This window comes from Xenorhabdus littoralis, from assembly GCF_033949345.1.
Lineage (GTDB): Bacteria > Pseudomonadota > Gammaproteobacteria > Enterobacterales > Enterobacteriaceae > Xenorhabdus > Xenorhabdus littoralis.
Genome location: NZ_VCDP01000025.1, coordinates 173,015 through 230,685 on the forward strand (window position 1 = coordinate 173,015; position 57,671 = coordinate 230,685).

At 42.8% G+C, this 57,671-nt stretch carries 51 protein-coding genes and 1 other RNA gene (2 of these 52 running past the window's edge); 25 read left to right on the forward strand and 27 right to left on the reverse strand.

Translation table 11 applies throughout. The annotated features are described in order from the left end of the window. Both FE394_RS07850 and FE394_RS07855 read left to right on the forward strand, forming a co-directional pair. Window positions 1-263, forward strand: partial view of a ComEA family DNA-binding protein gene (locus tag FE394_RS07850; RefSeq protein ID WP_319925834.1) — the 3' portion only. The gene continues 130 nt to the left of window position 1, outside the view; only the last 263 of its 393 coding nucleotides appear in the window; its start codon lies off the left edge, out of view; its stop codon occupies window positions 261-263. 148 nt (window positions 264-411) lie between these two features. After that, window positions 412-810: an acyl-CoA thioesterase gene (locus tag FE394_RS07855; RefSeq protein WP_319925835.1), complete on the forward strand. Its 399-nt coding sequence runs from the start codon at window positions 412-414 to the stop codon at window positions 808-810. Between the two features lie 71 nt (window positions 811-881). Here the strand turns inward: FE394_RS07855 and queC are convergent, their stop codons facing one another. Together queC and FE394_RS07865 are read right to left on the reverse strand one after the other, a co-directional pair. Beyond that, window positions 882-1,580 carry a 7-cyano-7-deazaguanine synthase QueC gene (gene queC / locus FE394_RS07860; RefSeq protein WP_319925836.1) on the reverse strand — a complete coding sequence of 233 codons (699 nt, stop codon included), beginning with the start codon at window positions 1,578-1,580 and terminating at the stop codon, window positions 882-884. Window positions 1,581-1,612: 32 nt separating this feature from the next. Continuing rightward, on the reverse strand, window positions 1,613-2,665 hold the full coding sequence (locus FE394_RS07865) for a PLP-dependent cysteine synthase family protein (RefSeq protein WP_319925837.1): 1,053 nt from the start codon (window positions 2,663-2,665) through the stop codon (window positions 1,613-1,615). A gap of 122 nt (window positions 2,666-2,787) precedes the next feature. Here FE394_RS07865 and FE394_RS07870 point away from each other — a divergent pair, with 122 nt between their 5' ends. The 5 genes from FE394_RS07870 to amtB all read left to right on the forward strand — a co-directional run bounded on the left by FE394_RS07870 (window position 2,788) and on the right by amtB (window position 8,652). Further along, window positions 2,788-3,258, forward strand: a complete 471-nt coding sequence (locus FE394_RS07870) for an Lrp/AsnC family transcriptional regulator (RefSeq protein WP_319925838.1) — start codon at window positions 2,788-2,790, stop codon at window positions 3,256-3,258. Between the two features lie 56 nt (window positions 3,259-3,314). Further along, the gene (locus tag FE394_RS07875) at window positions 3,315-5,063 is read left to right on the forward strand and encodes a SmdA family multidrug ABC transporter permease/ATP-binding protein (protein ID WP_319925839.1); all 1,749 of its coding nucleotides are present in this window, start codon (window positions 3,315-3,317) and stop codon (window positions 5,061-5,063) included. After that, window positions 5,047-6,825, forward strand: a complete 1,779-nt coding sequence (locus tag FE394_RS07880) for a SmdB family multidrug efflux ABC transporter permease/ATP-binding protein (RefSeq protein WP_319925840.1) — start codon at window positions 5,047-5,049, stop codon at window positions 6,823-6,825. Before FE394_RS07875 ends, FE394_RS07880 begins: the two co-directional genes overlap by 17 nt. 167 nt (window positions 6,826-6,992) lie before the next feature. Continuing rightward, window positions 6,993-7,331, forward strand: a complete 339-nt coding sequence (gene glnK / locus FE394_RS07885; RefSeq protein ID WP_319925841.1) for a P-II family nitrogen regulator — start codon at window positions 6,993-6,995, stop codon at window positions 7,329-7,331. Window positions 7,332-7,371: 40 nt separating this feature from the next. Further along, the gene (gene amtB, locus FE394_RS07890) at window positions 7,372-8,652 is read left to right on the forward strand and encodes an ammonium transporter AmtB (RefSeq protein ID WP_319925842.1); all 1,281 of its coding nucleotides are present in this window, start codon (window positions 7,372-7,374) and stop codon (window positions 8,650-8,652) included. A gap of 156 nt (window positions 8,653-8,808) precedes the next feature. Here amtB and tesB read toward each other — a convergent pair whose 3' ends face one another. Beyond that, window positions 8,809-9,663: an acyl-CoA thioesterase II gene (gene tesB / locus FE394_RS07895; protein ID WP_319925843.1), complete on the reverse strand. Its 855-nt coding sequence runs from the start codon at window positions 9,661-9,663 to the stop codon at window positions 8,809-8,811. A 566-nt stretch (window positions 9,664-10,229) separates the two neighbouring features. Between tesB and ffs the strand changes: the two genes are divergently transcribed. Then, window positions 10,230-10,326: signal recognition particle sRNA small type (gene ffs, locus FE394_RS07900), an RNA gene on the forward strand. Between the two features lie 113 nt (window positions 10,327-10,439). Here the strand turns inward: ffs and FE394_RS07905 are convergent. The 4 genes from FE394_RS07905 to FE394_RS07920 form a co-directional block, all read right to left on the reverse strand. After that, on the reverse strand, window positions 10,440-10,643 hold the full coding sequence (locus tag FE394_RS07905; protein WP_010845060.1) for an HHA domain-containing protein: 204 nt from the start codon (window positions 10,641-10,643) through the stop codon (window positions 10,440-10,442). Between the two features lie 46 nt (window positions 10,644-10,689). Further along, the gene (tomB, locus tag FE394_RS07910) at window positions 10,690-11,058 is read right to left on the reverse strand and encodes an Hha toxicity modulator TomB (RefSeq protein ID WP_319925844.1); all 369 of its coding nucleotides are present in this window, start codon (window positions 11,056-11,058) and stop codon (window positions 10,690-10,692) included. Window positions 11,059-11,908: 850 nt separating this feature from the next. Continuing rightward, window positions 11,909-15,058 carry an efflux RND transporter permease subunit gene (locus FE394_RS07915; RefSeq protein WP_319925845.1) on the reverse strand — a complete coding sequence of 1,050 codons (3,150 nt, stop codon included), beginning with the start codon at window positions 15,056-15,058 and terminating at the stop codon, window positions 11,909-11,911. Between the two features lie 14 nt (window positions 15,059-15,072). Beyond that, window positions 15,073-16,272, reverse strand: coding sequence for an efflux RND transporter periplasmic adaptor subunit (locus FE394_RS07920; protein ID WP_319925846.1), 1,200 nt, complete (start codon window positions 16,270-16,272; stop codon window positions 15,073-15,075). A 141-nt stretch (window positions 16,273-16,413) separates the two neighbouring features. On the opposite strand from FE394_RS07920, the gene acrR reads away from it, so the two are divergent. Both acrR and mscK read left to right on the forward strand, forming a co-directional pair. Further along, window positions 16,414-17,067 (forward strand): multidrug efflux transporter transcriptional repressor AcrR, encoded by a 654-nt coding sequence (acrR, locus tag FE394_RS07925; RefSeq protein ID WP_319925847.1) that lies wholly within the window; start codon window positions 16,414-16,416, stop codon window positions 17,065-17,067. 52 nt (window positions 17,068-17,119) lie between these two features. Further along, the gene (gene mscK, locus FE394_RS07930; protein WP_319925848.1) at window positions 17,120-20,509 is read left to right on the forward strand and encodes a mechanosensitive channel MscK; all 3,390 of its coding nucleotides are present in this window, start codon (window positions 17,120-17,122) and stop codon (window positions 20,507-20,509) included. Window positions 20,510-20,559: 50 nt separating this feature from the next. Here the strand turns inward: mscK and rsmS are convergent, their stop codons facing one another. Continuing rightward, window positions 20,560-20,724 carry a pleiotropic regulatory protein RsmS gene (rsmS, locus tag FE394_RS07935; RefSeq protein ID WP_319925849.1) on the reverse strand — a complete coding sequence of 55 codons (165 nt, stop codon included), beginning with the start codon at window positions 20,722-20,724 and terminating at the stop codon, window positions 20,560-20,562. Window positions 20,725-20,745: 21 nt separating this feature from the next. Beyond that, window positions 20,746-21,288 (reverse strand): primosomal replication protein, encoded by a 543-nt coding sequence (gene priC, locus FE394_RS07940; protein WP_319925850.1) that lies wholly within the window; start codon window positions 21,286-21,288, stop codon window positions 20,746-20,748. Window positions 21,289-21,554: 266 nt separating this feature from the next. Here priC and apt point away from each other — a divergent pair, with 266 nt between their 5' ends. The 9 genes from apt (at window position 21,555) to FE394_RS07985 (ending at window position 32,128) form a co-directional block, all read left to right on the forward strand. Beyond that, window positions 21,555-22,106, forward strand: a complete 552-nt coding sequence (gene apt / locus FE394_RS07945; RefSeq protein WP_319925851.1) for an adenine phosphoribosyltransferase — start codon at window positions 21,555-21,557, stop codon at window positions 22,104-22,106. Window positions 22,107-22,203: 97 nt separating this feature from the next. Then, window positions 22,204-24,162 (forward strand): DNA polymerase III subunit gamma/tau, encoded by a 1,959-nt coding sequence (gene dnaX / locus FE394_RS07950; protein WP_319925852.1) that lies wholly within the window; start codon window positions 22,204-22,206, stop codon window positions 24,160-24,162. 48 nt (window positions 24,163-24,210) lie between these two features. Continuing rightward, window positions 24,211-24,540: a YbaB/EbfC family nucleoid-associated protein gene (locus FE394_RS07955; RefSeq protein ID WP_319925853.1), complete on the forward strand. Its 330-nt coding sequence runs from the start codon at window positions 24,211-24,213 to the stop codon at window positions 24,538-24,540. Then, the gene (recR, locus tag FE394_RS07960) at window positions 24,540-25,148 is read left to right on the forward strand and encodes a recombination mediator RecR (RefSeq protein WP_319925854.1); all 609 of its coding nucleotides are present in this window, start codon (window positions 24,540-24,542) and stop codon (window positions 25,146-25,148) included. The genes FE394_RS07955 and recR overlap by 1 nt, the downstream gene beginning before the upstream one ends. Before the next feature lie 244 nt (window positions 25,149-25,392). Continuing rightward, complete coding sequence (gene htpG, locus FE394_RS07965; RefSeq protein ID WP_319925895.1) at window positions 25,393-27,282, forward strand: molecular chaperone HtpG; 1,890 nt, start codon at window positions 25,393-25,395, stop codon at window positions 27,280-27,282. A gap of 171 nt (window positions 27,283-27,453) precedes the next feature. Then, window positions 27,454-28,101 (forward strand): adenylate kinase, encoded by a 648-nt coding sequence (gene adk / locus FE394_RS07970; protein ID WP_319925855.1) that lies wholly within the window; start codon window positions 27,454-27,456, stop codon window positions 28,099-28,101. Window positions 28,102-28,370: 269 nt separating this feature from the next. Beyond that, window positions 28,371-29,336: a ferrochelatase gene (gene hemH / locus FE394_RS07975; protein WP_319925856.1), complete on the forward strand. Its 966-nt coding sequence runs from the start codon at window positions 28,371-28,373 to the stop codon at window positions 29,334-29,336. Between the two features lie 166 nt (window positions 29,337-29,502). Next, window positions 29,503-30,606, forward strand: coding sequence for an LPS O-antigen length regulator Wzz(fepE) (wzz(fepE), locus tag FE394_RS07980; protein ID WP_319925857.1), 1,104 nt, complete (start codon window positions 29,503-29,505; stop codon window positions 30,604-30,606). Window positions 30,607-30,817: 211 nt separating this feature from the next. Then, window positions 30,818-32,128: an inosine/guanosine kinase gene (locus FE394_RS07985; RefSeq protein ID WP_319925858.1), complete on the forward strand. Its 1,311-nt coding sequence runs from the start codon at window positions 30,818-30,820 to the stop codon at window positions 32,126-32,128. A gap of 67 nt (window positions 32,129-32,195) precedes the next feature. Here the strand turns inward: FE394_RS07985 and ybaL are convergent, their stop codons facing one another. Both ybaL and FE394_RS07995 read right to left on the reverse strand, forming a co-directional pair. Then, complete coding sequence (gene ybaL, locus FE394_RS07990; protein WP_319925859.1) at window positions 32,196-33,914, reverse strand: YbaL family putative K(+) efflux transporter; 1,719 nt, start codon at window positions 33,912-33,914, stop codon at window positions 32,196-32,198. A 196-nt stretch (window positions 33,915-34,110) separates the two neighbouring features. Then, complete coding sequence (locus FE394_RS07995; protein WP_319925860.1) at window positions 34,111-35,367, reverse strand: MFS transporter; 1,257 nt, start codon at window positions 35,365-35,367, stop codon at window positions 34,111-34,113. A gap of 307 nt (window positions 35,368-35,674) precedes the next feature. On the opposite strand from FE394_RS07995, the gene ushA reads away from it, so the two are divergent. Next, window positions 35,675-37,333: a bifunctional UDP-sugar hydrolase/5'-nucleotidase UshA gene (gene ushA / locus FE394_RS08000; protein ID WP_319925861.1), complete on the forward strand. Its 1,659-nt coding sequence runs from the start codon at window positions 35,675-35,677 to the stop codon at window positions 37,331-37,333. Window positions 37,334-37,468: 135 nt separating this feature from the next. Here the strand turns inward: ushA and FE394_RS08005 are convergent, their stop codons facing one another. The 5 genes from FE394_RS08005 to copA form a co-directional block, all read right to left on the reverse strand. Continuing rightward, a complete protein-coding gene (locus FE394_RS08005) occupies window positions 37,469-37,987 on the reverse strand; it encodes an acetyltransferase (RefSeq protein WP_319925862.1) in 519 nt (172 codons plus the stop codon). 5 nt (window positions 37,988-37,992) lie between these two features. Beyond that, window positions 37,993-38,160: a hypothetical protein gene (locus tag FE394_RS08010; RefSeq protein ID WP_319925863.1), complete on the reverse strand. Its 168-nt coding sequence runs from the start codon at window positions 38,158-38,160 to the stop codon at window positions 37,993-37,995. 161 nt (window positions 38,161-38,321) lie between these two features. Further along, the gene (ybaK, locus tag FE394_RS08015; RefSeq protein ID WP_319925864.1) at window positions 38,322-38,798 is read right to left on the reverse strand and encodes a Cys-tRNA(Pro)/Cys-tRNA(Cys) deacylase YbaK; all 477 of its coding nucleotides are present in this window, start codon (window positions 38,796-38,798) and stop codon (window positions 38,322-38,324) included. A gap of 34 nt (window positions 38,799-38,832) precedes the next feature. Further along, window positions 38,833-39,645, reverse strand: a complete 813-nt coding sequence (locus FE394_RS08020) for a TraB/GumN family protein (RefSeq protein WP_319925865.1) — start codon at window positions 39,643-39,645, stop codon at window positions 38,833-38,835. A 156-nt stretch (window positions 39,646-39,801) separates the two neighbouring features. Beyond that, a complete protein-coding gene (copA, locus tag FE394_RS08025) occupies window positions 39,802-42,552 on the reverse strand; it encodes a copper-exporting P-type ATPase CopA (RefSeq protein WP_319925866.1) in 2,751 nt (916 codons plus the stop codon). Window positions 42,553-42,627: 75 nt separating this feature from the next. Between copA and cueR the strand changes: the two genes are divergently transcribed. After that, window positions 42,628-43,038, forward strand: coding sequence for a Cu(I)-responsive transcriptional regulator (gene cueR, locus FE394_RS08030; protein ID WP_319925867.1), 411 nt, complete (start codon window positions 42,628-42,630; stop codon window positions 43,036-43,038). A 20-nt stretch (window positions 43,039-43,058) separates the two neighbouring features. Here the strand turns inward: cueR and FE394_RS08035 are convergent, their stop codons facing one another. The 5 genes from FE394_RS08035 to tesA all read right to left on the reverse strand — a co-directional run bounded on the left by FE394_RS08035 (window position 43,059) and on the right by tesA (window position 46,937). After that, on the reverse strand, window positions 43,059-43,514 hold the full coding sequence (locus tag FE394_RS08035; protein WP_319925868.1) for an NfeD family protein: 456 nt from the start codon (window positions 43,512-43,514) through the stop codon (window positions 43,059-43,061). A gap of 2 nt (window positions 43,515-43,516) precedes the next feature. Continuing rightward, window positions 43,517-44,446: an SPFH domain-containing protein gene (locus FE394_RS08040; protein WP_319925869.1), complete on the reverse strand. Its 930-nt coding sequence runs from the start codon at window positions 44,444-44,446 to the stop codon at window positions 43,517-43,519. Window positions 44,447-44,493: 47 nt separating this feature from the next. Next, window positions 44,494-45,372 (reverse strand): co-chaperone YbbN, encoded by an 879-nt coding sequence (locus tag FE394_RS08045; RefSeq protein ID WP_319925870.1) that lies wholly within the window; start codon window positions 45,370-45,372, stop codon window positions 44,494-44,496. An 86-nt stretch (window positions 45,373-45,458) separates the two neighbouring features. Further along, on the reverse strand, window positions 45,459-46,238 hold the full coding sequence (locus tag FE394_RS08050) for an SDR family oxidoreductase (RefSeq protein WP_319925871.1): 780 nt from the start codon (window positions 46,236-46,238) through the stop codon (window positions 45,459-45,461). A gap of 66 nt (window positions 46,239-46,304) precedes the next feature. Beyond that, a complete protein-coding gene (gene tesA / locus FE394_RS08055; protein ID WP_319925896.1) occupies window positions 46,305-46,937 on the reverse strand; it encodes a multifunctional acyl-CoA thioesterase I/protease I/lysophospholipase L1 in 633 nt (210 codons plus the stop codon). Between tesA and ybbA the strand changes: the two genes are divergently transcribed. Next, on the forward strand, window positions 46,908-47,594 hold the full coding sequence (ybbA, locus tag FE394_RS08060; RefSeq protein ID WP_319925872.1) for a putative ABC transporter ATP-binding protein YbbA: 687 nt from the start codon (window positions 46,908-46,910) through the stop codon (window positions 47,592-47,594). The genes tesA and ybbA overlap by 30 nt on opposite strands. Next, window positions 47,591-50,023 carry a putative ABC transporter permease subunit YbbP gene (gene ybbP / locus FE394_RS08065; RefSeq protein ID WP_319925873.1) on the forward strand — a complete coding sequence of 811 codons (2,433 nt, stop codon included), beginning with the start codon at window positions 47,591-47,593 and terminating at the stop codon, window positions 50,021-50,023. Before ybbA ends, ybbP begins: the two co-directional genes overlap by 4 nt. A gap of 89 nt (window positions 50,024-50,112) precedes the next feature. On the opposite strand, the gene FE394_RS08070 is transcribed toward ybbP, so the two are convergent. Next, the gene (locus tag FE394_RS08070; protein ID WP_319925874.1) at window positions 50,113-51,390 is read right to left on the reverse strand and encodes an MFS transporter; all 1,278 of its coding nucleotides are present in this window, start codon (window positions 51,388-51,390) and stop codon (window positions 50,113-50,115) included. 54 nt (window positions 51,391-51,444) lie between these two features. Then, window positions 51,445-52,257, reverse strand: a complete 813-nt coding sequence (locus FE394_RS08075; RefSeq protein ID WP_319925875.1) for an outer membrane protein OmpK — start codon at window positions 52,255-52,257, stop codon at window positions 51,445-51,447. Between the two features lie 361 nt (window positions 52,258-52,618). On the opposite strand from FE394_RS08075, the gene FE394_RS08080 reads away from it, so the two are divergent. Then, complete coding sequence (locus FE394_RS08080) at window positions 52,619-53,230, forward strand: riboflavin synthase subunit alpha (RefSeq protein WP_319925876.1); 612 nt, start codon at window positions 52,619-52,621, stop codon at window positions 53,228-53,230. A gap of 71 nt (window positions 53,231-53,301) precedes the next feature. On the opposite strand, the gene purK is transcribed toward FE394_RS08080, so the two are convergent. The 4 genes from purK to ppiB all read right to left on the reverse strand — a co-directional run bounded on the left by purK (window position 53,302) and on the right by ppiB (window position 56,318). Continuing rightward, complete coding sequence (gene purK / locus FE394_RS08085; RefSeq protein WP_319925877.1) at window positions 53,302-54,369, reverse strand: 5-(carboxyamino)imidazole ribonucleotide synthase; 1,068 nt, start codon at window positions 54,367-54,369, stop codon at window positions 53,302-53,304. Continuing rightward, a complete protein-coding gene (purE, locus tag FE394_RS08090; RefSeq protein ID WP_319925878.1) occupies window positions 54,366-54,920 on the reverse strand; it encodes a 5-(carboxyamino)imidazole ribonucleotide mutase in 555 nt (184 codons plus the stop codon). The genes purK and purE overlap by 4 nt, the downstream gene beginning before the upstream one ends. A 145-nt stretch (window positions 54,921-55,065) precedes the next feature. Next, a complete protein-coding gene (gene lpxH / locus FE394_RS08095) occupies window positions 55,066-55,788 on the reverse strand; it encodes a UDP-2,3-diacylglucosamine diphosphatase (RefSeq protein WP_319925879.1) in 723 nt (240 codons plus the stop codon). Window positions 55,789-55,823: 35 nt separating this feature from the next. Then, window positions 55,824-56,318, reverse strand: coding sequence for a peptidylprolyl isomerase B (gene ppiB / locus FE394_RS08100; RefSeq protein ID WP_319925880.1), 495 nt, complete (start codon window positions 56,316-56,318; stop codon window positions 55,824-55,826). A 301-nt stretch (window positions 56,319-56,619) separates the two neighbouring features. Between ppiB and cysS the strand changes: the two genes are divergently transcribed. Further along, on the forward strand, window positions 56,620-57,671 hold the 5' portion of the coding sequence (gene cysS / locus FE394_RS08105; RefSeq protein ID WP_319925881.1) for a cysteine--tRNA ligase. Its footprint extends 331 nt past the window's final position; the window shows 1,052 of its 1,383 coding nt (coding positions 1-1,052); its start codon is at window positions 56,620-56,622; the stop codon falls past the right edge of the window.

Genomic DNA, 57,671 nt, shown 5'->3' on the forward strand with positions numbered 1-57,671 from the left:
CCACTGCTGAGAATAATGGCTCAAAAGAAGGGACAGAGCAGGTTTCAGGTCAGCAAATATCGGGGAAAGGACTCCTTAATATAAATACTGCAAATGCTGAAGAGTTAGCGAAAGAACTTAATGGAATTGGCGTAAAAAAAGCACAGGCAATTATTGAGTATCGTGAAAAATATGGCCCCTTTACGGCAATAGAGCAATTACAGGAAGTTCAAGGTATTGGTCCTATCTTTATAGAAAAGAATCGAGATAAATTGACTCACTAAGCATTAAGCCCTCTTGCTAAGTTGTTATATTTCTATCAAGAGGGCTGTGATACCGATCAAGAATAATTCATTTAACACTATTGTAATTAACTTGTTTTGCTATTGTTATATCTTATCTGGTCGGATGAGTGTAAGGAAAAAAATAGTAATGAGCACGATTATCAAAGTCAGGGGCTATCATATCGATCTTTTCCAGCATGTGAATAATGCGCGTTATTTAGAGTTTCTGGAAGCAGCCCGTTGGGATTTACTAACAGAAGATGACACGCTGGAATGGCTAAACAGTAAAAGAATTGGTTTTGTTGTTGTAAATATTAATATCAATTATCGTCATCCTGCGGTGGTGACAGATGAATTGGAAGTCAAATCTTCCATGCAAGAGCTACGTAATAAAAGCGGCACATTTTTTCAGGAAATTACACGCAGGAGTGATAATAAAATTATTGCTGATGCCCTGACTACATTTGCTTGTATTGACTTGAAGACCCAAAAAGCACTCGTTTTGGAAGGAGAACTACGGGAAAGGATGGAAGCATACACGAGCTGACCATAATAACCAGAACAGTGAATGAGAGGTTCATGGGACCTCTCATAGATAAGGTTTAATAAACAATTTGGTTAGCTTAGATGTGTTTTGGATTTCATCTCTGCCATAGTTGATTGAGTATTATTTAAATAATTGTTTAATCCTTTGGCTCGGAGATGACAGGCTGCACATTCACCGCATCCATCACCTTGAATGCCATTATAACAAGTGAGTGTGTGGTTACGGATAAACTCCAGTTTTTGATAATAATCAGCCAGTGCCCAGGTTTCCGCTTTGTTTAACCACATTAGGGGCGTTTCGAAACGGATATCACGGGCGATACCAAGGCTAACGGCTTTGTTCAGTGCCTTAACAAATTCGTCACGGCAATCTGGATAGCCTGAAAAATCAGTTTCACAAACACCAGTAATAACGGCTTCAGCTTCAACCTGATAAGCATAAATTGCTGCCAACGTTAAAAACAGAATATTACGACCGGGCACAAAAGTACTTGGAAGACCACTTTTTTCACTTGTACTGAAATCTGGCACAGGAATGTCATCTCTTGTCAGACTGCTGATTGCAAGCTCATTCAGTAAAGTAACATCAAGTACCTTATGGGCAGCAGCACCTAACTCTTTGCTAATCCGGCAGGCGACATCAATTTCAGCTCGGTGGCGCTGTCCATAATCAAAAGTGATACAGTGAACTTCGTCATATTGACGGAGTGCCTGAATTAAACAAGTGGTGGAATCCTGCCCACCACTGAAAACAACAACGGCTCGTTTCATGATATCTGCCTCTGTAAATTGAAGGAGATATGTTACTCATAACCGTTTAATTTGGGTAGCTGTGTTAGATACTGTGTGATATCACCGATATTATTGTGAACCCATTCTGGATTGTAATAAGTATCCAGATAACGTTCTCCACTATCACAAAGTAATGTAACTATTGCTCCCTGTTGGTTGTCATCGTGCATTTGTTTGGCAAGCTGCAAAGCACCCCAGACGTTAGTTCCTGTTGATGCCCCCGTTTTTCTGCCAATTAATTTTTCAAGCCAATAAATGGTGGCAATAGTAGCTGGATCAGGAACTTGGAGCATGTCATCAATAACTGTAGGAATAAAAGACGGTTCTGCGCGCGGGCGACCGATACCTTCGATTTTACTGCCGGTATTTCCGCAGATGTCACGGCGATTCTGTCTATAACAATCGTAGAAAACTGAGTTTTCAGGATCAACAACAATCAGCTTGGTGTTATATCCCTGATAGCGGATATAGCGGCCAAGTGTTGCGGATGTACCACCCGTTCCTGCACTCATAACGATGTAATTTGGTTCAGGAAAGGGTTCGAGTTGCATCTGGCAGAAAATACTCTCTGCAATGTTATTGTTTCCTCGCCAGTCGGTGGCTCGCTCGGCATAGGTAAATTGATCCATATAATGACCATTCAGCTCTTTTGCCAGACGCTCTGACTCTTGATAGATCATGGCTGAATGCTCCACAAAATGGCATTTACCACCGTAGAACTCAATTTCCTGAACTTTACGTTTGGCGGTGCAGGAAGGCATGACTGCAATAAAAGGCAAATCAAGCAGACGGGCAAAATACGCTTCTGAAACCGCTGTACTGCCAGATGAAGATTCAATAATAGGTGTTCCTTCCTTGATCCAGCCATTAGTGAGCGCATAAAGGAATAGGGAACGTGCAAGTCGATGTTTCAGGCTACCTGTGGGATGAGTACTCTCATCTTTGAGGTAGAGATGAATGCCCGGAAACATAGGGAGATTCAGACGAATCAGATGTGTATCAGCGCTGCGTTGATAATCAGCTTGGATAGTTTTTATGGCTTTTGTGGCCCATAAAGACGACATAAATTGACCCTGAATAATAATACCGTAGTGGTATATAGATTACCCTGATATTTAGAGAAATAGATTGTTATTTTTCTGTATTTATCCGTTATATTTGGGAAATATTTCTACAGGATTTAGATATGCTAGACAAAATAGATCGTAAGCTACTGGGACTGCTCCAACAGGATTGTAGTGTATCCCTGAATGCGCTGGCAGAAGCTGTTAATTTGACTTCTACGCCTTGCTGGAAACGCCTTAAACGACTTGAAGATGATGGGTATATTGTTGGAAAAGTTGCATTGCTAAATGGTGAGAAACTCGGGCTTAGCTTGACAGTAATCGTGATGATCAAAACCCAGCAACACAGCAGTGAATGGTATGAGCAATTTGTCACCTTCATCAAAGAGATGCCGGAAGTCTTAACGTTCTATCGAATGGCTGGGGAGTATGATTATTTAATGCATGTAGAAGTTGTTGATATGAAAAGTTATGATCGGTTCTACAAACGCATGGTCAATGGGATTTCTGGTTTGATTGATGTAACCTCCAATTTTGCAATGGAGAAAATAAAATATACAACGGCGTTGCCAATACCAGATTCAACAATATGAAGATCCCTTTGGTTGGTAAGCGCTAACTCTTTCATTTTTACCTCGGGAATAGGTGTGTGAGATTATTTTCACAATTAGGTTGGTATTTTATTAGTGAATGGCGGCGCTATTTGGGTGCTGTTATTTTTCTCGTCATGATTGCAGTGCTGCAACTTATCCCTCCTCGCTTGGTTGGGATCATCGTTGATGGCATCCGCACTAAAACTATGTCATCCGACCGGTTATTGATGTGGTTAGGGATAATGCTGCTTATCGCGTTGGCAATCTATGGGCTGCGATATGTTTGGCGTGTATGGCTGTTTGGTGCGTCTTATAAACTCGCCGTTAAATTGCGCAGTGATTTCTATCAGAGGCTGAGTAGTCAGAATCCTGAGTTCTATTTGCGTCACAGGACGGGAGATCTCATGGCCCGCGCAACAAACGATGTTGACAGAGTTGTGTTTGCTGCGGGCGAGGGAGTACTTACTTTAATTGATGCCTTAGTCATGGGATGTGCTGTCCTTATCGTAATGAGTGTACAGATCAGCTGGCAATTAACGCTGCTATCATTATTGCCCATGCCCATTATGGCATTAGCAATTAAGTATTATGGCGATCAGCTTCACTATCGTTTTAAATCTGCGCAAGGCGCATTCTCTGTATTGAATAACCATGCTCAGGAAAGTTTGACCAGTATTCGCATGATAAAAGCGTTTGGATTGGAAGAAATGCAATCCAATCAGTTTGAAGAAGTTGCTATTGATGCTGGGCGTAAAAATATGCATGTTGCACGCATGGATGCACGTTTCGATCCTACCATTTTCATTACTATCGGTGTCGCAAATCTCTTGGCTGTTGGCGGAGGGAGCTGGATGGTCGTGAATGGAACCATGACACTTGGTGAACTGACCAGTTTTGTTATGTATTTGGGGTTGATGATCTGGCCAATGCTGGCGTTGGCATGGATGTTCAATATTGTAGAGAGAGGAAGTGCTGCATACGTACGTATTCGTAGTTTACTGCAAGAACCTCTGGTAATTGCCGATGGCTCATTGTCTTTATCTCCGGGGCGGGGGATCTTACAGACAAATATCAATACCTTTATTTATCCCCAAAACGATAGGCCTATCCTGAATAGTATCTGTTTTCAGCTAGAGCCTGGTCAGTTATTGGGACTCTGTGGCCCAACAGGATCAGGGAAAAGTACTTTGCTGGCCTTATTGCAGCGACAATTTGATGTCACTGATGGCGAAATTCTTTTTCAGTCGCAGAATATTTCTGCTCTCAGAATGGATGAGTGGCGTTCGCGGTTGGCTATCGTCAACCAGACTCCCTTCCTGTTTTCGGATACCGTGGCTGGCAATATTGCATTAGGGCGACCTGATGCAACTCAAGAGCAAATAGAAGAAGTCGCCCGTTTGGCAAATGTACATGATGATATTTTGCGATTATCCCAAGGCTACCAAACGGAAGTAGGAGAGCGGGGTGTGATGCTTTCTGGCGGGCAAAAACAACGCATATCCATCGCCAGGGCTTTGTTATTAGATACGGAAATTTTGATTCTCGACGATGCTCTCTCGGCTGTTGATGGGCACACAGAACATCAAATCATGAAAAATCTCAGCCAATGGCGGCGACAACGTACTGTTATTATCAGTGCACACCGGCTGTCCGCATTAACAGAGGCAGATAATATATTGGTGATGCAACGTGGCATGATTGCTCAGCAGGGCCAGCATAAACAACTTATCGCGCAATCAGGCTGGTATTCTGACATGTACCATTACCAACAACTGGAAGCCGCATTGGATGGGGAAAATGACTGATACTCATATGCGCAAGTTATGGCCGTCATTAAAGCGCCTGCTCTCTTACAGTAAAAATTACCGTAAGCCCATGATAATTGCTGCGCTGATGTTATGGCTTGCCGCATTGGCAGAAGTGAGTGGCCCATTGCTTGTGAGTTATTTTATCGACAATATGGTAGCAACAGGAAACCTGCCACTTGATGTGGTCATCGGGCTGGCAGCTGCATTTTTGGCCTTACAGATTATTTCTGCCATTTTGCATTATTACCAGACTCTATTTTTTAATCAGGCATCCGTCGGAGTGGTACAGCAGCTTCGCACTGATGTTATGAACTCCGCACTGCGACAGCCATTAAGCGCATTTGATAATCAACCTGTAGGGCAGTTGATATCTCGTGTAACGAATGACACTGAGGTCATTAAAGATCTGTTTGTAAATGTAATCCCTACCGTGTTTCGCAGTATCACCCTGATTGGAGCCATGTTAATAGCCATGTTTGTGCTCGATTGGCGTATGGCTTCTGTTGCGATCGTGATATTTCCTGCGGTATTACTGGTTATGTTTATCTATCAGCGTTTCAGTATTCCAATCGTTAGACGGGTTCGCGCTTATTTGGCTGATATAAATGATGGTTTTAATGAAGTGATTAATGGCATGACCGTGATTCAGCAATTTCGCCAGCAAGCCCGTTTTGGTGAAAAAATGCTGGCTACTAACCGAGCGCACTATCTGGCTCGAATGCAGGCCTTACGGTTAGATGGCATTTTATTGAGACCATTATTAAGTTTTTTTTCTACTGCAATATTGTGTGGTTTGCTTTTACTATTTGGATTCAAAGGAACAGAAGTTATTGGTGTAGGTGTCCTGTACGCCTTTATTAACTATCTTGGCAGATTAAATGAACCATTAATCGAGTTAACAGCCCAGCAATCGTTATTACAGCAGGCTGTCGTTTCGGGAGAGCGGGTTTTTGAGTTAATGGATAGCCCGCAGCAGCAATATGGTAATGATATGCAGGCGTTGGCGAGTGGCTCAATTGATATTGAAAACCTTAATTTTGCTTATCGGGATGACAAACTGGTACTGAGAGATATCAATCTGCATGTTCCCCCTCGTGGATTTTTGGCTTTGGTTGGGCATACGGGAAGTGGAAAAAGTACTCTGGCTAATTTGATAATGGGGTATTACCCGTGGCAAGACGGTGAAATTTATCTTGATGAACGCCCCGTATCTTCACTTTCTCATGCTGTGTTGCGTAATGGTGTCGCAATGGTGCAGCAAGATCCGGTGATTCTGGCAGCGTCTTTTTTCGACAATATCTCGTTGGGGCGGAATGTCAGTGAAGAAAAAATATGGGAAGTGTTGGAACTGGTTCAATTAGCTGAGTTTATCCGTAATTTACCTGATGGCTTGAATTCAGTACTGGGTGAACAAGGAAATACGCTTTCCGCAGGGCAAAAACAACTTTTGGCAATGGCCAGAGTTCTGGTGCAGACACCCCAGATCCTTATTTTAGATGAGGCAACTGCGAACATTGATTCGGGAACAGAGCAATCAGTACAGAAGGCTCTGGGCATGATCCGCAAGCAGACGACATTGGTGGTGATTGCTCATCGTCTTTCAACCATTATTGAAGCTGATTCCATATTAGTGCTGCACCGTGGTGCAATTGTTGAGCAAGGGCATCATCAACAGCTACTGGCAAGGCGTGAACGCTATTATCAAATGTACCAACTTCAGCAGGTTGGTGAGACTTTGAATGAGCCCGTGCACATTTAGAGTGCATTATAGAGTACATATCGGGAGTGGCTGAGCTTGCTGCTCCCTTTTTTTATCCCTCTCTTAAAGATTTTTCCGATAATCATTTGATTACATATAGTTTTTAATTTTTGGCATCCCCCTTGCATATACCTTTCTATGCAAACACTGCAAAAACGGGGAAAAGTATGAAACTAATCACCATCATCATAAAACCATTTAAGCTGGAAGAAGTCCGTGAAGCGCTTGCTGATATTGGTGTGCAAGGCATGACTATCACTGAAGTAAAGGGATTTGGACGCCAAAAAGGCCATTCCGAGCTTTATCGTGGTGCTGAATATAACGTTAATTTTTTACCTAAGGTAAAGATTGATATCGCTATCCATGATGAGCTGGTTGAAGAAATTATTAATGTAGTTCAACAGACTGCGTTCACGGGCAAAATGGGCGATGGAAAGATTTTTATCTTTGAATTGCAGCATGCTGTCCGGATCAGAACGGGTGAAACGAATGATTTGGCACTATAAGTAGGGAAATAAAAGTAGGGAAATAAATAGGGGATTTAAAATGAAGAAGCAATTTTTATCCATAATTGGCATTGTGGCCAGTTTGCCTTCATTCGCTTTTGCTGCGGAAAAAACGCTCGATAAAGCTGATACGGTGTTCATGTTTATAAATACGGTACTTGTTCTGTTTATGACGATCCCGGGGATTGCTTTGTTTTATGGAGGATTACTGCGCCGTAAAAATGTTTTGTCATTAATGTCACAGGTAATTGTCAGTTTTTCATTGGTTTGTGTGCTTTGGGTTGTTTATGGTTACAGTATGACTTTTGATGTAGGAAACCAATTTTGGGGTGGATTTGATCAGGTCATGCTGAGAAATATATCCATAACTGACTTGAATGGCAGTTTCTACCAGTTAATTTATGTTGTTTTTCAAGGCGCATTTGCTTGTATTACGGTGGCTTTGGTTGTGGGGGCATTGTGCGAAAGAATTCGTTTTTCCGCGTTATTGATTTTTAGCGTGTTATGGCTAACAGCATCTTATATTCCTATTGCGCATATGGTGTGGGGAGGTGGCTGGCTTGCTGAGGATGGCGCTTTGGATTTTGCTGGTGGAACTGTTGTTCATATTAATGCAGCGGCAGCAGGATTGGTTGGGGCTTACTTACTTGGAAAGCGCTCAGGATTTGGGCGGGAAGCGTTTAAACCGCATAATTTGCCAATGACTTTCATTGGTACCGCAATTCTTTATATTGGCTGGTTTGGTTTTAATGTAGGTTCTGCGGGTGCAGTAAACGCCATCTCAGCACTGGCTCTGGTAAATACCGTAGTGGCAACAGCAGGAGCAGTATTATCATGGATTTTCTCTGAGTGGTTATTTCGTCAGAAGCCTTCCCTTTTGGGGGCATGCTCTGGCTGTATTTCAGGTTTAGTGGTCATTACGCCGGCTGCGGCCACGGTTGGTATCGGTGGGGCGTTGATTATGGGGATAATTGCGGGAATTGCCGGTTTATGGGGAGTCGTCATACTAAAACGATGGCTACGTGTTGATGATGTCTGTGATGTTTTTGGTGTGCATGGGGTATGTGGCATCATTGGCTGTTTATTAACAAGCATTTTTACCGCATCGGCTTTAGGTGGGACGGGATTTCCTGAAGGAATGACGATGCTGAGGCAATTTGGTATTCAGGCTATTAGTGTATTGGTCTGCATTGTCTGGTCATCGGTAACTGCTTATATTTCATTTAAGATTGCTGATAAGTTGGTTGGATTACGTATTGGCATTGAATCCGAAAGAGAAGGGCTGGATATTACTTCACACGGTGAAAGTGCTTACAATTGATGGTACTTTTCTCCAGAAAAACTATATACCTGCCGTGCCGTAATAACAGGACAATATTCAACAGGAGAACATCTATTCGGATAATGTTTATCTGAGCGATTTTTATCCGAACAAGACCTTATGGCTGTTATTACGGCATACAGTATTTTTTATACATTACCACTTACGGATAACGCCTTCCTGAACGGTAGAAGCGATAAGTACTCCTTCACGGTTATAGATATGCCCACGAACAAAGCCACGAGCGCCTGATGCTGATGGACTCTCAATTGAATAGAGTAACCAATCATCCATATTGAAAGGGCGGTGATACCACATTGAATGATCAATGGTCGCTACTTGCATATTACGTTCCATAAATCTGACCCCATGGGGCTGCAATGATGTAGGCAGGAAATTGAAATCTGAAGCGTAACCCAGTAAACAATAGTGAAGGAATGGATCTTCCGGCATTTTTCCATTACTGCGGAACCAAACATAACGAACAGGATCTTTTGGTGACTGATTAGGTAGGCTGTGAGGTTTAATCAGTTTCATTTCCAGAGGTGGTGCGGAAAAAACCGTTTTTAATTTAGTGGGGAGTGAGTCAACCATTTTTTTTGAGATATCTTCCTGAGACTCTAGCTCTTCTGGAAGGGGGACTATTGGCATGGTATTTTGGTGTTCAAAGCTTTCCTCATGACCTTGAAAGGACGCTGTCATGTAGAAAATAGGATGTCCATGTTGTATTGCACTGATACGGCGAGCACTGAAGCTTTTTCCATCCCGCAATATTTCAACATCATAAACAATGGGCTTATGGCTATCCCCCGGACGCAAAAAATAGCTATGGAAGGAATGAATCATTCGGTCATCTGCTACAGTTTGTTTTGCAGCATATAGAGCCTGACCTATCACTTGTCCGCCGAAAACTTGGGGGAAACCTAAATCTTCACTCTGTCCTCGGTAAATGCCTTCTTCTATTTTTTCCAGATGTATCAGGTTAATTAAATTTTGTAATGCCTGACTCATAATGTGCCTTTGCTTTTTTGGGAGAGATTAAAAATGTATAAATTAACGATTTCAGATAATAAACTTTTCTTTATAAGAAAATAAATAGATTAAAATTATAAATAAATTTATCTTTATGTTGTTATTACTTATCTGGATTATCACTGTTAATCTTAACAATGCTTGTTAAATAATGCGAGTGATATTAGTTCCGATGTTTATTTATTGATTTATATGGATTATTTTTCGTCTTTAGGAGGGGATTTGATTTAAGTTGATCTGGTGAAAATTATTATCTTTTCATCAGATATAAACGTGAGTGTTCCGTGTAACTGAGTACAGTTGTTTATTATGTTATTTGTTTATTGCTGTGGTATGTATGCTAACTTGTCTCGGGCGATGGCTTAGAAGATAGTTTAACTGTTTTTAGACAACAAGTGTTTTGTTTTTCTGATGCTATTTTTGATTGATTTTACAGCATTAAGAGCAATAAAGCAGCATTCAAATGGTGTGGTCTTGCTATTTTATTATGTATGAAAGATAATGACCACCGCTTTGAAATTTGAAGCTAACGTCAATGAGGGCTCTGTTGGTTCTCCCGCAACGCTAACTTGTTAACTTGGTCAGGTCTGGAAAGAAGCAGCCATAGCAAGGGATGTGTGTGCCGGGATGTCGCTGGCAGGGCCCTCACCAATTTCCATTTCATGTTCAGTTTATCCTTCGCCCCAGAGTGAGTTCGTGCAGTTAGCCGATAATAAACTACCGGCTTTAATCACTTACTATCTGATCACTGGAGCTTAGCGGACAAATTTCCAAACAGATGATGGGATTTTATCATAGAGTTTATTCATGGTAAGTTCAGCTAAGCGGTGGTCAGCTGCGGAGTAGAACAATTCAAGCTCATCATCTGAAAGCTCATATTTATTTTTTTCAATTACACGTTCCAGTGTTTCAATAGAAGTGCATTTTCTCAAACGCATCAGATAGTCAGTTTTAGTCATGGTCGCCTTATCTTATTTGGTATAAAAATAGTTAGAAATATATTTATCAGATTTTGCTTAAAGCAGCATTCAAATCATGTAACAAAATGTTAGTTAAGTGTTCGTTTGTTTTTTGCCATTTGGTAAGTTCAAGAAAGCTTATCTTATCACTTCCAAATAAATTATATGTTTCATCCAGATAGTTATCAATTAAGGTACTGAGATCGTAGTTATCTGAATATTTAATTTTAAAATTCCAGACAAAAGCTGCAATGTACTCGATCAATTCGTTTAGTTTTAAGCTTTTCTCGGAGGTCAGATCGTGAATCCAATGATTATCAGTGCGATTCAGGACTGAAAGCGCTTCTTGAATTAAATCTTCACATAAGTATTTTAATTCAGCAATATCATGTCTTCTTGGTGAATATTCATCCATAATCACCCCCATAAACGATGCACGGCTTATTTGAACTAAGACTTATACATGTTAATTATTATAGTCATTCTTTCAGAATAGAGCCTATCAAAACATGATTATTATTTATTAATATTAAACACTATTTTGCACATTTGCCAACAGGGTTTAAAAAGGGCTAATTTACTTTTGGTTCAGGTACATTTGGTTCAGGTACATTTGGTTCAGGTACATTTGATTCAGGGTACATTTAGTTCAGGCAAAAACGCCTAGCTTTGCCAAAAAAACTGAGTTTTGACAAAATCTTGGTACTCTACTATATCTACTATAAGGGATAGTTTATCTACGTATACCGTTAAATATATTAAGTTATGCTAATACAGCAGATATCGCAGCAATGGTACAAAGGCCATTATAGGCGATTGTATTGCGAATTTCAAAACCAATATAGTATCATTATTACATATGTCACCATCGAGATGGAACTCTTTTTACCATCAAATGTGTAATTAGAAGAAAAACATGGAAAGTTACCAATTTATCTTCTATTTATTATAAAAAACAGAAAGATATCACTTTTAGACGCAGACCATCTTTCATCAGTATTTATTTTAATTATACCTGTTGTTTTTCAAGTCACAGCTTTGTTGACTACCCTCACTTATCCCAGTCACCGTTTTTATTAATATACGGTTATCTATGTCCCCAGGAGATTCTTTCCCTTGCCGTCGCACTGCATCTTGAAATCCATTGGGTATAGATTATGGATAGACTTTAGCTCAAATATTGTAAGATTATGAATTCGTTGTTTGAAATGATTTTTGTTCATTAAAAAAGGCCACTGAAGTGGCCTTTTTTAGCACAGTTAAATTTAATGAGGGGATGAGATATGTTCAACTTCCTCATTTTTCTTCGAGAACCGACGCTTGATAACAACAAAGAATACAGGGACGAAATAGATTGCCAACGATGTCGCGGCAATCATACCACCCAGTACACCAGTTCCTACCGCGTTTTGAGCACCTGAACCTGCGCCATTGCTCAATACTAAAGGCATAACACCAAGCATAAAGGCTAAAGAAGTCATCAGAATGGGTCGTAAACGCATTCTGACTGCATCCAGGGTTGCTTCTATTAACCCTTTGCCTTCTTTCTCCATCAAATCCTTGGCGAACTCTACGATAAGAATAGCATTCTTCGCTGATAGACCAATTGTTGTCAGTAACCCAACTTTAAAGTAAACGTCACTGTCCAAGCCACGAATTGAGGTTGCCACCAATGCACCAATAATTCCCAGAGGGACAACTAACATGACAGAGAAAGGTATTGACCAGCTTTCATATAGAGCAGCGAGGCAAAGGAACACGACGATCAATGACAGTGCGTACAATGCCGGTGCCTGATTACCAGACAGACGCTCTTGAAACGACATACCCGTCCAGTCATAGCCAATCCCTTTTGGTAGCTGAGATGCGAGTTCCTCCATGAATGCCATGGCATCACCGGTACTTTTTCCTGTCGCGGCCTCACCAACGATTTCCATGGATGGCAAGCCGTTATAGCGCTCCAAACGTGGAGAACCATAAACCCATGGTTCCTTGGATGTATCTATAAATGCAGAGAATGGAACCATTTCGCCGAGGTAGTTGCGGAGATACATATTACTGATGTCTTTTGGCAACATACGGTGAGAGGCCTCAGACTGGATATAAACTTTTTTGACGCGACCGCGATCAATAAAGTCATTAACATAACGTCCACCAAACATTGTACCTAATGTTAAATTGATGTTGTTAACGGAAACACCCAGTGCTTCTGCTTTTTCCTGGTCAATATGAAGACGGTATTGAGGCGTATCATTTTGTCCATTAGGACGGACATTCTTCAGCATCTCAGGGTGTTGGGCAACCTTACCAAGCAGTTCATTACGTGCTTGGGTCAGTGCTTCATGTCCAAGGTTCCCTCTGTCAATCAATTGGAAGTCAAAACCACTGGCAGAACCCAACTCTACAATTGAAGGAATATTAAATGCGAAGACAAGTGCTTCCTTGATTTGAGAGAAATTGGCATTTGCACGTCCAACGATGGCTGGGACTTTGTCTTTCTCATCCTTGCGCTGTTCCCAATCCTTTAAGCTGATAAATGCCAGGCCAGCATTTTGCCCTTGACCCCCGAACCCAAAGCCGTTGACTGTAAACACAGATTTAACAACACTTTCTTCTTCGGTATAGAAGTAATCATTGATTTGATCCAATACCTTTTGTGTCTGTTCCTGAGTCGAGCCAGACGGTAATTGAACTATAGCCAACAATACGCCCTGATCTTCTTCAGGCAGGAAAGAAGATTTCAGGCTGGAAAACATCCAAGCCATACAGCCGACTAGCATGACATAGATGACCAAGTAACGACCTGTACCACGCAGCATACGGGCAACACTATCGGTATAGTGATGGGTACTCTTTTCGAATAGGCGGTTAAACCACCCAAAGAAACCTGTTTGGATACCATGACTGCCTTTGGCGATAGGTTTTAGCATGGTAGCACAGAGTGCGGGTGTCAGGATTAAAGCCACCAGTACAGACAGAACCATCGCCGAGACAATAGTGATTGAGAACTGACGGTAAATGGCCCCGGTTGCTCCTCCGAAGAATGCCATTGGAACAAATACGGCGGAAAGCACCAGAGCGATACCGACCAGAGCACCCTGAATTTGCCCCATTGATTTCTTGGTGGCTTCCTTGGGGGATAACCCCTCTTCCTGCATGACACGCTCAACGTTCTCCACCACAACGATGGCGTCGTCCACAAGCAGACCAATGGCGAGCACCATGGCAAACATGGTTAGTGTGTTGATGGAGTAGCCAAATGCGGCCAGAATGGCAAATGTACCCAGCAATACAACGGGAACCGCAATGGTCGGAATCAACGTGGCCCTGAAGTTTTGCAGGAACAGATACATCACAACAAAGACGAGCAGGATAGCTTCAGTCAGCGTTTTCACAACTTCGAAAATAGAAATCTTAACGAATGGTGTAGTGTCGTATGGATATACGACAGTCAATCCATACGGAAAGAATGGCTTCATCTCAGCCAGAGCTTCTTGGACGGCTTTCGACGTATCCAGTGCGTTGGCGCCGGTAGCCAGTTTGATACCGATACCTGCTGCAGGTTTGCCATTGAACCGAGCAATGATGCTATAGTTTTCAGCACCAAGCTCAACGGTAGCGACATCTTTCAGGCGAATGTGTGAGCCATTGGGATTTACACGCAGCAAGATATCGCTGAATTCTTCAGGAGAATTCAGACGGGTCTGAGCAATGATCGATGCATTTAAGCGTTGTCCAGGAACGGGAGGCGTTCCCCCTAACTGCCCGGCTGCAACCTGATTGTTTTGTGTTCTAATGGCATTGATGACATCCTCCGTGGACATTTTATAGTTAATCAATTTATCAGGATTGAGCCAGATACGCATAGCATACTGAGTACCAAACAGCTGAGCCTCACCGACCCCTGTGACGCGGCTCAGGGAGTCTTTTACGTTGGCTCCAACATAATCTGCAATGTCATCCTGGCTCATTGAACCATTTTCAGAAATAAATCCTGCAACCATTAAAAATGAATTGGTTGTTTTATCAACGCTAACGCCTTGTTGTTGCACTTCTTGGGGTAACAGAGGCATAGCCAGTTGCAGTTTATTTTGTACCTGAACTTGGGCGATATCCGGATTTGTATTCGCTTCAAAGGTGAGAGTGATAGCCATGTGACCAGCAGAATCACTGTTAGAAGACATATACACCAGATTATCGATACCATTCATATTCTGTTCAATAACCTGAGTGACAGTATTCTGTACCGTTGTTGCATCAGCTCCTGGATAAACCGCAGAGATAGAAATAGATGGTGGAGCAATTGCAGGATATTGCTCCACAGGTAATTTCATTATTGCCAATAGACCAGAAAGCATAGTTACAATTGCAATTACCCATGCAAATATTGGCCGCTCGATAAAAAACTTAGGCATGAATCACCGACTCCTTATTGGGGCTTTTTTTCAGGCTCAGCTTGATTAGCCGTAGGTTTGGCATTCAGATCAGTTTCTACTGGCTGAACCGTTATGCCCGGTGCTATTTTTTGTAGTCCTGTAATGATCACTCTATCCCCGGCTTTCAAGCCGCTTGTCACCAACCACTTGTTACCGATTGCCTGATCAGCATTAATATTGCGCAATTCCACTTTATTATCTTTATCGACAATCATAGTGGTTGCCTGACCACGCGGAGTTCTGGTAACCGCTTGCTGGGGAATCAAGATCGCATTTCGACGCACACCATCTTCCAGTTTGGTACGGACAAACATCCCCGGGAGTAATTCTTCATTCGGGTTTGGGAAAACAGCGCGCATAGTGATAGAACTTGTTGTTTCATCAACTGTTACATCTGAAAACTCAAGATATCCTTCCTTGCTGTACTCTTGTCCCATGTCAGTAATTAGACGTATTTTGGTCTTTTTGTTTTCTTTTTGAACAGTTCCTTTGGCAATCTCATTTTTAAGCCGCAGATAGTCATCACTTGATTGGGTGATATCAACATAGATAGGATCTAACTGCTGAATGATTGTCAACGCTGTTGATTGCCCAGCAGACACCAAAGCTCCTTCTGTAACGGTGGATTTACCCACACGACCAGAAATAGGCGAGGTTACCTTGGTATAGGCCAAATTGATTCTGGCACTTTCCAATGCTGCTTTAGAAGATTGAACATCTGCGTTTGCCTGTTCATGGTCAGAATTTGCTTTATCAAACTCCTGTTTACTTACATATTGTGTACCCAACAATGATTTATAACGCTCAACAGTCAGGCGGGAAACATTCTCATTGGCCTGGGCTCTGAGCAGATTTGCTTTAGCTTTACTGTATTCTGCCTGATAGGTTGCCGGGTCTATTTGATATAATGACTCTCCGGCCGCAATATCACTTCCTTCTTTGTAATTACGTTGCAGAATTATACCGCCGACTTGGGGACGAACCTCAGCAACACGATAAGCCGACGTACGACCGGGCAACTCCGTGATAACTGTCAGAGGTTCTGCTTTCAGCGTTACGATACCCACTTCAGGAACATACCCGCCTGTGGCTCCTTGCTGTGTATTTGTATTCTCGTTACATCCAGAGAGAATGAAACTGCCTGAAAGTACCAGTAATGTAGCCAGAGGCAAAACTCCCCTGTTTTTTCGCATAAGTAAACCTCAATTTTTCAATATAGACGCTTTGATCAAACGCGTGAAATCATTACTTCATTGATTAAGGGTGCTATAGTACAAACATACATGAATGTATGTAAATCAGCCTCCGTCAAAAACAAAGTTTATGGCATGAAAATGGCACGAAAAACTAAACAACAAGCACAACAAACACGTCAACAAATTATAGACGCCGCGATAAAGGCTTTTTCTGAGCGTGGTGTTTCTGCTACTTCATTATCAGATATCGCGATTGAAGCAGGTGTTACCCGCGGTGCAATTTATTGGCATTTTAAAAATAAAGTGGATCTACTTTCTATTGTCTGCAAAATATCAGAGCACAAAATAGATGAGCTAGAGAAAGAGTATCAGGCAAAACACCCTAATAATCCACTCCTTGCGTTGAGATCTTTATTGGTTTCCCTATTAAGAATGATGATTGACGACTTCCAAAGTCGTCAGTTAATAGAGATTTTTTTTCATAAATGTGAGTTCGTCGGAGAAATGTCTTCATTAGTTGAAGAGCTGCGGGAAACCTGTATTTCCGATTACAAGAAGATTGAAAAAATGCTGGAGGCCTGTATTCAGAAAGGAGAATTACCTTATAACCTCGATCTTAGGCGCTCTGCCATAATGTTGAGGGCATTAGTGACGGGATTATTGGAAAACTGGTCATTCTCGCCGGACAGTTTTAATATTCAAGAACAGGCAACCTACTTGGTGGATAGTTTCATTGACACCCTAAAATATAGCCACCACTTGCGTCGCGAAGAAAAAATGCGTCTTGAATAACAGGAGAAAATGTCAATGGAATCTATTCTTATCATTGCCAGTGGAGCAGCATATGGCAATTAATGCACTAAAATTACCTATTCTGTTTTTTTTTCTGTTATCTCTCTTTTCTCCTGTTTATGCGGCTTTCAATAGCGATGTTCCAACCCGCAATGATATTCAGAATCAGCTCAAGCTCCTGACTGAACGTAAAGAACATACGGTTGAGGAGAAGGTATCAATAGCTGATTTGGAAAAAGCGCTCTCCTTCTTTGACAAAATAGATCAAGTGAAGATGGACTCCGATTTGCTCAAAAAAAATCGGCAAGAGGCCCCGCAAAAATTACGTCAGATTATGGCAGGGTTGGAGAGTCTGAAAAATAACTCTCCGCAGGATGACAATGAATATAAACAGACGTTGGAAATGCTGTCTCTGAAACAGCTTGAATCGAAGTGGAATAGTACACTGAATAGTTTACAGCGGTCGCAGGAGAATCTTGCCAGCTACAATAGTCAGTTGATCGGTCTGCAAACACAGCCGGAACGTGCGCAAAATATACTATTTCGTAACGTGCAAAGATTGCAGCAAATACGTAATCAGCTCAACAATACACTGACTGAACAGCCGGAATCGAGTCATACCCAGACGGAATTATTGCTGGTAGAACAGTTTTTCTTGATGCAGCAAAATGAGTACCAAAAGGAATCTTTACGGGCTAATACGCAACTACAGATGCTTTTACAGCAGCAACGGGATTACACGACGCTTCAAATTAAACAATTAGAAATTTATGTCCAATTTATTCAGAATGTGATGAGTGGAAAGCGTCTGGTTCTTTCTGAAGAAACAGCCAAAGAAGCGCAAACTCAGGACGGTAAAAATTTATATATTCAGGATAATCCGCTGGTTCAGGAGGAAATCGAGACCAACCGTGAACTGAGTGAGCAACTGGTTGCAGCAACACGTGATAATAACCAATTGGCGCAGAAAAACATTGTTGTTAAGAACTTTCTTGAACGAACCATCCAGTCTGAACGTAATCTGAAAGAGCAGGTTAAGGTATTGCGCGGCAGCTTATTGCTATCGCGAATTCTGTTTCAGGAGCAGTTAAAAGTACCACAAAATGTTCTGACAAAAGATTTACCGACGAAAATAGCTGACTTGCGTCTGGAACAGTTTGAAGTGACTCAGGAACGAGATCAGCTTTATCAGGGTAATGATTATATCGATAATTTATTAAACGATAATCATAATAGAGTAAAAAACGAATCCCCTGAGATGGTTAGTGAAATTCGTAATGCCATTAATCAGATTTTGGATGTTCGTCGTGAACTTTTGGATCAGCTCAATAATCAATTGGGAAATCAAATCACACTTGCCATCAGCTTACAGATGGATCAGCAGCAATTGCTGGATGTCACTGAATCACTGGAAAAAACACTCGTTCAGCAGATTTTTTGGGTAAATAGTAACAAACCGATGAATTTAGTCTGGTTGAAATCTTTACCTGAACTGATTCAGGGAGAGTTGGTTCATCTGAATATCAGTTTGAGTTTTAGTGCTCTTATTAAGGGACTAAAGAATTCCATCCATTTTGTGATCCCCCTTGTGTTGGTGGGTTTATTTTTACGTTGGCAGACCAAAGGCATTAATGACCAGTTGCAGAAAATTGCTGATGAGGTAGGGCAATTTCGTCGTGACAGCCAATTGCACACTCCATTGGCGTTGATACTGACAGTGGTAAAAACATTGCCGATCGCTTTTATTGTACTGGCGATAGGTTATTGGTATTCGAAATCAGATGATGATTTAGGTGATTTGATTTGGGGATTCTCCCGCCAATTGGCATTATTTTGGATTATGTATAGTTGCAGTTATCAAATTCTCGTCAAAGGAGGGATCGGAGAACAGCATTTTGCTCTGAACAGTACGGATTGTACTTTATTCCGTAAAAATCTTGGGCGCCTGGCGATTGTACTGTTGCCGATTTTGTTCTGGATAACATTGGGTGTTAAACATCCTTTGCGATTGTCTGATGATGTAATCGGTCAGTGTACTGTATTGATTTGCCTGTTCTTTGTTTTTCTTTTTGTCTTTCCATTTTGTCGGCAGGTATGGCGGGAAAAAAGCGCCCATATGATCCGCACCATTGTGGTGACAGCATTGACTTTTGCGCCACTGATTTTGATTGTATTGATGGTATCTGGTTATTTTTATACCACTCTGCGTCTGACAGAACGTTGGCTCTATAGCTTATATCTAATGTTCCTCTGGCATATCAGTTATCAGACCTGTTTGCGGGGATTGGGAATTGCTGCACGTAGTATTGCCTATCGACGTGCGATTGCCCGCCGTCAGTCTCTAATGAAAGAAGGGGCAGAAGGCGAGGTGCTGGAAGAGCCGCCAATGGAGCTGGATCGCATTAACCAGCAATCATTGCGTTTGACTAGCATGGTGCTGTTTTTGATCTTTTTAGGTGCTTTCTATTGGATCTGGTCTGATTTAGTGACGGTGTTTTCTTACCTCGATGGGGTCAATCTGTGGCAATACAGCACCACGACAGAATTGGGCAACGTCCTACAGCACGTAACCTTGAAAGATTTTGCTCTGTCGATAGCGATGCTGGTGATTTCATGGGTCATGATGCGAAACCTGCCGGGATTACTGGAGGTATTGGTTCTGTCCCGTTTGCAGTTACAGCAAGGTTCTTCGTATGCGATTAAGACGACACTGACTTACCTGATCATTGGGATTGGGGGAATTACTGCGCTAGGAACATTGGGTGTTTCATGGAATAAATTACAATGGCTGGCTGCGGCTCTTTCGGTTGGTTTAGGTTTTGGTTTACAGGAAATTTTTGCCAACTTTGTTTCGGGTCTGATTATCTTGTTCGAACGTCCTGTCCGTATTGGCGATACGGTAACGATAGGAACTTACTCGGGTTCAGTCAGTAAGATACGCATTCGGGCAACGACAATCACGGATTTCGACCGTAAAGAAGTGATCATCCCCAATCGGGCATTTGTGACAGAACGTCTAATCAACTGGACGCTTTCTGATACAGTCACGCGGATTATCATTAAGGTGGGCGTCGCATACGGTTCTGATCTGGATAAAGTAAAAGAAGTTTTATTAAAGGCGGCCAACGACAATGCCCGCGTGATGAACGAACCAGGACCGCAGGTTTACTTTATGAGTTTCGGTGCCAGCACACTGGATCATGAATTGAGGCTTTATGTGCGGGAATTGGGGGATCGCAGTCGTACTGTGGATGAAGTTAACCGTAGTATTGATAAGTTATGCCGCGAAAATGACATCAATATCGCATTTAACCAGTTGGAAGTTTATTTGCACAATGATGAGGGCAATAGTTTGCAAGAAGTACAGAAACCGTTGAGTCGTGGTGATAATCACCATCCGGATGGAAAATTTTCTTCTGGCGACAAGCCATTATTACCTTAAACCGTTTTTCCGTAAAAAATAGAGCCTGATGGAATAAGCGTTAATCTCATCTATTCCTCAGGCTTTTTGGTCTGTTTTTCCAGCTTTCCTTGAAAATCTTGCTTGACGATTTCCAATGCAGCCAATGCGATGGCAGGAGAAATTTCATTACATTCGAGCAGATAAATAAGGTCTACCGCGAGCTGAACTTCAGGTGGTGCTTGTTTGAGAGTCATAACTGATTATTTTCCCTATGGCTAATCTGAGTTTTCCTGTTTTTCTATCGATCTTTCGATGCGCATCAGTGCTTGACGACAGCGGGCTAATCTTCCCGCCAGAGCAGCGATTTCTTTTTGCAGTTTATACTTATCGTTAAGAATAATTTGTTTATTTAACTGTAACTCCCTGTCATCGATCATGGCTATTAACCGGCGCTCATAATCTTGATGTTCTGCCAGTCGCTGATAAAGATCCCGTTCTTGTGATCGATGCTCAAATTTATCTTCCTGTTTTCTTAGCGCTTGGGTTGATATTTCGCGTTTCAAAGCTTCTATTTGTATCACTAATCGTTCAGACAGAAACTTCACCTGCTCAATACGATTATCGGTTACGCAGGCTTTCAACTGCCTCATATTTTGTTGGATCTCTTGCATATATCCACCAAGCTTATTACTGTGATGATGGAATAGCGCCTGATCAAAACGGGCAATGGAAAAAGGTATATCGGTCAGTAAAGCGAGATCTCCCTCTAAAATACTGATCTGTTTTTCAAGTGCACTTAATAAATTTTGTATGCCCATCAGCATCCCGTTATCGTAAATAATCAGTTCATATATCCGTCGTCTTTCAAGTCGCAGCTTTGTTGGCCGCAACCTGAAATCTATTGGGTATAAAAGCTTACTCGTTGATCTATTTTATTTGGTATCAACGACTCTCGATGAGATAGATATGTAGCTTGATCTAACTCAATAAAATATAGGCGGCAGCTTGCTTTACAGTTGCTTTTTTCCGGTAGTTTGAATAGATTTTACCGTTTTCGTTTTTTATAAACTGGCTGGCACCGATTATGACCGCTAACGCACAACAACTGCAATTAATTAAAAATAGTATCGAAACAATCCCTGACTATCCAAAAGAGGGAATACTTTTTCGTGACATAACCACATTGCTGGATAATCCTCTTGCCTACCAAGCCACAATCGATCTACTGGTATCACATTATCAGGGTAAAGGCATAACGAAAATTGTTGGTACTGAAGCACGTGGTTTCTTATTCGGAGCGCCTGTCGCACTGCGTCTGGGCGTTGGCTTCGTGCCTGTCCGTAAAAAAGGCAAATTACCGCGTGAAACATTGAGCGAAACTTACGATCTGGAATATGGCACTGATACGCTGGAAATCCATAAAAGCAGCATTAACGAAGGGGATAAAGTGCTGGTCGTTGATGATTTGCTCGCAACAGGTGGAACGGTTGACGCGACAGTAAGCCTGATCCGTCGTCTGGGTGGCGAAGTATCTGAAGCGGCTTTCATCATTGGCCTGCCTGACTTGGGTGGTACTGAGCGCCTGAAAAAACAAGGCGTTGACAGTTACACACTTATTGAATTCCCCGGCCACTGATTGTTCTGATTTTTGCATTATTAGTACATCAGCCTCGCCGTTCATGGTGAGGCTGTGCTAGCATGTTAGACAGTCATGTTCAATTTCTTCGGTATTCATGAGCTATCAGGTACTCGCCCGTAAGTGGCGCCCACAAATATTTTCTGGTGTAGTTGGTCAACAACATGTGTTGACTGCGTTGGCGAATGGTCTTGAGCACCAGCGTCTCCATCACGCTTATCTTTTTTCCGGCACTCGCGGTGTAGGTAAAACTACAATTGCACGTTTGCTGGCAAAAGGACTGAATTGCGAAACGGGTATTACAAAGACTCCGTGTGGTCAGTGTGCGAACTGTCTTGAAATTGAACAGGGGCGATTTGTCGATCTGATTGAAATCGATGCCGCTTCCCGAACAAAAGTAGAAGATACTCGCGAATTGCTGGACAATGTTCAGTATGCTCCTGCCCGAGGCCGTTTCAAGGTTTACCTTATTGACGAAGTTCACATGCTTTCCCGCCATAGCTTCAATGCGTTGTTGAAGACATTGGAAGAGCCGCCCGAACATGTGAAATTTCTTTTGGCAACAACAGATCCACAGAAACTTCCTGTCACGATCCTTTCACGTTGTCTGCAATTCCATTTGAAAGCGCTTGATGTGAATCAAATCAGCAGCCAACTGGAACATGTACTTAATGCAGAACAAATAGAGAGTGATCTCCGTGCTCGTCAGCTGCTTGCGAGAGCTGCGGATGGCAGTATGCGTGACGCTTTGAGTTTAACGGATCAAGCGATTGCTCTTGGCGGGGGAAAACTGACATCAGATATCGTCAGTCAGATGTTGGGAACACTGGATGACGATCAACCATTGGCAATGATCGAAGCATTGGTTCGTGCCGATGGTCAACAAATGATGGCTTTGGTTGAACAAGTTGCATCGCGTGGTGTGGATTGGGAAACTCTTCTGGTAGAAACACTAACGTTGTTGCACCGGATTGCCATGATCCAGTTATTGCCTCAGCAGCTTGAAATCGATTCCTCTTCAACAGAGGGACGATTGCGTCTGTTGGCAAGATCCATTTCTCCGACCGATTTGCAACTTTATTATCAGGCGTTACTGGTGGGGCGCAAAGATCTCCCCTATGCACCAGAGCGTCGGATGGGTGTGGAGATGGCTCTATTGCGTGCGTTGGCATTCCATCCCAAGGCTGTGATTGATGAGGCTTCATCACCCACAGCGGAAACCCCGGTAGCACCAATAGTCTCAACTTCAGCGCCAATAGCCCGGACTCAGTTTGTTTCCAATAATGGAGAAAGCGAACGGGCTGAACAGAGAGTGTCCAAATCAATGGACACAGCGGCTCCAGCGAACAGCCCAACTGCAAAATTATTGCAGGCAAGAAGTTCGCTGACCCGTCAGGGAAATATACCGCCAAAAAAGTCTGATCCGGCAGAGTCTGCGAAGGCTAAGCCGGCTAGTTCGGCACTGGATCGATTGGTAGCAGTCGCCGAGCAGCGACCTAAATCTTATATTCCTAAAGCGAAAGAGCCTAAGCCAGTAAAGAAAGAGGCTTATCGCTGGCGGGCTACGAATGTTGAAGAAAAGCAGGTATCGGTTACCACGCCAAAAGCCATAAAAGCGGCGCTTGAGCATGAAAAGACAGCAGAGCTGGCAGAAAAACTGACTCTTGAATCGAAACAAAGAGATCCATGGGCTGCGGAAATTGATAAACTGCATATTCCAAAATTAGTTCAGCAGGTAGCACTGAATGCGTTTAAAGAACAGGTTGATGAACATCGTCTTTGCCTGCATTTGCGTTCACAGCAGCGCCACCTGAATTCTGCATCGGCTCAGAAAGTATTGGCAGAAGCATTAAGTCAATTGCATGGAAAGCCTGTTGAACTCAGTATTATTGAAGATGATAATCCTGCGGTAAAAACGCCTCTGGAATGGCGACAAGCCATTTATGAAGAAAAATTGGCACAAGCGCGCCAATCCATTATTTCGGATAGAACGATTCAAACACTTCAGCAGTTATTTGATGCAGAATTGGATGAAGAAAGTATCCGGCCTGTTTAACCGCCACTGCGTATCTTTATGCTGTGGCTATAGCGAAGAGAGAGAATTATGTTTGGTAAAGGTGGTTTGGGCAATTTGATGAAACAAGCCCAGCAGATGCAAGACAAAATGCAGAAAATGCAGGAAGAAATTGCAAGTCTGGAAGTTACGGGTGAATCTGGTGCAGGTTTGGTAAAAATCACTATTAATGGTGCGCATAACTGCCGTCGTGTTGAAATCGATCCAAGCCTGATGGATGATGACAAAGATATGCTGGAAGACCTGATCGCTGCTGCGTTCAATGATGCAGCTCGTCGCATTGAAGAAACTCAGAAAGAGAAAATGGCTGGCGTTTCCAACGGCATGCAATTACCGCCTGGCTTCAAGATGCCATTCTAATGCAAACCAGTCCTCTTCTTGAATCACTGATGGAAGCACTGCGTTGTTTGCCCGGCGTAGGCCCTAAGTCTGCTCAGCGGATGGCATTTAATCTATTGCAGAGAGATCGCAGTGGTGGAATGCGGCTGGCACAGGCACTGACGCGAGCGATGTCTGAAATTGGTCATTGTCAAGATTGCCGGACATTCACTGAACAAGAGCAATGCTCGATTTGTGCCAATCCCCGTCGTCAGCAAAATGGACAGGTTTGTGTGGTGGAAAGTCCGGCGGATATTCATGCCATTGAACAAACGGGTCAGTTTGCTGGGCGTTATTTTGTCCTGATGGGACATTTATCGCCACTAGATGGTATTGGGCCAATGGATATTGGTCTGGATCGTTTAGAAGAACGTTTATCTTCTGAAACTTTGTCAGAAGTGATTCTGGCGACGAATCCAACTGTCGAAGGAGAGGCAACGGCAAACTATATTGCAGAAATATGTTCGCAGTATGGTGTGACAGCCAGCCGGATTGCTCACGGTGTTCCGGTTGGCGGGGAGCTTGAAATGGTGGATGGCACAACGCTGTCCCATTCGCTGGCTGGTCGTCAAAAAATCACTGATTTGTGATTCAGCGCCCAATTCTGATTTAGCTCCCAAATAAATTCCCGGCTAAATTCTCAACTTAATGGGAAATTCTAATGGATGGCGCTGCGGATTATGCCGCCATCCATAACAAATTTATGCTGTCCTTAAACTAATTTACATTCTTCTTGTTGTTCTAACTTGAAACTCTCCGGATCTATCCCCATCTGATTACCATCGTCCGATTTTACATATTTGAACTGGATTTAGATTGAGGTAACAAATGAGCATGAAAGGTCAGGAAACCCGTGGATTTCAGTCTGAAGTCAAGCAACTGTTGCAGTTGATGATCCATTCTCTCTATTCCAACAAAGAAATTTTTCTCCGTGAATTGATTTCAAACGCATCTGATGCTGCCGACAAATTGCGTTTCCGCGCTTTGTCAGCGCCTGAATTGTATGAAAATGATGGTGAATTGCGTGTTCGTTTATCTGTTGATAACGAGCTGAAAACTATCACTATCAGCGATAATGGTATCGGCATGTCCCGTGATGAAGTGATTGACAATCTGGGAACGATTGCAAAATCCGGTACTAAAGCATTTCTTGAATCCGTTGGCTCTGATCAGGCTAAAGATAGCCAATTGATTGGTCAATTCGGTGTCGGTTTCTACTCTGCGTTTATTGTTGCGGATAAAGTTACTGTACGTACCCGTGCTGCGGGTACAGAAGCTGATCAGGGCGTATTCTGGGAGTCAACAGGCGAAGGTGATTACACCATTGCTGACATTGAAAAAGTAGCTCGTGGTACAGAAATTACCCTGCATCTGCGTGATGAGGAGAGTGAATTCCTCAATGATTGGCGCCTGCGTTCAATCATCGGCAAATATTCTGACCACATTGCTCTGCCGGTTGAAATTGAAACCCAAACTAAAAATGAAGAAGATGACACAGTTACCGTTACTTGGGAAAAAATCAACAAAGCCCAAGCATTGTGGACTCGTGGTAAAGCAGAAATCAGTGACGAAGAATACCAAGAGTTTTACAAGCACATCTCCCATGATTTTACTGACTCTCTGATTTGGAGCCATAACCGCGTTGAAGGTAAACAGGAATACACCAGCCTGCTGTATATTCCTTCCCAAGCGCCATGGGACATGTGGAACCGGGAGCATAAACATGGTCTGAAATTGTATGTACAGCGTGTATTCATCATGGATGAAGCTGAACAGTTCATGCCAAATTACCTGCGTTTTGTTCGTGGTCTGATCGACTCCAACGATTTGCCGTTGAACGTATCCCGTGAAATTCTGCAAGACAGCACAATCACCCGCAACCTGCGCAGTGCGCTGACTAAACGTGTATTGCAGATGCTGGACAAACTGGCAAAAGACGATGCAGAAAAATACCAAACTTTCTGGCAGCAGTTCGGCTTAGTATTGAAAGAAGGGCCTGCTGAAGACGGTACAAACAAAGAAGCGATTGCCAAATTACTGCGTTTTGCTACAACCCATAATGATGGTTCGGCACAAACGGTTTCTTTGGAAGATTACATTGGTCGCATGACAGAAGGGCAGGAAAAGATTTATTACATTACTGCAGACAGCTATGCTGCGGCGAAGAATAGCCCGCATCTGGAGATATTCCGTAAGAAAGGCATTGAAGTTCTGCTGCTGTCTGACCGTATCGATGAATGGATGATGAGCTACCTGACTGAATTCGATGGTAAATCATTCCAATCTGTTAGCAAGGCTGATGAATCCCTCGACAAACTGGCAGATGAAAATAAAGCTGAGCAAGAAGAAGCTGATAAAAAACTGGAGCCATTTGTTGAGCGTGTGAAAACGCTGTTGGGTGAGCGGGTGAAAGAAGTTAAACTGACTCACCGTCTGACAGATACACCTGCGATTGTAACAACTGATGCCAACGGAATGAGCACCCAAATGGCGAAGCTATTTGCGGCGGCAGGCCAATCAGCCCCAGAAGTCAGCTACAACTTTGAACTGAACCCGGAACATGATCTGATTAAGAAAGCGGCTGATGTTCATGATGATGTTCAATTTGCCGATTGGGTAGAATTGCTGCTGGATCAAGCGCTGTTTGCAGAGCGTGGGACACTGGATGATCCAAACCAATTCATTCGCCGAATGAATCAGTTATTATTAACCGAAAAAGCTTAATCTCAGTAAAATCATGATAAAACCACGCTTCAGCAGAGAATGGAGCGTGGTTTATTTTTTTCATCACGCGAAAACGTTTACCTGTTTTCTTGAGCCATCTCCCATTCAAGTGGTATGGTAGTTCGTTTTCTTTAAAAAATACAAAAAGCAAATAGAAAGGGGATTTACGCAATGCGTATTATTCTGCTGGGCGCACCAGGCGCCGGTAAGGGGACTCAGGCACAATTTATCATGGAGAAATATGGGGTTCCTCAGATTTCGACAGGTGACATGCTGCGTGCCGCAGTAAAAGCGGGCACAGAATTGGGTTTGCAAGCAAAAGAATTGATGGATAACGGTAAACTGGTAACTGATGAGCTGGTTATTGCTCTGGTTAAAGAGCGCATCCAACAAGATGATTGCCGTAATGGCTTCTTGTTGGATGGGTTCCCACGTACCATTCCACAAGCTGATGCCATGAAAGAAGCGGGTGTTCAGGTTGATTCTGTTCTGGAATTTGATGTTCCCGATGACATCATCGTTGAACGTATTATTGGTCGTCGTGTACATGCTCCATCGGGTCGTGTTTACCATATCAAATTCAATCCGCCAAAAGTGGATAACAAAGATGATGTTACTGGTGAAGAACTGACTATCCGTAAAGATGATCAGGAAGATACTGTCCGTAAACGTCTGGTTGAATACCACTCACAAACTGCTCCTTTGGTTTCTTACTACCAGAAAGAAGCTCAGGCAGGTAATACAAAATACTTCAAACTTGATGGTACTCGTCAAGTAGCTGAAGTCAGCGCAGAATTGGCCAGCATTCTGGGTGAATGATGACGGGTATAGCTTATTCCTGAATGGTTACATCTTGAATTGCTATATCCAATGGATTTCAAGTTGCAGCTGTATTGGCTGCAACTTGAAAGACGGGTATGTCTCTTTCACTACAGGATCAGGCGGTTTTTTATCGTCTGATTTTTCCGGTCTGACTCTTTGTAGTCGCCCCCCAATCTACAAAAATTCACTCACTTGCCGTTGCGCTGCAACTCAAAATCCATTGGGTATATACTAGATTGTGAGTTATTTAAATGGAGCGTAGAGGAATGAGTAGTAAGAAGTATGGTGTTCTACTGGTAAATCTTGGTACACCGGATGCACCAACACCAGCAGCAATAAGACGTTATCTGGCAAAATTTCTAAGTGACAGAAGGGTAGTTGATATTCCTCCATTGATTTGGAAACCTATACTATATGGTCTGATTCTTCCTTTCCGCTCTTCCCGTGTTGCTAAGCTTTACCAAGAAATCTGGACAGAAGAAGGATCTCCTTTGCTGGTTTATGGTCGTCGTCAGCAAAAATTGCTGGATGAAAAACTAGCGGACATTCCCGTTGCTTTGGGAATGACTTATGGCACACCTTCTTTGTCTCAGACAGTCGATAATTTGCTGCAACAAGGCGTCGAGGATTTGATTGTACTGCCACTATACCCTCAGTATTCCAGTACAACGTCGGCAGCAGTATTTGATAGCATCAGCAAAATATTGCAGGGATATCGTACCATTCCTAACCTGCATATTATCCGTAGTTATGCCACGCATCCTGCTTATATTGCTGCGTTAAAGGAAAGCATTGAGCAGAGTTTTGAAAATCATGGTCAGCCTGATCGATTGCTTCTTTCCTATCATGGTATTCCTGAACGTTTGGCACAGATGGGCGATATTTATCCGCAAGACTGTAAAGCGACGACTGAATTGTTGATTCAGGCACTGGACTACCCGGCAGATAAAATCATGATGACATATCAGTCTCGTTTTGGTCGTCTGCCGTGGTTATCACCTTATACAGATAAAACAATGCAATCATTGCCGAATCAGGGTGTGGAGCATGTTCAAGTGGTATGTCCGGGCTTTTCAGCGGATTGTCTGGAAACTTTGGAAGAAATTAAGCAGCAAAATAAAACTATCTTTTTGGCGTCGGGTGGGAAAAAGTTTGAATATATCCCCGCACTTAATGATAATGTGTCCCACATTTCGTTGCTCGAAAAATTAGTAAATAACGTCATTAAATAACTCGCAGCCGCTTGTCACGGTGCTTTATCTGACATGAAGAGTATTATTCATTGGTAGTTACCTGATTTTTAAGGATATAATTTTTAGATCAATGAGTACTGTGAGCGGGATAAGAAGCTTGCGGATCAATGAAAAACAAAATTATTTGGATTGGACATTATAGATAATGAGTAATAAACCTATTAAACACCCAGATTTTTATGAAGAGCATTCAAACTATTATCATCCCGCTCAGGAAGATGAAATTGATTTGTTTGAATTATTCTCAGTACTCTTCCAATCAAAATATTTGATCATTGCAATATCGTTTGTTTTTGCAGTTGTTGGTTTTGGTTTCGCATCATTTCTGCCCCAGAAATGGACCAGTACAGCGGCAGTGATAAAACCAGGACTGGAAGAGTTCCAACCATTAAAAAATGCATTAACGGATTTGCACGTTCTGAATCTTGAGCCAAAAATCACAGAAGCGTCGTTATATAATCGTTTTATTGAAAACTATAATTCGCGTGTATTGCGTGAAGAGTATTTAATCAATACTGATTACTTTAAGACCTTGCTTACTAAAAATGATGATGCTTCTGGGCAGGGAAAAAGAAAGCTGATCGAGCAAGTCGTCAACAAAAATATCTCCGTTTCCATACCTAAAAAAGATGATGATGTGAATGAATCCATGCTCTCTTTCAGTGCGGATAATGCAGAAGATTCCTACAATCTGTTAACGGGTTATATCAATTTTGTGTCTTCTGTTGTTCGTGATCAGATAAAAGACGAATTGAACGATATGGTTCACCAGAAGCTGGAATACTCGAAAAAGCTGTACGATATTGATATATCTCGTATTGGCAATATGCGTAGTGTCGATATTGAACGATTGAAGTATGCGATTTCCATTGCTAACTCAGCGGGAGTTAAAAGACCCGTATCGAATGGCGGGGCAATGATCAAAGATGACCCGGATTATTCGATTGCGTTGGGTTCTGATGCATTGGAACGTAAGCTCCAGATTACCGAAGAAATTACCGATCCGACTAAAATTGATGCTGATCTGCGTAACCGCCAGTTATATATTAAAAATCTGGAAAAAGTGAACGTTGATAAGGTGGATTTCGAACCATTCAAGTATATGCAGGAACCGTATGAACCAACTTCAAAAGACTCACCGAAGCGTTTGCTGATTCTGATTGGTGCGGGTTTTATCGGGTTTATTTTATCCGTTATGTTTGTTCTGCTGCGTCATATGGTACGTAGTCGCAAGGAACAAGAAGCTTAATAATATTATAGCGAATACTTTTTACACCCGGTATTCGTTAAATATCGAGCTTGAATAATTAATCTTTTGACAGCCAGTGTTATTGCAACACTGGCTATTTGTCTTTCTTTCTGTTCTTTCTGTTGCTGCGTTTTTTGTTTTGTCACAGTATGGTGCTACACCATATTGTGCTAATATGCCGCATATTTTGGCTCTATAGCAGCAATTAATTATGAAATTCCCTGGTAAGCGTAAATCTAAACACTATTTTCCTGTCAGTTTAAGAGATCCTCTACTGCAACCCATCAAAGAGACGGTGGACACCGAAAATAACCGAGCCTACATCGTCGGCATTGACCAAACACTGGTAGATATTGAAGCCAAAGTCGATGAGAGTTTTATCCAGCGTTATAATTTGAGCCAGGGGCATTCATTAGTTATAGAAGATGATGTAGCTGAGGCACTTTATAATGAACTGGCTGAAAATAATCTAATCAGCCATGAATTCGCAGGTGGCACTATTGGCAATACCCTGCACAATTATTCCGTTTTGGCTGACGACAAATCCGTTCTGCTTGGTGCTATGTGCAATAACATCCAGATAGGTAGTTATGCATATTGCTATCTTTGCAATACATCCAGTCGTATGGATTTGAACCATCTTCAGGGTGTTGATGGTCCAATAGGTCGCTGTTTTACCTTAGTGACAGAAAGTGGTGAAAGAACGTTTGCTATCAGTCCTGGTTTAATGAATCAACTCCGCCCGGAAAGCATCCCGGAACACATTATTGCAGAAGCATCAGCATTGGTAATTACCGCTTATTTAGTGCGGTCTAAAGAAGGCGAGCCAATGCCTGAAGCGACGATGAAAGCTATCGAATATGCGAAGAAGCATGGTGTACCTGTTGTTCTGACATTGGGTACAAAATACGTCATTGCGGATGATCCACAGTGGTGGCGTGATTTCCTGGCTGAAAATATTTCTGTTGTTGCAATGAATGAAGATGAAGCTCATGAGCTGACGGGTTTTAGTGATCCATTGTTAGCATCAGATATGGCGCTTAATTGGGTGGATTTGGTGTTGTGTACTGCCGGGCCTGCTGGGTTGTATATGGCGGGTTATACGGAAGAGGAATACAAACGGCAGACATCGCATCCTTTGTTGCCTGGTGCAATTGCGGAATTTAACCGTTATGAATTCAGCCGTGCGATGCGTAAAGCCGATTGTCAGAACCCAATGCGGGTTTATTCCCACATTGAGCCTTACATGGGTGGCCCTGAAAAAATCATGAATACCAATGGGGCCGGGGATGGCGCATTATCAGCATTACTGCACGATATCACTGCCAATAGTTATCATCGCATGAACGTACCGAACTCCAGTAAGCATATGCGCTCTTGTTTAACTTACTCGTCGTTGGCGCAAGTATGTAAATACGCAAACAGGGTGAGTTATCAGGTATTGAGCCAGCATTCTCCACGTCTGACCAGAGGATTACCGGAGAAAGAAGATAGTTTGGAAGAGTCTTACTGGGAACGGTAATACCGGCAAGTCATAATATTCCCGGAATATCCCCATAGCTTGGGGATATTCCTTGAACGACAGTTTGTTATGCTGTTGATGATGGGCTTGCTGATAAAAGTGATGGAGGAGGCTCTATTGGACAAGCTGCCTCATAATGTTCAGGAAGTGCATCAGCCATCGCTCTTGCTATCTCAAGCTCACCAATAATGATTTGGTCAGTTCCACGCTCTGTAATATAGGTGACTTCATCATCATAATGAGCACGTACAATGATACTGATATCTGATCGGGTTTCTCTGGTACTGGCAACAATTTCACCTGCCTCGTAACCATTCGGGAACGTTAAAAATAACGTGCAGGCACAATCGAGTCGTGCCAGCGCCATGATATCTTTATTGGCCGCGTTACCCATCACCGCACTGATCCCCATTTCTCTCAGCTCTTCAAATCGAGCGCGTGTATCTTCAATCACGACTACCGGAAAGTTTCTTTCTTGTAAGTGTTGACAAAGTAAGCGACCGACTCGACCATAACCGACCACAACTGCATGGCCGCAGATATCGACAGGGATCTGGGTTTCTTCTTCCAGCGTTTCTTCAATTAATTGTTCTTCAATGGTTTCTGTTTTTTCCAGATAGCGATCCAGCAAACTGAAGAGGACAGGATTTAACATGATAGAAATGATGGCACCAGCCAGCACAAGATTACGGGCATCCCCGTCCAATAAACCCAGAGCGACACCGAGTCCAGCCAGAATAAAGGCAAATTCACCAATTTGGGCGAGGCTGACAGAAATCGTCAATGCTGTGCGTCTTGAATGACCAAACACCCTGACCAGCAGCATGGCCGCCAGTGATTTGCCAATAATAATGATGGCAAGCGTTCCTAAAATAGCCAAAGGCTGTTGGAACAGAACCATTGGATCAAACAACATGCCGACGGAGACAAAGAAAAGCACTGCGAAAGCATCTCTCAGTGGTAAGGTATCTTGCGCTGCCCGATGGCTTAGTTCTGACTCATTCAGTATCACGCCGGCGAAAAATGCTCCGAGGGCGAATGAAGCATCAAATAGTGTTACAGCTCCGTAAGCAACACCTAATGCGATGGCAAGGACAGCCAGCGTAAATAACTCACGAGAACCTGTACTGGCAGTTTTCGCCAGTAGCCAGGGGATCAGGCGACGCCCGACAAAAACCATCAATAGAATAAAGGCAACAACTTTGCCAATTGTAATGACCAGTCCAAGCAATAATTGACCAATATTGGCGTTTTGACTATCCAGAATGCTTGCAGCGGCGGGGAGTAATACCAACGCCAGAACCATTGCCAGATCTTCAACAATCAACCAGCCAATGGCGATTTGCCCTCTTTGGCTATCAATGAGATGTCGTTCTTCTAATGCTCTGAGCAATACCACTGTACTGGCAGTAGACAAGCACAGGCCAAATACAATGCCACTGAATAGCCCCCAGCCGAGTAGGGCGGATAATCCCATTCCCAATAAAGTTGCGACGGCAATCTGAGCGATAGCACCAGGAATGGCGATGGATTTGACTGCTAACAAATCTTTAAGTGAAAAATGTAGACCGACACCAAACATCAGTAATATCACACCAATTTCTGCAAGCTCAGGGGCCAGAGAAGTATCAGCAACAAAACCGGGAGTAAAAGGACCCGCTAGTACACCGGCTACAAGGTAGCCTACCAGAGGTGAGATCTTCAGGCGCTGCGCAAGCATACCAAGCAGATAGGCGAGAACAAAACCACCAACAATGGTCGTGATCAGAGGTGTCGAATGCTCCATCAAGGCTCCTTCTGGGGTAGAGTATAATAAATTGTATAGTTAGGTGGGTAATAATATATTTTATAAGTAATTAAAAATAACTTGCTGAAAAAATATACTTGGTGATGAAAATGCGAGTGATCTACATAAATGCTATTTTAATGTGATTTTATGTAGATCTTGTCATTATTTACGAATGTTTACAAAGAAGTATTGTTTAATTGTGTTTTTTATATCTCTTTATTTTTATTATTTTTTTTGTTTTATTCTCTATATTTGGCAAGAATATTGTTAAAAGGCCAATGAGTGGTAGAAAAGCACAAACTTGGTAAACTAATTCTATACTGGTTTTATCTGCTACATAGCCGAGAACAGCAGCCCCAACGCCCCCCATACCAAATGCCAGACCGAAGAACAAACCTGCAATCATACCGGTTTTACCGGGGATGAGCTCTTGGGCATAAACTAAGATAGCAGAAAATGCCGACGCTAATATAATGCCGATTATGACTGTCAACGCGCCTGTCCAGAATAGGGATGCATAAGGTAATAATAAGGTAAAAGGAGCAACGCCGAGAATAGAACCCCATATGACATATTTACGGCCTATTTTATCTCCTATCGGCCCTCCAATTAGAGTGCCGGCAGCTACAGAAAACAAAAAGACAAACAGATGGATTTGAGCGTCTTGTACTGACAGGCCAAACTTCTGGATCAAGTAGAAGGTGTAATAGCTACTGATGCTGGCCAGATAAAAATATTTTGAGAAAATGAGCATCAGTAGAATGGCAAAAGAACGTATGATTGTTTTTCGAGGCAGTTTTGGCAGAGAAACGTGAAGTGAAGATTTGGAAGAGCTGATCTTATGCTGCATTTTATACCATTGGCTGACTTGCAATAGGATCACAATTGCCAGCAGTGCCGCAAGAGAAAACCAACCAACGTTTCCTTTGCCATAAGGGGCGATGAAAATAGCTGCCAGTAGCGGTCCGAGTGAACTACCTAAATTTCCCCCGACTTGAAATAAGGATTGTGCCAGCCCATGACGCCCACCGGATGCCATTCGCGCAACTCGTGATGATTCTGGATGAAAAACCGATGAACCGGTCCCAACGAGTGCGGCAGCTATCAATATTACAGGGAAACTTTCGGCATAGGCCAGTAGAAGCAACCCAGATAACGTAAATCCCATGCCAATAGGTAATGAGTAAGGCTGTGGATGTTTATCCGTATACAGACCAATAAGAGGTTGCAGCAGAGATGAGGTTACCTGATAAGCCAGCGTTATCATTCCAATTTGAATGAAATTCAGAGAAAATTCAGATTGCAGCAAGGGATATATCGCAAGGATCAGCGATTGGATCATATCATTCAGCAAATGGGATAAACTGATAGCCCCCAGTATTGAAAAAACAGTCCGGCGTGTTTTTGTTGATGAATCTGGTAAGGGAGTTGTGCTGCTTTGTTCGCTCATGTTAATTCGCTTATCAATGTAGCCTGTAGGTAAATGGCTAATATGGAATTTTTGTTTGATTTTTATACTGTAATACATCTTAGGCTGTTAATAAAATTTTCATGCGTATCAATATAATTTGATAATTATCCCAAAAAGGTGAAAGAAGACATCATTTAATGACATAAGTATGTAATCCTGATCAGAAAAATACGATACACAGTTATATATACCCGATTGATTTCAAGTTGTTGCTTTGTTGTCTGTGCTGCAACCTGAAAGATGACGGATATAACCAACAAAAATTTAAAACACATGGAGATACCCCATGAAATTTTCTTTTAAAGCATCAGTTTGTGCGCTCGCTGTTTCTTTGTTATTGACACCATTAATTGCTGCTGCGTGGGAAAAAGATAAAACCTACGACATTACCATTCTGCATACTAACGATCATCATGGTCACTTCTGGCATAACGATCATGACGAGTATGGTTTAGCAGCCCAAAAAACGGTGGTAGATTCTATTCGCCAAGAAGTTGCCAAGAAAGGCGGCAGCGTATTGTTATTATCTGGTGGCGACATTAACACTGGTGTTCCGGAATCAGACATGCAAGATGCTGAGCCAGATTTTAAGGGAATGAATTTGGTGGGGTATGATGCAATGGCATTGGGGAACCATGAGTTTGATAAGCCTTTGGATGTGTTGTATCAACAGCAAAAATGGGCAAACTTCCCGTTTGTCTCTGCCAATATTTACCAAGCCAGCACGGGCAAGCGTTTATTTAAGCCTTATGTCATGTTTGATAAGCAAGGTATCAAAATTGCTGTTCTTGGCCTGACAACGGATGATACGGCGAAAATAGGTAATCCTGCTAATTTCCCAGATGTTGAGTTTCGTGTGCCTGCTGAAGAAGCAAAAAAAGTCATTGATGAGCTGAAAAAGAACGAAAAACCGGATGTGATTATTGCGGCAACACATATGGGGCACTATAACGATGGTCATCATGGCACCAATGCACCGGGTGACGTTGAAATGGCACGTAGTTTGCCTGCGGGTTATTTAAATATGATTGTGGGGGGACATTCACAAGATCCGGTCTGTATGTCAGCGGAGAATAAAAACTATAAACAAGTAGATTATGTACCGGGAACACCTTGCTCCCCAGATCGCCAAAATGGTACGTGGATTGTTCAGGCTCACGAATGGGGAAAATACGTGGGTCGTGCTGATTTTCAATTTCGTAATGGTGAGCTCAAATTAGTTCATTATCAATTGATTCCGATTAACTTAAAGAAAAAAGTGACAAAAGAAGATGGTAGCTCGGAGCGTGTTTATTATACGCATGAAATTCAGCAGGATCCTGAAATGCTGAAATTGTTAACACCTTACCAAAATAAAGGCGACGAGCAACTCAGTATTCAAGTGGGTACGGTAGATAGCAAACTGGAAGGTGATCGCAGCAAGGTACGTTTTATCCAAACTAACATGGCTCATCTTGTATTAGCTGCCCAGATGGAGCGGACAAACGCAGATTTTGCAGTAATGAGTGGTGGTGGCATTCGTGATTCTATTGAGCCGGGTGATATTACTTACAAAGATGTCCTGAAAGTGCATCCATTTGCCAATCAGCTGGTTTATGTGGATTTTAAGGGCAGCGAAGTTTTGCCTTATTTGACGGCTGTTGCGAAGATGAAACAGGACTCTGGTGCTTACGGACAGTTTTATAACGTTAGCTTCGTGACTGATGGTAAAAATATCAGTGATGTGAAAATTGGTGGTAAGTCACTAGATCCAAATAAAACTTATCGTATGGCAACTCTGAATTTCAATGCGATTGGAGGAGATGGTTATCCACGTGTTGATAATTTGCCTGGTTACGTTGACACAGGTTTCGTCGATGCTGAAGTGCTAAAAGGATATATTGAAAAACATTCTCCATTGAAAGCCTCCGATTATGAGCCGAAAGGTGAAATTGCGCATAAGTGATCACCATAGTTCAATAGACAACTGTTAGCTATCCGTATAAAAAGACCATCTGTAATATAGATGGTCTTTTGCTTATTATCATTTGGGAGTGCTATGCATAATCTAAAATAGAGAGGGTTTAAAGTTAATAGTAATCTAGTTATTAAATAGCATGGTAACTAATGCTTTCTCTTCTCCTTTTATTGGTAATTTTTCAAATCCATGTTTTTCATATAGAGAAATTATTTTTGAATTGTTCTGACATTCTAGAATTGTGACTCTTCCTCCTATTAATTCTTGTGCTTTTTCAATGATAATATTAATGGAAGATAAAATATCATTAAGTGTTATTGGGTTTTCATGTAATGAGAAATTTTTAGCTATTTGGCCAATTAAATAAACTTTTAGCGAAGTTGCGTTCTTACTAATACCATTAATTTTCTTTATTCTTGTCTTTGAAAGAGCGAAATTATTTGTTGGTAGTTCCTTAAATGTTAAAGAGAAATAAGCCAGAATAAAGCCTTCAGTGCCCAAAACCAAGTAGGTTCTTGCCGCATCTGCCTGTTCAAATCTAATTGATTTTAGATGTAAAAATGATTCTATATCACGATCTAATGGGCAAGAAAACGAAAGTAAATATTCTTTTGCTTTGTCATTGCCAAAAATCGTTAGCATTTTCCCTAAGGTAATAATTTTCGTTTTAATATCTCTATAGCCTCTCTCTGTTGTGCCTCAAAATCTATCTCTTCAAAATTTTTCTTTCTTGGTCTTCTATTAGCTTTTCTCAGCATTTTAATGGCCTTTGGATCTGTAATAACAATTTGTCGGAAAAATGATGAGGTGGCCATATTTATCCTCCTTTATTTTATTTGATTAAGTTAATTGGAATGGTAATTAAAGTGTTTTTTTCTATACGGGGAGTATATCTGCATTATTATTTAGCACAAGGCTCTGTTTTGGATAAAACCGAGCCGGCTCGAAAAAAATTAATGGCAATTGCAATGTGTTTTCAGCGTTTAGCAATATCAACAAATGAACAACTAAGTAGTTGGCATAAATCAGAGGGCGCTAATTCAATATCTAAGCCTCGTTTACCAGCAGAGATAAACAGAGTGGGTAAAGTTCGCGCCTGAATATCAATCACAGTGGGAAGGCGCTTTTTCTGTCCCAGTGGGCTAATGCCACCGACTAAATAACCCGTAACCTTTTGTGCTAATTGAGGATCAGCCATGTCTGCTTTCTTGGCCTTGAAGACTTTGGCAATTTTTTTCAAATCGAGTTGCCCGGAGACTGGAGTAACAGCGACTGCAAGATTTTTGGGATCACCATTCAGTGAAACCAGCAGCGTCTTAAAAACCTGTTTGGCATCTAAACCGAGTTTCCTAACCACTTCATCACCGAAATTATGTTCATTGGCATCATGTTCATAAGGATGAAGGTTGAAATTAATTTTTTGCTTTTCCAGCAAGACAATCGCGGGAGTCATATTTTTTCCTATAAAGATGGAACGTGTAAACGTATTATTGTTGTGGATTTACCAACATCTGTCGTAAATTATTTTCTCCATGCAGGTGTAAAGCACCCACAGCAACTAAATATTTTCCCGTTGGTAAGTTATATAGCTGCTCACTCCATTGTCGATTGCGTTCAACCATTAAGGTCTGATAAATCTCTTCGCAGAATGTCATCGGCAATATCTGATCTTGTTGTTCAGATTTATAATTCATCCACCAGCTAATCATAGTCTGTAAAGCTCGGGCGTTGGTATGCCAATGGTTGAGCGTATCTTCCAACAGAGAAAGTCCGTCATTTGGTAAGTCGGTAAGCAAATTGACCTGCGTATTCACACCTTCCAACTCGATAATGGGTTTATTGATGGATTTTGCACTGTTCAGCAATTGGTAATCAATACCATATTGGGGACGTAATCCCAAATATTGGGCTTGGGCCGCCTGTAATATCAATGCAACTTGCCATGATGGCAATGGTTCCAGTAACTCAACAGGATGTTGGAGAATTTGGCAATAATGCTGTAATTGGTCAAAATGTTCAGGGGATAGACGTTGTGATAGCGCAATTTGTTCGGGCAGTTTTCCTTTGAAAGGAGAACCAGTCTGAGTGATATCAGCTTCGACAATCATTGCGTCAGATTGCTCCAGTTGTTCCAGCAGAATCTCAGAGAGCGGGAACATGTTTTCTGTTCCCATATGGATACTGCCAACAATGTGCAATTGTACGCCTTGTCTGGGATTAATATCGAAAGCGGGATAAGGATAATGTCGCTGGGAGTTGAATCCTAATATCTTATTGAAATATGTCATTAATTTCCCCATTTTTCATACTCCAATGACTGGCATTGAAGAGTATGCTAACTCGTTAAGGATTAACAGGAAAGGGGGAAAAGTGCGGATAAAAAGCTAAACATATTTTGTTTAGCTTTTTATCGATGAGAACGTTATAGATTAGAAAGTAATTTTCTGAATACCGTTTCAGGACTTAGGTTTGAAACGCAATAACCGGTTGGCGTTGCTGACGACAGTAATTGAAGATAATGCCATCGCTGCACCTGCAACCACAGGATTCAGTAATGTTCCCGTAAACGGATATAAGATACCTGCGGCAATTGGGATACCTAACGTATTGTAGACAAAAGCGCCAAACAGATTCTGTTTCATATTGCGCAGTGTGCCTTTTGATAATTCAACCGCATCAGCAACACCGTGCAGGCTATGGCGCATCAGAGTAATTGATGCAGTCTCAATGGCGATATCACTGCCACCACCCATTGCGATGCCGACATCGGCTTGCGCTAATGCAGGAGCATCATTAATACCATCGCCGATCATGGCAACTTTTCGTCCTTCTGACTGAAGTGACTGGATAGCTGATGCTTTACCATCTGGTAATACTCCTGCAATCACCTGATCAATGCCAGCTTCTTTAGCAATTGCATTGGCTGTCACGGGATTATCTCCTGTCAGCATGACCAGACGATATCCTTGATGATGTAAACGTTGCAGGGCGGAAACAGTATCTTGGCGTAAGGGATCACGGAGGGAAAACAGCGCTGCGATTTTCCCGTTCGCTGTCAGAATCACGGGCGTTACGCCTTTTTCCGCTTGGGCTGCAATTAAAGGGATTAACTCAGTTGTTTCAATCTGATTTTGCTCAAGTAGTTTTGAGTTACCCAATAACAAAGTGGTATTTCCAATTTCACCCCGTACACCCAACCCTGCCAGGGTACGGAATTGCGCTATTTCTGGCAGTTTTCGATCTCCAACTTTCATCAAGATTGCTTTTGCCAGAGGATGGTTTGAACCATTTTCTAATGCGCCAGCCCATATCAAGACTTCTTCTTCGGTGAATCCGTTAAACGTGTGGATCTCCGTTACCAATGGCATACCTTCGGTTAAGGTCCCTGTTTTGTCGAAGACAATCGTATCCAGTTGGCTGGCGTGTTGCAGGGCATCCGCATCACGTACCAATACTCCTAATTCTGCTGCCCGTCCTACACCGGAAATGATAGACATTGGCGTTGCCAGCCCAAGTGCACAGGGACAGGCGATAATCAATACGGTAGTGATGATCACTAACGCATACATGATTTGTGGATCAGGGCCGATAAAATACCAGATAGCACCGGCAATCAGAGCGATGGCAACAACAACGGGCACAAATATTGATGATATTTTGTCTGCCAATTGACCGATTTCTGGTTTGCTGCTTTGCGCCTGACGTACTAATTTGATGATACGTGAGAGCGTTGTTTGGCTGCCGACTGCATTGGCTTTAAACAATACTGTTCCATCCTGAACGATAGTGCCTGCATGAACGGCATCGCCTGTTGATTTTTGCTGGGGGATCGGTTCGCCCGTTAGCATGGCTTCATCCAACCAGACCGTACCCTGAATAATTTCACCATCGACCGGAACACGATCTCCCGTTGTCAGGCGCAATGTCATACCGGGTTTAACATCGGCCAGTGGCAGTGTTTTCTCACCTTCATCTGTCACCACCCGCGCAGTTGGCGGTGTTAAATCCAATAATCGCTCAAGTGCCTTGGAGGAACGCTGGCGTGCCCGTTGTTCTAACGCATGCCCGAGATTGATTAAACCAATGATCATTGCGCTGGCTTCATAATAAAGATGGCGGGCTTGAGGCGGAAAAATATCAGGCCATAGGTTGACGCTAATGGAATAGAGCCATGCCACACCAGTACCCAGTGCTATGAGTGTGTCCATTGTTGCGCTGCCATTTTTAAGGCTTTGCCACGCATTGCGATAAAAATGCCCACCTGCAAATACCATGACGGCAAGTGTCAGCAGACCAATAGAGAGCCAAATAGCATGATTTGCAGGCGTAAGTACCATATTATCGCCTATCATTCCCCAGACCATGACAGGCACGCCAACTACTAAGGCAAGAGCTGACTGCCAACGGAAACGGCGCATATTGGCTTGTGCAACTTGCTGCTGGCGTTCACGACGCTCTGTTTCATCCTGAATGATTTCTGCTCCATAACCTGCCTTGATAACGGCTTCAATTAAGGCATTGGAGGATGCATTGCCAGTCACTAAGGCGCTCCGTTCTGCGAGATTGACTCTGGCATTTTCCACCCCATCAACGGATTGCAATGCTTTTTGTACCTTGCTGACACAACTGGCACAGCTCATACCATCCAACAGAAGCTGAACACTGTCATCAATAGTGTCATCAATAGCATTGCTTACCGGAGAAGAAGAGGGAGAGGAAGAAGGAGAAGAAGAAGTTGCCGCTGCCAAAGACTCCGGAATTTGTGAGGCAGATATTGTCAGCGGCTCAGTTTTTGGGAAATCTTCTCCCGTTGCTAATTCAGCGTGATACCCGACTTGTTCGACGGCCTTAATTAGCTCGCTGCTTTCTGCCTGACCATAGATTTTTGCGGTTTGGGTATCGACTTGCGCAGCAATGACACCTTCTATGGATTCTAATGCTTTTTGTGTTTTATTTGCGCATTTCATGCAGCTCAAACCTGACAACCGCAATTCAGTATCAGGCTGTATGGCGACAGAAGCCTGATAATCTTCGGCAACAATGGCTGCAATTAATACATCAGATGAAACATCGCCGGTAACTTTGGCATAATGCAGATTCACATTAACCTGTTCGACACCGGATATTTTTTCCAGTACTTTTTTGACGCTGCCGACACAATGCATACAAGTTAAGCCTTGAAGTGCAAGAATGATGGTTGTGGACATGACAATCTCTCCTGATACAGAGTGGTATATCATTAAGGCTAAACCTTCCTGCAAGGGGAAGGTCAAGGGGAAATTATGAATATCAGTGAAATTGCCCAAAAGACCGGTTTAACCAGCAAAGCAATCCGGTTTTATGAAGAAAAAGACCTGATCACTGCGCCGGAGCGGGGTGATAACGGCTATCGCTATTATCAGCAAAAGCATATTGATGAACTGATGCTTTTACGTCAGGCGAAAGAAGTGGGATTTACGCTGGAAGAATGTCGCGAGTTATTGCGGTTATTCCGCAATCCCAGCCGTCACAGCGCAGATGTAAAAACAGCGACGCTGCAAAAAGTGGCGGAAATAGACAAAGCGATTGTGGATTTGCAAAAGATAAAGGAAAAATTGCTGACATTGGCGGCTGAATGTCCGGGAGATGATAGGGCAGATTGCCCCATCATTGAGCATTTATCTGGATCTGGCTGCTGTAAGCATCATGGTTAACGCATTATGGCTAATTATGGCTAATGAGGAAGAGGCCTCACCTTCAATGTGATCCCATCGACGGCGATGATTTCAACCTCGGTATTGGCTGAAAGTTCCCGGTCACAATGAACGCGCCAACTGCCATCAGCCAGTTTGACTCGTCCGAACCCGTTTTCAGTATCGGTGATTAAACGGGTACGCAGACCAATCAACTGGTGGTTTTTCTGATTAAGAATTTTATCACTAGTCTGACGTGGGCGATGGCGTAGCCAGCTACGCCATGCAAGAACAGAAAGCAAAGTCAGAACAGCAAACAGCATACCTTGCAGTTCCCAGCCCATATTAGGGAAGATCCATGTGAGCAGGGAAACAACGATAGCGGCTGTTCCTGTCCACAACAGATATCCTCCTGTTCCCAGCAATTCTGCAATCAGAAGCAGCCCACCAAAACAGAGCCAGAACCAAGCTGGCTGTGTGGCGATCTGTTCAATCATGGTTATTTATCCTGTTTGCTCTTTTTGCTTTCGCCGATGAGCTCAGCAATACCGCCAATAGCCCCCATTAAATTGCTGGCCTCCAGTGGCATCATAATCACTTTGCTATTATTTGCTGCACCAATGTTGGTGAGGGCATCAGTATATTTTTGGGCAATGAAATAGTTAATCGCCTGCATATCACCATCGGCAATCGCATCAGACACCATTTTAGTTGCGCGGGCTTCTGCTTCTGCGGCACGTTCACGGGCTTCTGCTTGCAGGAAGGCTGACTGACGCTCACCCTCTGCTTTCAGAATTTGTGACTGTTTGTCTCCTTCCGCTCTCAGAATAGCAGCCTGACGGATACCCTCTGCTTCAAGGATATCTGCACGTTTGGTACGTTCTGCCTTCATCTGAGCGTTCATCGCAGAGATCAATTCCTTAGGCGGACGCACGTCACGGATCTCAATACGCGTGATCTTGACTCCCCACGGGTTGGTTGCTTCATCAACGATAGTCAGCAGACGGCTATTGATGGAGTCACGTTGAGAAAGCATTTCGTCCAGTTCCATTGAACCCAGTACGGTACGGAAGTTGGTCATGGTCAGGTTGATGATGGACAATTCCAGATTACTGACTTCATAGGCAGCACGTACAGGATCGACAACCTGAATAAAGCAGACGGCATCAATGGTTACGTTGGCGTTATCCCGGGAAATGACTTCCTGCGACGGGATATCCAGAACCTGCTCCATCATGTTGATTTTACGTCCTATTCTATCAACGAATGGCATGATGATATTCAAGCCGGGGGTTAATGTGCGGGTATAGCGCCCAAAGCGTTCAACAGTCCATTGATAACCTTGCGGAACGGTTTTTACACAGGTAAAAACGATAACCACAGCAATAATGATCAGGATAGGTACAGCACCAAAAGAAAATAAATCCATAACAATTCCCTTATTAGTCAATTATGGAATGCATAAGAGTTTTTTACTTAATAGAGCAAAGAGTATACATGACGACGGTATTTAGATGCTAGAGTATCACCCGTATCGAGAGCAGAAATAATATCCATCATGGTCTTTTTCACTGCTCCATCGGCAGCCGCCAGATCTTTTCTCAGAAAGCTAAACAGTAATTCAAGCGCTTCTTCATTACGACCGACTTCGTGTAATTTGGAAGCAAGTTGAACAGCCAATTCTGCATTTTCTGGTTGAGATGCCAGATCTTGTTGAAGTTGCCTAATTTCAGGTGAATCAGCCGCTTCTTGCTGGGATTTTATATACTCCAGTAACTCATGATAACGTTCGTCTTGCGCTTCTAATGGCAGGGTATCCAATATATTTTGGGCGTCTTCAAGATGATTGAGCGAAAGATTAACTTGAGCCAACAGCAATGCGATATCCGTATCTTGTGGATTTTCCTTATGGATTTCTTTCAATAAAGGTAAGGCTTCTTTATTGTTGCCTTCGGCAAGTAAATCATTCACTTGCTCTAACGGGGATTTTTCTTCTTGGATGAGAAGCTGAGAAAAAATTTTTCGGATGGTTTCATCTGTTTGAATGCCTTCAAATCCCTGCACAGGACGAGCTTCTTTTACAAACAGCACTGTCGGTAAGCCACGAACACCAAATTGTGCGGCAAGATGAGATAATTGGTCACAGTTGACTTTAGCCAGAACAAATTGCCCTGCATACTCATGTGCAATTTTCTCAAGTGTCGTTTCCAGTTCATGGCAATGCAGATTCTGTGCTGAACTGAAGTAGAATACGACGAGTTGAGTCAGTGAGAGCTGAACGACTTCTGCAATATTCGATTCATTAATATCAATAAGATAGGCGGTATTACTGTTTGTATTCGCTGTTAGATCCATGGTTTTTCTCTCCGGGTCGTTTTAAGGAAATTACATGAAAGGCAATTACATGAATAGATAAGGCACATCTATGAGTTTTTCAATGTTTATCGACTTTGCCAGCACACGATTTTATCGAGCCATTTTTCGGGGAGTATACGACGCATTACTTTCACTGCGTGAGTCAATAATGTCACAGAATAACGTAATTTAGGATTGGGGCTTTCCAGAGCGTGAATCAGTTTTGATACAACATCTTCAGGCATAAGGGTGAAATGACGGACAATGCTTGAGTTCTCTACAGGTTGATCCTGCTGGGTCTGATTCACATTTTCTGTAAAACGCGTATTAATTGGGCCGGGTTCTATCAGGCTGACTTTGATACCCGTGTTTGCCAGTTCTCCCCGCAAAGCATCTGACCACGCTTCGAGAGCATATTTACTGGCTGCATATGCACCACGTCTCGGTGTTGAGAGTAATCCCATAACAGAGCTGGTCTGGACAATTCGTCCTGCGCCATAAGCGCGTATTGCCGGCAACAGCAGGCAGGTCAGTTGATGAGTTCCAAAGAAATTCGTGGAAAACTGTTTTTCCATCTGCTCGCGGGAAATACTTTCCAATGACCCATAAATGGCAAATCCCCCATTATTGAATAATCCGAACAGACGGCCTTCAGTTAATTCGATCACTGTCTTAGCGGCGCGTTCCACATTTGCTTGATCGTCCAAATCCAATTGGATGGGTTCGAATCCCAACTCACGCATATGCAATAAATCAGCGGGCTTACGGCAAGCTGCGAGTATACGGTAACCACGTTGATGAAGTGCCTTGGCCGCAGCCAACCCGATCCCACTAGAACACCCAGTAATAAGAACCGCTTTTTGCATAACTTTACCTGTTTATCTGCATCAATTTATGGAAATAAATGATTTACTATTAAGAAATACTTTTACTTAAGGATGATTGATGTATGCCGATAGTTTATTCGACATCCAATCAGCAATAAAGGGCTGCGCGGATTGATTCGGATGCAGCCCGTCATCCTGCATCCATTCCGGTTTGATAGCAACGTGCTCCATGAAAAATGGCAGCAAAGGAATTTGGTTGCGTTCAGACAGAACAGGATACATTTTTGCAAAGGATTCCGTATAGCGTTTCCCGTAATTTGGAGAGATTCTGATCTGCATTAACAAAGGTTGTGCTCCGGCTTGTTTAATCAAACTGATGCCTTGTTGCAAATCTTGTTCTATGTTTTGAATGGGAAAACCACGCAATCCATCATTAGCACCAAGCTCTACCAAAACCCACTTGGGATTGTGCTGCTTTAATAACTCAGGCAGACGTTCAAGCCCTTGTGTGGCGGTATTGGCACTAATACTGCCATTGACAATAGCTGTTTTTTTGCCGGCTTGTTGCCACTGTTTTGCCATCAGAGCAGGCCAGGATTGCTCAACAGGCAGGCGATATCCTGCACTGAGGCTATCACCCAATATAAGCAGAGTATCCGCTGCTGTTGCTCTGGCACTGCATAGCACTAACAACAAAAGGAAAAATACATGGCTGTAGAAAATATTCTTGAAGTTCATCATCTCACTAAACATGTTGGTCAAGGGGAACAGGTAATTAATATATTGCAAGGTGTTGAGCTGGTTGTCGAGTCAGCGCAGACAATTGCATTAATTGGTGAGTCAGGATCAGGGAAATCAACGCTGTTGGGGATTATTGCAGGATTGGATGATGGCAATGCGGGAAATGTTCATTTGTTGGGACAAAATATCAGCCGAATGAACGAAGAGCAGCGGGCACAGTTGCGGGCAGAAAATGTCGGTTTTGTATTTCAGTCGTTTATGTTGATCCCTACCTTAAATGCATTGGAGAACGTTCAGCTTCCGGCATTGTTGCGTGGCGAACCGGAGAACCAAAGCCGTCAGCAGGCCATTGAGTTACTTGAACAGTTGGGATTGGGAAAGCGTCTGAAACATATGCCAGCCCAACTTTCGGGTGGGGAACAGCAGCGGGTCGCTTTGGCCCGGGCATTCTGTACCCGCCCAAAAATCCTGTTTGCTGATGAACCAACGGGTAATCTTGATCGCCAGACAGGGGAACGCATCGCAGATTTACTCTTTTCACTCAATCATGATTATGCCACTACACTGATTTTAGTGACTCATGACAGCCAACTTGCGGCCCGTTGCCAGCGTCGTTTGCGTTTGGTCGATGGAAAATTGAGGGAAGAAGCATGATTTGGCGCTGGTTTTGGCGTGAATGGCGCACACCATCTCTCCTGATTGTTTGGTTGTCCCTGACATTGGCGGTGGCTTGTGTACTGTCCTTAGGGCGGATTAGTGATCGCATCGATCAGAGCGTGCATTATCAAAGCCGTGATTTTTTGGCGGGAGATCTGGTTTTAAGGGCTTCGTATCCTGTTGATGAAACCTGGCTTAAAAGGGCGCAGGAACAAGGTCTGATGTTAAGCCGTCAAATCTCATTTTCGACCATGACCTATGCGGGTGATATTCCGCAACTGGCGGATGTGAAAGCGACAGATAATCACTATCCGTTGTATGGCGAGCTGGAAACCAACCCACAAAAATTAAAACCAGAACAAGGCACAGTGCTGGTTGCTCCTCGTCTCCTGAGATTGTTGGAGGTTAAGGTTGGCGATAATCTTGATGTGGGAGATACCACGTTGAGGATCAGCGGAGAATTATTGCAAGAGCCGGATAGTGGATTTAGTCCATTTCAGATATCGCCCCGAATTTTAATCAACATTGGTGATGCTGAAGCAACAGGTGCAATCCAACCGGGCAGCCGTTTAACTTACCGCTATATGTTCTCTGGCCCTCCGGATGTGATCCAATCGTTCCAGCAATTTGTTGACCCGCAATTAAAAGCCGATCAACGTTGGCTGACGCTGGAACAAGACAATAGCCTATTGTCACAATCCATTGAACGTGCGCAGCAATTTCTACTGTTATCGGCTTTGTTGACACTGTTGCTTGCTGTGGCAGCCATGGCGGTTTCAATGAGCCATTATTGCCGTAGCCGACATAATCTGATTGCTATCCTGAAAACACTGGGTGCCGGCCGTTGGGCTTTGCGGCAATGGATTATCGGACAATGGTTGGTCATATTGCTTGCGGCCATAGTGGTTGGCTCTATTTTAGGTTTAATTTTTGAATCTGCACTGATTCGCATTCTGGCAGGAATGTTGCCCAAAATGTTACCCGCAGCGGGGATGTGGCCTTGGGTATGGTCCATTGGCGCATTGTTGGGAATAACTCTGCTGGTGGGTATCCGTCCTTATCATCAATTAATGGCGACGCAGCCTTCCCGGGTATTAAGAAGTGACGTAACTGCCGCGATTTGGCCATTGCGTTATTATCTGCCTGTGGTGGTATTGATTGTGACGGGAGGATTGGTATTACTGGCAGGTACTAAGCCTCTGTTATGGTCATTGTTGGCAGGCGTTCCGATTATCGCTCTGCTATTGGCGCTATTGGGATGGGGCGGTTTATGGTTGCTGAGACGAGTGACATTCCGCCAGTTAAGTTTGCGTTTGGCAGTTAATCGATTGATGTGTCGTCCATTCCAGACCGTGACACAGCTGGCGGCATTTTCGCTGTCATTCATGTTATTGGCCTTGCTTGTCATGGCAAGGGGCGATTTATTGAGTCGCTGGCAGCAGCAATTACCGCCTGATAGCCCGAATTATTTCCTGATTAACATCGCTCAGCCACAAGTCACCCAACTTAATGAGTTACTGGCTAAGTACCAAGTGAAACCTACTGAATTTTATCCGGTGATTCTCGCGCGTTTGACTGAGGTGAATGGACAATCGGCCATTGAATGGGCTGATGCAAAGCACCCCAATAGTACAACAGTGCGTCGTGAACTGAATTTAACATGGAAATCAGAGCTGCCGCCTTTTAACACTGTTATCAAGGGAACATGGCCGCCGAAGCCGAATGAAGTTTCCATGGAACAGAGCGTCGCTGAGCGCTTGCAAATTAACGTGGGTGATCAGCTAACATTCACAGGTGATACCCGAACATTCCATACCACTGTAAGCAGTATCCGCAAGGTGGATTGGGAAAGTGTGAATCCGAATTTTATTTTTATCTTCGCCAAAGAGACGTTGGAAAATCAGCCGGGGATGTGGCTGACCAGCTTTCATTATGAAGGTGACGGGAAGTTGCTGACGGAGATTAATCGTCATTTCCCGACCATTAGCATGTTGGATATCGGTTCGATAATCAGACAGGCACAAAGTATTTTACAGCAAGTCAGCAAGGCGCTGGAAATTATGGTTGTCTTGGTCATGATTTGCGGCGCATTGCTTCTACTGGCACAAATTCAGGTAGGAATGAATCAGCGTCAGCTTGAATTAGTGGTATACCGCACATTGGGCGCGAGTAAGAAACTATTGCGTCGCACATTGTGGAGTGAGTTTGCACTGCTTGGCTTTATGGCAGGTTTAGCAGCGGCATTTGGTGCGGAAGTTGCACTTTGGTTATTGCAGACACAGGTCTTTGATTTCCCATGGCAACCGCAATGGCAGATGTGGATTTTGCTTCCCATTATCAGTAGCCTGCTGCTTTCATTATGTGGTAGTTGGTTAGGCATTCGGTTATTACGGAACCAAGGACAGTACCGACGTTTGCCGGAGTAAAATCAGAAAAATAGTTTGCAATGGGGAGGCATTGAACCGAAGTCTCCCCATTTATTTCCTTGTGTGAATTGTCTCAGTTTATTTACCCGCTATTCAGTAAATTGAGTGCCTTTTTCTGACTGTTTTCTCAGTTTCTGAACGGGTGGTTTCATCATCAACGTCACGACAATAACAACAAATACCGGAATAATAATGATTAAAAATGCTGAAGTAAAAGTGCCTGAATAATCTTTGATGACACCGGTAAAAAAAGGAGCCAGACAAGCCAGGGTAGAGATCAGATTCATGATCGAAAACAGTTCCAGATAAGGTTTTCGGCCAAAATAATTAGCCAGCAATACACTGGAAGCGAGAAAAGTTACGCCATATCCCATCCCGACACACACAGCGAATGCAATCAAGAATGGCCATGAAGAGGCGATACTTAGTGCAATCAAGCCAAGAATGATAATAGTCAGGCTGCCAATCAGTAATTTCTTCGGATCAACCCATTCGCCTATTGCGCCACCCGCTAATCGGGAAAAGGCATTGATAAAGGCCATCGAGCTTAATAATCCTGCGGCGATAGCTTCACTGAAACCATTTTCGATCACATGGGCAACGGCAAAACTATTGACCGTAATACCACACCATAAAAATGCAGTGTAACTTGCTGAAATCACATAAAATTGCCATGTCCGCAATGCTTGATGCACAGTCCAGTGCTGCTTAGTGCGATAAATACTGAGAGTATCCTGATTATTATGTTTTTGGTTCACCGCCTTGGCATGGGCGACTTCCCGTTTTCCTTCCTGAAGAGTAATAATTGTCAGGATAACGAAAATGGTAAGCACAATCGCGGAGATCATCCAGTGCATCCGCCATGTGCCCCAGACACGGGTTGCCAGAAAATAGATCCATGGGCCAATCACACCGCCTAATCCACCAATCGTAAAATAGAAGCCAAAGGCAAGAGATTGTTTTTCATATAAACGTGAAATGACATAAGTGCCCGGTACTGTAGCCAAAAAGGTAAAACCAATACCGATCAAAGCCGTACCGATAAAATACGATGAAATAGCGTGAGTGTTATAAAGATTATAGAAACCAGCCAAAAAAATCAGCAGGCCAACAGACAGAGTAAAGCGAACACCAACTTTGCGAATGAACACCGTTGGCAGAAAACTGGATAACCCGCAAGTCAGGCCAAGCAGCGTGAACCCTAAACCAGCATTAGTCCAGCTCCAGCCCAGCTCATTAATCATACTGGGTAGGACAACGCCCAATGACGTAAAGGTTGTTGCTGTGGATAAAAAATAGACCATGCCTAAAAGTATCAGCAAAAACCACTGATAAGTACGCCCGAATTTGTCGTGTTGAATGGACATTGTGACCCCATCAAGGATATAAACCATTAAAAACGGCACTATTTTAAGTGCTTATTAGAAAAAGCTGTATCGAATAAACACTCCATAGCTAAATTGATTTGTGCGGAAGTCAGGCGTATTTTTGATTTTGTACTTATTTTTGCCAAGATTCACAACAACCCCTGTCCACAGATGGCCTGATTGATACCCTAATTGTTTCCCTAAGTCATAATGCAACTCAGGCTTGAACTCGATCATCTCAGGATTATCGCGTCGCCCCAGAGTGTAATCGAAAGTTCCCACGATGCGAAAATCTCCATATTGATTATTGAAAGGAATACCATAATCAATATGGAGACGCTGATCGTTCCAGTTTCCTTTGGCATTGTTTTCAAAATAAAAGATAGTGCGCAGCCAACTGAAATTGTCCACTTGCCAATCAAGGCTGACTCCGGGGAAATAGTCATATTTTACGTTTTTGGTCTTGGCAATCCACTGAGCAAACAGGACATCTTTCAATGGGCCGTAAGAAAGGTCGTATCCTGTGATTTTGCTGGCACTGAGTCTTGGCACAAATTTATAGTAATAGGTGCTTTTATCGCCTTTATAGTCATGTTGCAGCGAATTTTGCCAAATGCTGTAGACATACATATCGCCGATTTTGTAATCCCCAAACGCTTCTACAATGGGGGAGAGGTTTTTTTTCGGATCAACTTTATTTTCGGACTGAAAGTACAGGCTGGTATCAATGGATTGAAAATTGACGAAATCCTCTGCCTGAACAGGCGTTGAGAAAAGAAAAAATAAGGGAATGGCAGATAGATTGACAATTGTTGTTGAGGCTGACCTTACAGTATTGCTGGCTTCCTGTTTCCTTGGCAATGGCACTTAGTATCTCCTGGTGATTTTGTGGAGGATTAACTGTAAAGCAGCCACATTTATTGAATTGTGATCTTATGTCAAATAATTATTGTGGATTTTTTATGATTTCTCAGATTACTTTAGTCGATAGGCAATTATTTTGTTTTTTCTTTGCTTTCAAAATGTGCTGATTTTAATACCAGCACATTTTGATATAGAATTTATTTTTTAAAATATAAGTCCATATTTTTTTGTTTTTAAATCATTTTTAAAAAATAGCTTGAAGGTGTTAATTTTGTTTTAATCTCTCGATAAGTAAATGTTATCACTCTAGTTTAAAATAAATAGGGTTAAAATTTTATTAAATTGAATTTTGAGGTGAATTATTATGTATACAGGTATTGTACAAGGTAAAGAGAAAGTATTATCACTTAATAAAAATAATGGTTTTAGTACATTAATAGTCAGCAATCAAAATCATTTTTTTGATGATGTCACGGTCGGTGCCAGTGTTGCTATTGATGGCACATGCCTGACTGCCACCCAATTTAATGGGGATAGAGTTTATTTTGATATCTCCGATTTCACTGCTGATAACACAACATTAAAGTTTCTCTCCGTTGGAGATGAAGTCAATGTTGAACGTTCACACCAGATGAATAAGGAAAACGGGGGACATAGTCTTTATGGGCATGTAGAAGGAATGGCTGAAGTCGTCGAATTTACTGCAACCGGTGAAACGTATCGGTTAGTTATCCGAATCCCTCAAGACAACATTAACTATTTTTTCCTGAAAGGTTTTATTGGTCTTCATGGTTGTAGCTTAACCATTAATGACATTGATGAAGAAAACAAGACAATTGCTTTAAACCTGATCCCCGAAACATTAAGGATGACTAATCTCAGCAAAATTAAGGTCGGCAATTTCCTCAATTATGAGATAGATCAAATGACGAGAACGATTGTGGATACTTTTTCCAGAACATTATCAAAAAAATAAACATTATTTCTATGTCCAAAACTGTAAGCGGTAAGCATATTTTTATGCATTACCGCTCCTCAGGGATTTTTTCAACTTAACTTACTTTGTGCCCATTCAAGTCCACTTTGGTACTCTTCAGGTAATAATGGAATCAATCTTTGTAAAGTTGTTTTTAATAGATCACGATCAGAATGAACCAGATTCAGGTGTCCTACCTTACGCACTGAGCGAACTTCCTTTTCGTACCAATGTAAATGAACCAGTGGCAGGCTGAGCCATGCAGGATTTATTTCTGTACCGATCAGATTGATCATCACGGATGCTGCAAATATTTCCGGCTGAGGCATGGGGAGATCCAGAATCGCCCGTAAGTGAAGTTCAAACTGACTGATCGAAGCACCATTTTGTGTCCAGTGACCGCTATTGTGAACTCTCGGTGCCAGCTCATTGATCAGCAGATCGTCACCAACGATAAAACATTCCATCGCCATCACACCGACATAGCTTAGGTGATCCATGATGGTAGACAGCATTTTTTCTGCTTGTTGCTGTAATTTATTATCTGCATTGGGGAAAGCAACACTGGTACGCAAAATGCCTTCCTGATGAAGATTATGAGTCAGTGTATAAAATACCGATTCACCCTGAGCATTACGGGCACCAACGAGTGAAACTTCTCCCGTAAACGGGATGCCTTGCTCGACGATACACTCGCCATAAATTTCAGGTGGCAACTCAGCTTCATCACCTGGCCGGATTCGCCATTGTCCACGTCCATCGTAGCCGCCCGTTCGACGTTTAACGATGATAAAATCACCTAACTCTGCAAACAGTTGTGGCCATTGGCTGACATCGGACAGCAATTTCCACGGCGCTGTTGCCAAACCTAATGTGTCCATTAACTGTTTTTGTGGTAAGCGATCGGCTAGCTGCGGGAAAATATCACGATTGATAAACGCCTTGTGATGCGCTAACTCGCGAGTTAATGCGGTTTCGGGCCAACGTTCAATTTCTGCGGTGATAACACTGCTCTGATAAGGGACAGCTTCCGGCTCTGCATCCAATCCAACGGGATAAACAGCAATTCCCAACGGTTCACCTGCCTGACGGAGCATCCGACCCAATTGACCATTGCCCAATACGCAAACAGGCTTCATGCATCCTCCCGTGGGTCCGGATTATCCAAAACGTCCCGTGTTTGTGCATAGCGCCAGTCTGACAGACGTTGAAACAGAGCGTAATCATGCAAAGCCAACACTTGAGCGGCTAACAATGCGGCGTTGGCTGCTCCGGCTTTACCGATAGCCAGTGTACCTACAGGAATGCCCTTTGGCATTTGAACGATAGAATAGAGGCTATCAACACCACTGAGAGCTGCACTTTGTACGGGAACGCCAAACACAGGTACTAAAGTTTTGGCTGCTAACATGCCCGGTAAATGTGCTGCACCACCCGCACCAGCGATAATCACATTAAAACCACGCTCTTTGGCTTGCTCGGCGAAGTGAAAAAGTTTATCAGGTGTTCGGTGCGCCGAAACAATTTCAACATGGAAAGGAATAGCAAGAGAAGTCAGAATATCGGCTGCATGTTGCATCGTCGCCCAGTCACTTTTTGATCCCATGACAATGGCGATTTTAGCGTGATGATGTGTTTTTACTGCTGTTATGGAAGTAATAGTTGCTTCGGGATCAGGGCTAGCCGTCATAAATCAGATGCTCCTGTATTGAGAGTCTACCAGAACAAAGATGATGTTTAAGATGGCGGATCATATCACGCGAATTGCACAAGGAAAACGTTTGCGTTGATTGATTTGTCGATTTTTCCGAAAAATCCAAAATAGTTAATTGAACTCAGAAGGGGAAAGATATCAACTCAATGGATGTTTCTGTTACTTTGAACATCGAACCTTTCTCATGCCATGCACCTAATACGCCCCGATGTACGATTTTATCGCCAACTTGAATTTCATGGATCGCCGGACGATGGGTATGCCCGTGAATTATCCAATCAACCTGATACTTTTTGAAGTGTTCGATAACTGCTGGTTGATTGACATCCATAATTGTTTCAGATTTCTGGTTGTTTGCGTATTGGCTACCTGCGCGCATTCTGGCTGCGATTTTCAAACGGGCAAATAAAGGAAGAAGAAAAAACAACCGTTGGATCCATGGAGTATGAACTCGCTTACGATACTGTTGGTAACCGATATCATCGGTGCATAGCGTATCGCCATGTAAGATCAAAATGCGTTTACTGTATAACTCCAGCACTTTTTCTTGTGGCAGCAGGATTATTCCACTTTCTCTGGCAAAGCGGGAGCCAAGCAGGAAATCACGGTTACCATGAATGAAATAACAGGGAATACCTTTTTGTTTCAGTTCATTAAGGGCCTGAGCGATGGTGGTATGCAGCGGATTGGGATCATCATCACCAATCCAATAGTCAAAAAAATCACCCAGAATATAAAGGCTTTCAGCCTGAATCGCATCTTCACGTAAAAAACGCAGAAAACCGGCAGTAATTGCCGGTTCTTGCTCACTGAGATGCAAATCTGCAATAAACAGCGTACTCATGTAATGATTAACTACTCTCTAGTCTTCAGCAGTAATTATGCGCTGACAGTAACGCGTTCAATGATCACATCTTCGCGTGGTACATCCTGGTGCATACCGCTGCGGCCTGTGGAAACACTTTTGATTTTATCAACGACATCCATGCCTTCAACGACTTCGGCGAATACACAATAACCCCATCCGTCCGGACGTTCTGAACGGAAATTCAGGAAATCGTTATCAACAACGTTAACGAAGAATTGGCCAGTTGCAGAATGTGGGTCATTAGTACGTGCCATTGCAAGAGTGCCACGGCTGTTTTTCAGACCATTATTAGCTTCGTTCTTGATAGGATCTTTAGTTGTTTTCTGCTTCATGCCTGGCTCAAAGCCACCGCCTTGAATCATGAAGCCATTGATAACACGGTGAAAAATTGTGTTGTCATAAAAACCTTCAGAGCAGTAATTTAAGAAATTCTCGACAGTTACAGGCGCTTTATCAGCAAAGGTATTGATTACGATATCGCCAAAGTTGGTGTGGAAAGTCACCATAATAGAAATCCTAATAATAGTTTTGGTTAACCCTGTATTTAGGAAGGGTCGGAAAAACGTTGTTATATCATATCTGAGATTTTGAGTCAGTACTCAGCAACCGTATCTGGCAAGGTTGGTTTACGGTACTTGCAAAGCATTGCATATCAAGGTGAAATACTTTATTGGATTTCTTTACGTCCTTGAAAGACGGCAGGCATATATTCTAGTTTATTTATATCGCTGATGAAGAAGCCTATAATCAGCAAATTCATTTGACTTTAATTACACGTACATCAATTTCTAACGGGAAAACCCACTGATGCTAAAAATTTTCAATACCCTCAGCCGCCAAAAAGAAGAATTTAAGCCGATTCATGAAGGAAAAGTGGGCATGTACGTGTGTGGCATTACCATTTATGATTTGTGTCATATTGGTCACGGCAGAACATTTGTTGCATTTGATGTGATTGCCCGTTACCTGCGTTATCTGGGATACGATCTGACATATGTTCGTAACGTGACTGACGTGGATGACAAAATCATCAAACGTGCAACTGAAAATAATGAGAGCTGTGACGACTTGACCACACGTATGTTAGCAGAAATGCACAGCGATTTTGATGCACTGAATATCCTGCGTCCGGATTCAGAGCCACGAGCAACACAACATATCATTGAAATCATTGAAATCACTGAAGAACTGATCAAACGTGGATATGCGTATGTTGCAGCCAATGGCGATGTGATGTTCTCCATCGACAGTAACCCTGATTACGGCCTGCTTTCCCGTCAGGATTTGGAACAATTGCAGGCAGGTGCCCGTGTTGAAGTGGCGGATGTAAAACGCAATCCAATGGATTTTGTATTATGGAAAATGTCCAAGCCGGGTGAGCCGAGCTGGGAATCTCCGTGGGGGGCAGGTCGTCCGGGTTGGCATATTGAATGCTCTGCCATGAATGGCAAGGCGCTTGGCCATCATTTTGATATTCATGGCGGTGGTTCTGATTTGATGTTCCCGCATCATGAAAATGAGATTGCACAATCAACTTGTGCCCATGATGGCCCTTACGTCAATTATTGGATGCATTCAGGTATGGTCATGATAGATAAAGAGAAGATGTCAAAATCATTGAACAACTTCTTTACCATCCGTGATGTGCTGGAGTATTACGATGCTGAGACCGTGCGTTACTTCTTGCTGTCTGGTCACTATCGCAGCCAGCTGAATTACACGGAAGAAAATCTGAAACAGGCGCGTACTTCCCTTGAGCGTTTATATACGGCTCTGCGTGGCACGGATAAATCCACCCAGCCTGCGGGGGGAGAAGCTTTTGAAGCTCGTTTTACTGAAGCGATGAACGACGATTTCAA

Bases quoted from the DNA above. Each gene is read 5' to 3' on its own strand.
- FE394_RS07855 (WP_319925835.1), top strand. From the start codon at position 412: ATGAGCACGATTATCAAAGTCAGGGGCTATCATATCGATCTTTTCCAG.
- queC (WP_319925836.1), bottom strand. From the start codon at position 1,580: ATGAAACGAGCCGTTGTTGTTTTCAGTGGTGGGCAGGATTCCACCACT.
- FE394_RS07865 (WP_319925837.1), bottom strand. From the start codon at position 2,665: ATGTCGTCTTTATGGGCCACAAAAGCCATAAAAACTATCCAAGCTGAT.
- FE394_RS07870 (WP_319925838.1), top strand. From the start codon at position 2,788: ATGCTAGACAAAATAGATCGTAAGCTACTGGGACTGCTCCAACAGGAT.
- FE394_RS07880 (WP_319925840.1), top strand. From the start codon at position 5,047: ATGGGGAAAATGACTGATACTCATATGCGCAAGTTATGGCCGTCATTA.
- glnK (WP_319925841.1), top strand. From the start codon at position 6,993: ATGAAACTAATCACCATCATCATAAAACCATTTAAGCTGGAAGAAGTC.
- amtB (WP_319925842.1), top strand. From the start codon at position 7,372: ATGAAGAAGCAATTTTTATCCATAATTGGCATTGTGGCCAGTTTGCCT.
- tesB (WP_319925843.1), bottom strand. From the start codon at position 9,663: ATGAGTCAGGCATTACAAAATTTAATTAACCTGATACATCTGGAAAAA.
- FE394_RS07905 (WP_010845060.1), bottom strand. From the start codon at position 10,643: ATGACTAAAACTGACTATCTGATGCGTTTGAGAAAATGCACTTCTATT.
- tomB (WP_319925844.1), bottom strand. From the start codon at position 11,058: ATGGATGAATATTCACCAAGAAGACATGATATTGCTGAATTAAAATAC.
- FE394_RS07915 (WP_319925845.1), bottom strand. From the start codon at position 15,058: ATGCCTAAGTTTTTTATCGAGCGGCCAATATTTGCATGGGTAATTGCA.
- FE394_RS07920 (WP_319925846.1), bottom strand. From the start codon at position 16,272: ATGCGAAAAAACAGGGGAGTTTTGCCTCTGGCTACATTACTGGTACTT.
- acrR (WP_319925847.1), top strand. From the start codon at position 16,414: ATGGCACGAAAAACTAAACAACAAGCACAACAAACACGTCAACAAATT.
- mscK (WP_319925848.1), top strand. From the start codon at position 17,120: ATGGCAATTAATGCACTAAAATTACCTATTCTGTTTTTTTTTCTGTTA.
- rsmS (WP_319925849.1), bottom strand. From the start codon at position 20,724: ATGACTCTCAAACAAGCACCACCTGAAGTTCAGCTCGCGGTAGACCTT.
- priC (WP_319925850.1), bottom strand. From the start codon at position 21,288: ATGGGCATACAAAATTTATTAAGTGCACTTGAAAAACAGATCAGTATT.
- apt (WP_319925851.1), top strand. From the start codon at position 21,555: ATGACCGCTAACGCACAACAACTGCAATTAATTAAAAATAGTATCGAA.
- dnaX (WP_319925852.1), top strand. From the start codon at position 22,204: ATGAGCTATCAGGTACTCGCCCGTAAGTGGCGCCCACAAATATTTTCT.
- FE394_RS07955 (WP_319925853.1), top strand. From the start codon at position 24,211: ATGTTTGGTAAAGGTGGTTTGGGCAATTTGATGAAACAAGCCCAGCAG.
- recR (WP_319925854.1), top strand. From the start codon at position 24,540: ATGCAAACCAGTCCTCTTCTTGAATCACTGATGGAAGCACTGCGTTGT.
- htpG (WP_319925895.1), top strand. From the start codon at position 25,393: ATGAAAGGTCAGGAAACCCGTGGATTTCAGTCTGAAGTCAAGCAACTG.
- adk (WP_319925855.1), top strand. From the start codon at position 27,454: ATGCGTATTATTCTGCTGGGCGCACCAGGCGCCGGTAAGGGGACTCAG.
- hemH (WP_319925856.1), top strand. From the start codon at position 28,371: ATGAGTAGTAAGAAGTATGGTGTTCTACTGGTAAATCTTGGTACACCG.
- FE394_RS07985 (WP_319925858.1), top strand. From the start codon at position 30,818: ATGAAATTCCCTGGTAAGCGTAAATCTAAACACTATTTTCCTGTCAGT.
- ybaL (WP_319925859.1), bottom strand. From the start codon at position 33,914: ATGGAGCATTCGACACCTCTGATCACGACCATTGTTGGTGGTTTTGTT.
- FE394_RS07995 (WP_319925860.1), bottom strand. From the start codon at position 35,367: ATGAGCGAACAAAGCAGCACAACTCCCTTACCAGATTCATCAACAAAA.
- ushA (WP_319925861.1), top strand. From the start codon at position 35,675: ATGAAATTTTCTTTTAAAGCATCAGTTTGTGCGCTCGCTGTTTCTTTG.
- FE394_RS08005 (WP_319925862.1), bottom strand. From the start codon at position 37,987: ATGCTAACGATTTTTGGCAATGACAAAGCAAAAGAATATTTACTTTCG.
- FE394_RS08010 (WP_319925863.1), bottom strand. From the start codon at position 38,160: ATGGCCACCTCATCATTTTTCCGACAAATTGTTATTACAGATCCAAAG.
- ybaK (WP_319925864.1), bottom strand. From the start codon at position 38,798: ATGACTCCCGCGATTGTCTTGCTGGAAAAGCAAAAAATTAATTTCAAC.
- FE394_RS08020 (WP_319925865.1), bottom strand. From the start codon at position 39,645: ATGGGGAAATTAATGACATATTTCAATAAGATATTAGGATTCAACTCC.
- copA (WP_319925866.1), bottom strand. From the start codon at position 42,552: ATGTCCACAACCATCATTCTTGCACTTCAAGGCTTAACTTGTATGCAT.
- cueR (WP_319925867.1), top strand. From the start codon at position 42,628: ATGAATATCAGTGAAATTGCCCAAAAGACCGGTTTAACCAGCAAAGCA.
- FE394_RS08035 (WP_319925868.1), bottom strand. From the start codon at position 43,514: ATGATTGAACAGATCGCCACACAGCCAGCTTGGTTCTGGCTCTGTTTT.
- FE394_RS08040 (WP_319925869.1), bottom strand. From the start codon at position 44,446: ATGGATTTATTTTCTTTTGGTGCTGTACCTATCCTGATCATTATTGCT.
- FE394_RS08045 (WP_319925870.1), bottom strand. From the start codon at position 45,372: ATGGATCTAACAGCGAATACAAACAGTAATACCGCCTATCTTATTGAT.
- FE394_RS08050 (WP_319925871.1), bottom strand. From the start codon at position 46,238: ATGCAAAAAGCGGTTCTTATTACTGGGTGTTCTAGTGGGATCGGGTTG.
- ybbA (WP_319925872.1), top strand. From the start codon at position 46,908: ATGGCTGTAGAAAATATTCTTGAAGTTCATCATCTCACTAAACATGTT.
- tesA (WP_319925896.1), bottom strand. From the start codon at position 46,937: ATGAACTTCAAGAATATTTTCTACAGCCATGTATTTTTCCTTTTGTTG.
- ybbP (WP_319925873.1), top strand. From the start codon at position 47,591: ATGATTTGGCGCTGGTTTTGGCGTGAATGGCGCACACCATCTCTCCTG.
- FE394_RS08070 (WP_319925874.1), bottom strand. From the start codon at position 51,390: ATGTCCATTCAACACGACAAATTCGGGCGTACTTATCAGTGGTTTTTG.
- FE394_RS08080 (WP_319925876.1), top strand. From the start codon at position 52,619: ATGTATACAGGTATTGTACAAGGTAAAGAGAAAGTATTATCACTTAAT.
- purK (WP_319925877.1), bottom strand. From the start codon at position 54,369: ATGAAGCCTGTTTGCGTATTGGGCAATGGTCAATTGGGTCGGATGCTC.
- purE (WP_319925878.1), bottom strand. From the start codon at position 54,920: ATGACGGCTAGCCCTGATCCCGAAGCAACTATTACTTCCATAACAGCA.
- lpxH (WP_319925879.1), bottom strand. From the start codon at position 55,788: ATGAGTACGCTGTTTATTGCAGATTTGCATCTCAGTGAGCAAGAACCG.
- ppiB (WP_319925880.1), bottom strand. From the start codon at position 56,318: ATGGTGACTTTCCACACCAACTTTGGCGATATCGTAATCAATACCTTT.